This is a genomic window from Candidatus Rickettsia mendelii (assembly GCF_057543435.1).
Genome location: NZ_BTGX01000011.1, coordinates 115,344 through 173,014 on the forward strand (window position 1 = coordinate 115,344; position 57,671 = coordinate 173,014).

The window sequence follows — 57,671 nt, forward strand, 5'->3', positions numbered from 1 at the left end:
CATATATACCAAAAATGGCTACAATGTTATACCTTAGCTATGAGCACAGTATCTTGAAAAAGACAACTTATATTATTTTATATTTCAATAGACCACGCTACAGGTATTACATTATAATATGTTTTCGATCCACTACATCAAATGTTGCTTGTAATAATGTTAAAGAAGAATATTACTACTTTACATACTGATTTACAATCATAGTCAAAAATATATTGAGTTCGGTACCTCACTATTTACAAAATGTATGTAACTGATATTATTTTAAAGCGAATTAATCGCTATTTTAATTAATTCTTCTTCAATAAAATCATTACTATCACTTAACACTAATTTCAATAAGCTAACATCTTGTATTTTTATATTATATAGAAATGTCTCAGATGACTACCATTATCTCATATTGTGACATGGAATGTGCTGCACCTAAAGCAGAAATAATTGTTGCTACCATTAAGTTAATATCTAATAAATGAGTTTTTTCCTGAGCATCGTTAGCAAATAGCACTATTACAAGTATAATATCATATAAAATGTCTAGATTAACCAGAATAGAGGCTCGCTTAATAAACAATATTCGTAATATCATGATTTATAATCTTTCGGTGAGGTAGTTTTGATTTTTTACTTGTAGTAAGTTAGCATCTTGACCTAAAATATCAACTGCATAACAATTCACACTACTCAGCTTTGCTACTATAAGCTTGTTAACATAACTAGATAAAATCTCCATAATAATAGAGCTATTTATAGAACTAAATTTATTTTACCAATTTTTTGACTAAAATTTTTACCTATTTATAATATTAAAGACACTACATAAATCGATATGATCATGTACCATATCTATTTTAGCACTACACATCATTTTATTATATTCTAAAATTAGAGTAATGTTACTAGGAGATACTATCTACCTCTTTAAGATTTGATGCATTTCACTAAACTAGCTTTAAGCTCTTTTGCGCCTTCTTTACTCCTACTGCTTACATATGTAACATTACATGAGTATTGTAAAGTTGCAAGAAAATTCTGTGCTTCAGCAATAAGATTTTTACGATCTATAACTTTATCAGACTTTGTAAAAATAATTTGAAAAACTCGTTTGTTTTTAAGTAATAGCTCAGCCACTTTTTTATCATTTTCTTTTATACCTCTTCTTAAATCAATCAATAAGTTAACTAATTTAAGACTATTACTGTTATGCAGATAATAACTAATTAATACTTCCCACTGTTCTTTGACTGATGTAGGAACATTAGCAAAACCATATCCTGGAAGGTCAACAATAATAAGTTTATCTGCAAGATTAAAAAAATTGATTTGTCTAGTACTCCCTGGAGTATTAGAAACTTTAGCAAGATTTTTATTATTACATATCATGTTTATTAGACTTGATTTACCAACATTTGATTTACCAACAAACGCAATCTCCGGTAGTGGAAAATTAGGGATTTGATTTATATTCATAGCACTAGCTACAAATTTAGCTTGATGACGAAAAAGTTTATTACTATCAATTAATTTTATACCTACTACTTTATTATTTACTAGGCCCTCGTTAGTCATAATTTATTTTCATGTTTTATACGATTAGATTTGGGTTTTCCTTGTTAAGCTTAGATTTCTATACCATCATATTACTCCTGCAAACGCAAGAATAATATAAGAACTATAAAAACTGTTCTCATCTTAAACATCACAAGTACTTGCCAAAGCATACAGATAAGAAATAAATTTATTGAAAATATAAAAATATGGTAGCGGGGGCTGGATTTGAACCAACGACCTTCAGGTTATGAGCCTGACGAGCTACCGAGCTGCTCCACCCCGCAATAATTAAAGATTAATAATCTTTGTCATACTTACACAGCTAATTTTGTTATATCATCAGCAAGCAGGTATTGCTGCATGACTCTGATGTTGTTCCTAATATGGCATTATTTTGTTGATGTTCAAATCACCACTGCAAATGACTAAAAGGAGTGTGATAACCTAGAAAAATAAAAAAAAAACTCTATAAATTAGCACTTTTTTACTAGATTGCTTCGTTAATTACTCTGTAATCTTCTTCACTTCTCTTTGCAATGATGGTTAAAATATTTAACATTAGATCTAAACTAATTAACTTCCTTCTTGCTACCGAAAGAAAGGCCTAAAAACCTTTTATTAAAATCACTAACACTCTTATTGGATTGATTTACTATATTCCCGAAATCTTTATTCCATGCAGGATGCTTTCTAAAATCAACATCCATTAAAATCTCACCAATAGGATGAGTCGACATTGTCTCAAAAACATCACCACCTACTTTAATCAAAAGCTTTTTATATTCTGGATGTATACCACTTTTCATAACGATTTTATCACTTTAGTCTGAATTATTTTTTTCTTTATAGCTCTAGCCGCATTAGATAAAACATTATAATCTGCTTTTAACATATATGCATCAAAACCACCAGCCTTTTCAACTGAACTAATACACCTAGCATTAACTGATAACCTATACTCTTGAGTAGTTATATCACTCATAAACTTAACTGACCTTAAATTAGGTTCAAAGCGTCTCCTAGTTTTACGCTGAGAATGTGAAACATTATTGCCGTATAAAACACCCACACCTGTGAGTTCGCACTTACGAGACATAAGCTAAATACCTTAAAACCTATCTAAATAATATTATAGACAAAAGATATAAAGTAATAACAGCATAGTGTCAAGAGTTAATTATTTTATATTAAGGACCTTGTAGAGAAGAAATAAAGATAGACACAATATATTTATACGTTAAATAAGCAAGGCCCAAACCTAGAATAGTTCCAATAACTACTATACGGAATTTTGCAGGACTAAAAATTAAAATAATTATTCCCAAAATAATTACTACTTTTTCTATATCGGCTACTGTATAAGAATTAGTGCTTATAGCATAAACTTTAAGATTTATACCTAGAAATATTATTACAAATAATAAATTCTTTAACATTTTATACCTCAATAGGACCGATAGTTAAACCGTTTATAAACTGCTGTAAATAAGGATTATTACTATTACGCATTTCATCTTTACTACCATACCATATAATTTTTCCTTGATAAATCATCGCTACTTCTTTAGCTATTTTTTCAGCACTAATCATATCATGAGTTATAGTAATTGTAGTAGCTCCTAGCTCTTCTTGTATTTTTATAATTAGCTCATTAATAACGTTTGCCATTATAGGATCCAACCCTGTTGTTGGTTCATCAAGTAACAAAATCGAAGGTGTACTACAAATCGCTCGCGCGAGTGCTACTCTTTTTTGCATCCCTCCTGATAGTTCAGAAGGGTAAAGATCAAGTATTCTAGGTGGTAAACCTACTGAGTTAAGCTTTGAGCTAGCAAGTTCGTTTTTTTCTTTCTTAGATAATTCTCTGGTATCAAAAGTAATATTATCTCGTACGCTTAAGGAATCAAAAAGAGCTCCTCCCTGAAATAAAAAACCTATATTTCTCATAATTTCAAATCTTTTTTTATTTGAAATATTTTGAATTTCTACATCATCAATAAAAATACTACCATTATCAGGCTTAATAAGCCCTACTATATTTTTAATTAAAACAGATTTACCACTTCCGGAACTACCTAAAATAACTAATGAACTACCATTTTTTATATCTAAATCTATTCCATCTAATACTTTATGATTAGCAAAAGATTTATGCAATGACCGAATTTTAATTTTTAATTCTTCCTTTGTATGCATATCTATAACTTTAAAAAAATAGTTCGGTTATTAAATAATTACTAATTAAGATGAGAATAGAAGAATTTACTACTGCAGAAGTAGTTGCTCTTCCGACCCCTTTAGCTCCTTTATCTGAATAATAACCACTATAGCAACTTATTATAGAAATAATAAACCCAAAAACTGCTGCCTTTACAAGACCAGAGATTACATCAATTGGCTCTAGATATTGAAAAGTACTAGTTAAATAAGCAGTACTATTAAAGTCGAGTTTATATACCCCCACTAGATAGCCGCCCATAACACCAATTATATCACCTATTAAGACAAGGCAAGGCATAGTAATAATAGCTGCTATTACTCTTGGGAAAACCAAATATTTAATAGGATCAGTAGATAAAGTATACAATGCATCTACTTGTTCTGTAACTCTCATTGTTGCTATTTCAGCAGCAATTGATGCTCCTACTCTTCCTGCTACCATTAATCCAGCAAGTACAGGTCCAAGTTCTCTGGTAAGGGAAAGAATCACTACAGTTGCAATTGAGCTTTCAGCAGAAAAACGAGAGAAACCAGTATAGCTTTGTAATGCTAATACTGCGCCTGAGAAAAAAGTTGTCATCGCAACGACAGGCAAAGAATAAAATCCGCTAAATAATAATTGCCGAATGACTAAACTAAAATATAAAGGTGGTCTTATAATATTGCTAATGGCCGCTAAGCTGAATAGATACAATCTGCCCACATTCTGTGCTATTTTTATAGTAAGTTTACCAATTGAATTAGCTATATTTAACAACATTTGTGTGTATTCTATTTATAATTTATAGTTAACTAATATAAACTCTTTTATATCTATTACCTAGATTAGTTAATATTTCATACCCGATAGTACCTATAATACTCGCTATTTTATCGGGCGTACAATAATTTCCGATAATCTCTACTTCTTGTCCTAGGAAAATATCCGAAGATGGTAGATCAGTAACATCAATATTTACTAAATCCATTGATACTCGTCCTACTACTGGTACTTTACAACCGTTAATAAACACTTCACCTTGATTACTAAAATGACAGCTATATCCATCAGCATAGCCAAGTGGTAGTGTTGCAATTACACTATTGCGCTTAGTTGTAAAGGTCATATTATAGCCGATATGACTATCTGGTGTCAAATGCTGCAGGTGAACTATTGGTGCTTTCAAGGTTACAGGATTCTGCATTGGGCTTGCTTTCTTCCTCCCTAAAGGATTAAGCCCATATAAAGCTGCTCCTGGTCTTGCTAAATCAAAATGGTAATCTTGCCCTAAGAATACTCCACCTGAATTAGCAAGACTCGCTTTGACATCTGGAAAATATTGTAAATAACTTTTAAATTTTTTTAATTGTTCTAAGTTATAAGAGTTATAATTTTCTTCAGATGCTGCTAAATGACTTATAATATATTCTATTTTTAGCCCATTTAACAAATCACGATTATTAATTAAACGTTCTATCTCACTATGAGTTAAGGCAAAACGATTAATACCAGTATTGAAATGCAAGTAACAAGGTAATAATCGGTTTTCTAGACTACTAAATTTTTGCCAAATTGCAATTTGCCTTAAATTATTTAAAACTGGTATTAAACTATATTTAATAAATTCTAAAGCATCATGCTCAAAGACTCCATTAAGAACTAAAATATTAGTATCACTACCTAGCACTTTACGTAAATTAACACCTTCTTCACTTGATGCCACAAAAAAATATCGACAATTTTCTTCTATTAACGCTTTAGAAATTTTTTCTGCTCCAAGACCGTAACCATCAGCTTTAACAGCAGCACCTACTAGTGCTTTCTTACAAATATCTTTTAATAAACGATAATTAGCCTTTATAGATGATAAATCTATTTCAAGAGTACATAAACTCATATTTTTTAACTCTTTTACAGTAATCAGTATGACAGGTATTATATAAAATTTAGAAGATAAGTCACCTGCTTCTATAGTAGAGCTGTGACAAAAATATTATTTACTAATGAATTTTCAATATTATATTTAAAATCAGAAGAAAGCACTACTGCATGAACTATGAACTATAAAATAGTCAATCAATAAAGCTGAATATTCTTTCAAAAATTTAGCAACTTTATAAATTGTTTCACCACTATATATAATATTATTAATTAATATGTGACTTTTTCTTTTTAACATGAATGCTTATTTCAAGCATCTCACATTATATTATGTAACTCTCTTTTCTTTGTTAGACAAGTTAAATCCTATATTTAGTAAATTACTAATTTTTGTATACACTCCATACTTAAAATTATTATAAGTTTTTAAAAAGATAGATATAAATTTGTAGGATCGAGATTAAAAAATAGAATATTAAAAATATTCTATTTTCTTAGAGAAAACATCAATTGCAATTAGATTATTTACTTCTAGCTTTTAAAGATCAGCTATTAATTGTGCTGGATAGTTTTGAGAATCACTCTAATCTTGCGCGCATAACTGAAATAAGGTATTGCTAAACTTATTCTAGCTGCTCCTGTTTTTTTGCAGTATCTGTCAACAGAAATAATTCAATTAAACAATCATTAATAGACCTTTTTAAGAATGGCTCTTTAAGTTTTGTATTAATTGATTAAAACCTTGATTTTTTAAAGTATTAGAAAATTCATCTTGTTGAGCTCCAATAAGACTTACACCTTCCGTAATTATATCAGACACTTTAAAAAAAATTTTTCCGTCTTTTTTCATTTCACGTACTAAATATTCTACCTTAATAGGATCTTGTCCCTTATTACTAATGATATTCATAGCAACCATAAAATCAGTCGGATTTAATGCGCGCACTCCTACTATTTTAGGTTTTTCGCCTTTATAATCTTTTATTAAATCAGTATAAGCCTTAGTAACATATTTAGAGTAAATTTTTGTAAATTCTTGAATTTGTTCACTAGATAAGGTTTTTACTCCATTACGTCCTAACGTATATCTAGCCATCCAGTTAAAGTCTAGATTATTGTACATTAACTCACGAGCCTTAAAAATTTTTGTTTCTTGAGATAATTCGCTATTATTTAGTGTAATCGAAGCTTCATTTACTAAATCAGTAATATAATCTTTTAAACCAGCAGGAATTCTATCCCCAGAATAGGCAGAAAACGTTACAACTAATAAAAATAAACCAGTAATAATTTTTATCATATAAGCCTTTTTTAATTAATTTTTAGGTTTAGGACATTTAAAATTCTCAGGATATTGCACAGATGCTTCTCGAGCCCGATGTAGTGCTGATCTAATAGCTACATAAGGATCAGTAGAATTTTTTATTACATAATCACTAAACGGCAATGCAATATGTCGATTATTTATTTTGCTCACTGCTAATACTATTAAGTCAAAATCATTATGAGTATAGTACATTAAAGGATTAAGCACATAATTAGTAAATACTGAATCCATCATATCTCTTACATTAGTACTACCGATTATGGGCAATACTAAATAAGGACCTGGAGCAACTCCATAATGTGCTAAAGTATTACCAAAGGTTTGACGATCAGACAGCAAACCTACCTTACTTGCTACATCAAATAAACCACCTACACCTAGCGTCGTGTTAATAATAAACCGCCAGATACTTTTTATAGTTTTATCGTAATTTAGCTGAAGTCCATAATTTACTGCTGTAAGAGGAGTATCAATATTATTGACAAAGCTATTAACACGGTCTTTTATGTAGTCGTTCTTAATATTTTTATAACCAATAGCTAAAGGACGTAATATCATATAATCTAACGTAGAATTAAAAGCAAAGACTTTGCGGTTAAATCTTTCGTATGGATCATAAACTTCTAAACAACCATTTTCATTTCTTCCACCATTATAATTATATATGTCATCATCAACATATTCAAGATCAGCCATTGTAAATGATGAACATAAAATAATAGATAATATAATTAAAATTCTCATGATTTATCATTGGTTCTTTTACAAACGACAATACCATACTTATTATTTTCCGCTAGTGTTAGTTCTTCGGAAGTTAATATAGTAAAACTACTTTTTTGTAAAAAATTATTTATTTCATTTAAGTTAAAAATAAACTCTTTGCGTTTTACCGAAAATTGTGTATTTACAGCGGTTGCTAAACAAAGAGCAAAATACCCTTGTTTACTAAGAGAAGCATGTATTAAATTAAAATATTCTGCAAGATTATTAGTAAATGATAATCCGCAAAAACTAAAAATAACATCAAATTTATTAGAGTTTTGTTTTAAAAATTCTCTAATAGAACTGTTATATATTTGGTCATAAATTTTAGTATTCGGATAATACGCTGCTTGCATATCACTCATTAAAGTAGAAATTTCTACACCTGTCAAAGTGAAGTGTTCCGGAAAACGTTTTTGCACTTCATAACCAGCAAGCCCTATATTACTTCCCAACTCTATAATAGAGTAATTGCCAGGTAAATCAGATATTTGTTGAATAACTTCGTTTACAAATCTGTAAGGAAGATAAATATTTTTATCATTATTAAAAATATTATGATAATATTTTGCAGTTAAATCTTGATATTGTCTCCATATTTGCTCTGGAATTTCAGCCAGATTTTTATAATTTTTTAAAAAATCTATAAATATAGTTTTATCTTTTTCATTAGATTGTTCTAAATATTCTATAGCTTGCTTATAATTATTTTTTAAATAATAAACCCACCCGAGTTGATAATATACTTCAGAATCATTAGGTTTTAAAAATTTATCAACTAATTTAAACCTGAGTAAGGCATCATTTAAATTACCTCTATATAAATGATCAAGTCCAAGCTGATAATTAGTTTCAGCTAAATGAGTAAATTTATATTTACAATCATTGATATAATTTTTGAATTCTAGAATTTTATTTTTAATAAGGTTCGGTATATTTATTATTACTAAATAATAATACTTAATATTGTCTTTTATGTTACCGAGCATAGTTTAATTACTAATTAATTTTACTTTCATATAATAAAGCATATCTTTATAAAATTTTAAATAAAATAATTTTATTATTATTAGAGTTTAATATATTATTACTTTACNNAAACATGGACCAAAATTATGTCAATTATTTCTACACGTTTAAATTCTATAAAACCTTCACCAACACTTGCCATAGTGAAAAGAACTCTTGAACTTAAAAGAGTCGGTGTTGATATTATTGCACTCGCTGCAGGAGAACCAGACTTTGATACGCCTGATAACATTAAGGAAGCAGCAATCAAAGCCATTAAAGACGGATTTACTAAATATACTAACGTTGAAGGCATGCCACTTTTAAAGCAAGCAATACGAGATAAATTTAAGCGTGACAATAATATAAGTTATGAACTTGATGAAATAATAGTTAGTAATGGTGGTAAACAAGTTATATATAATCTATTTATGGCATCTTTGGATAAAGATGATGAGGTTATTATTCCTGCTCCTTATTGGGTCTCATATCCTGATATGGTCTTACTTGCCGGTGGCACACCAGTTTTTGTAAATTGCAGCATTGAAAATAATTTCAAATTAAATTCAAAAACTTTAGAATACTTCATTACAGATAAAACTAAGTGGCTTGTTATTAATTCGCCTAGCAATCCTACAGGTGCAAGCTATAGTCTTAAAGAATTAGAAAATATTGCTGAATTATTAAGAAAATATCCGCATATAAACGTGATGTCAGATGATATTTATGAGCATATTACTTTCGATGATTTTAAATTTTATACTCTAGCGCAAATAGCACCTGATTTAAAAGAACGCATATTTACTGTAAATGGAGTATCTAAAGCTTATTCTATGACAGGCTGGCGTATAGGATATGGCATTGGCTCTAAAGCTTTAATTAAAGCAATGACTGTTATTCAATCACAAAGTACTTCAAATCCATGTTCGATAAGCCAAGTAGCTGCTATTGAAGCGCTAAACGGTTCTCAAGATTATATCAAGAAAAATGCTTTAAATTTTCAAAAAAAGAGAGATCTTGCTCTATCAATTTTAAAAAGAGTAAAATATTTTGACTGCTATAAACCTGAAGGAGCATTTTATTTATTTATTAAATGCGATAAAATATTTGGACATAAGACTCAAACAGGAAAAATTATTATAAATAGTAATGATTTTGCTGAATATTTGCTTGAGGAAGCTGGCACCGCTGTAGTACCTGGTATTGCTTTTGGGCTTGAAGGGTATTTTAGAATTTCGTATGCCATTTCTATGAAAGAACTAGAGACAGCTTGTCTTAGAATCGCAAAAGCTTGTAATTCCATGGATTAATAAAAAACGATGCGTAAAGCTTTTAAAAATTTCTTAAAGCGTAATAATTGCGTGATTAGTATAGTTACAATTATACTATATTATTATTTACGATTTGTTTATTTTACATCAAGACAAAAATTCATATTCTATGATAAAAGTAATAAGGAAAAATTTCTAAATGAACAAGGTGTAATATTTGCATTTTGGCATAATATGCTTGCCTTAAGTCCAGCTATGTTTATAGGACACAAAAATGTCTATGCTTTAATATCGCCACATTTAGATGGAAAAATTCTAAATGATCTAGTAGGCAAATTTGGTTGTAAAGTTATAGTAGGTTCTACTAATAAAAATCCAATCGGAGCTTTACGTAATATTATTGTGAAATTATCTCAAGGTGCAAATATAATTGTTACACCTGATGGCCCTAAAGGACCCATATATAAAGTAAATAGTAAGATCACTGAAATTGCTTATAGATACAACAGAAAGCTAATCCCGATAGTAAGTACTACATCTAAATATTTTAGACTAAAAAGTTGGGATAAGCTAATAATACCGATGCCATTCGGTAACATAAAAACTATAGTAGGCTCTCCTTTAGAACTTGTGGATAACAAAGAACAAAATCATATGAATCTTGAAAAGCAATTAATTAAATTAACCGAGAACCTAATGAAATGATGCTGTTATATCATGCTTTAAGCTTTATATTATTACCTGTTTATTTTAGTATAGTTCTTATTCGTTTATTAATAGGTAAAGAAGATATAAAGCGTGTACAAGAGCGTTTTGCTATTGGGAAACACAGGCAAGATAACTCATTGTATTTTTTGCATAACATAACTAATAAAGAGAAATTTGTAGGAAATACAGGGCACAGAACTGCAGCATACATACAAAATAATGATTCAAGTACCAAATCGACGTACAAATTATCTTTAGAAGCAAATTATACAAAAAATCTATTCTTGATATGGATTCATGCAGCTAGTATTGGTGAATCTATGGTTGCTTTAACTTTAATACATAATATAAGTAGGCACTACCCTGAAGCCCGTTTTTTAGTAACTTCTTGGACAAATAGCTCTGCTAAAATATTAAATACTAAATTACCTAAAATAGCTGTTCATCAGTTTTTACCAATAGATAATATTATTTTTACTCGAAAATTTTTAAGAAATTGGAGACCAGATTTAGGCATTTTCTTAGAATCAGAATTATGGCCGTGTACCCTTAATGAAGGAGTAAAATATTGTAAATTATTACTTGTGAACGCTCGTATTTCTGATAAATCATTTAAAGCTTGGCAAAAAATGAAAGTTTTTTTCCAGCTTATCGCTAGAAATTTTAGCAAAATTATTGTACAAAGCGAGCATGACTTACAAAAATTCAATGAACTTGGGGTGTTAAATACAATTAATTTAGGTAACATTAAGTTTGCTAATGAAAAACTTTACGTCGATCAAGAAGAACTTTTAAAATTAAGCTTGTACTTAAAAGATAGACGCGTTATCGTATTTGCTAGTACTCATCCACAAGATGAAGAAATAATTTTTCCTGTGATTAAAGATTTAAGAAAGCATTTTCTAGATTGTTATATCATATTAATTCCAAGACATCCTAAGCGAGTTAGAGCAATTATTGACAATTGTAAATCACATAATTTATCTGCTACTGCTAAGTCACAAAATAATTTACCAGTTTTAAATGATGATCTTTATATAGTTGATAAATTCGGCGAAATGGGATTGTTTTTTTCTATAGCAGTAATTTCTTTCATTGGCGGCTCTTTTAAACAAGGTGGACATAATATTTTAGAAGCAGCATATTTCTCTAATTGCATTATATTTGGTCCTGATATGAGTAAAAATACTGATGTCGCCAAAGAAATACTACGAAAAAACGCAGCTATCCAAATTCATGATGGTAAAGATTTGTTATCTACACTTAAATATCTACTTAACCCTAGCAATTCTAAAGAATTAAGAAATTATCAAAAAAAATCTTTAAAATTTATTGAAGAAAATCAAAAAATACTAGATGAATATTTAAAGATAATTACAACATTTCTTCCTGTAAAATAAAGTTTGTAGCGCTTTGTTATATTACTCTCATGTCACATCCCTACGTACGGAAAACTCAGTAAAATGGAAGGTACTGTAGATTTTTGTATTTTTAACTCTAAGATTTATACTTAATTCTCTATAGATCCCTATATATGAGAAAAAGTATCGTCGCATGGATTGGTAAGCATACTAAAACTGTGTCATACTACAGTATCAAAAAACAACTAATATTATTTAAGTTATTTTATATTCTAATCGCAGATGACAGGAATACATTACCTCTCCACACAACAACGCTTAGTGAAAATTACACAGAATATTTTTTAAGAATTATGCAGCAACAGGCTATGGCATGACAGCTTGTCCCTACCAATATTTAACCTTGCATTACAGCTGCTACTTCATCAGCAAAGTGTTTTTCTTCATGTTCTATACCTTCACCGAGTTCATACCTAATAAATTTAGTAATTTTAATTTCTGACCCGAATTCTTTTTCAGCATTTTTAATAACTTCTGCAACAGTAAGTTTAGGCTCAAATAAGAAATTTTGTTGAAGCAATACAACTTCTGAAAAAAATTTACGTATCCTTCCTTCTACTATTTTACTTACTATATTATCAGGTTTTCCTTCTAATTTAGATTGTTCAAAAAATATTTTTCGTTCATGCTCGACAAGAGCTTGATCTAAACTTGAATGATCTACACTTTGTGGATTATTTCCTGCTATATGAACAGCAATTTGTTTTGCCAATAATTCTAGCTTTGCTTTATCTTTTACATTAGACTCTAGACCTACCAATACAGAAATTTTTCCTAGATTTGATACAACTGCATTATGTACATATGAGCCAATTACTCCTTCAGATACCTCTAATACATCAATACGACGTAATGTTAAATTCTCACCAATCACAGCAATATTTTCGACAATATCGTCTTCTACTGATTTACCATTTGGCATTTTAGATGTTTTTAGTTTTTCTATATCTTTAGCAACTAATGCAAGATTAGCAATATTCTTAACTAAGTCTTGAAACTGCTCATTTCTAGCAACGAAATCGGTTTCAGAATTTACTTCAATTACTACTCCAACTAATCCGTCAACTTTTACAGCTGTTAAACCTTCAGAAGCAATACGCCCAGCTTTTTTTGCTGCCGCAGCTAAACCTTTTTGACGTAGCAAATCAATAGCTGATTCAAAATCTCCTTTGGTTTCAGTCAAAGCTTTTTTGCAATCCATCATCCCTGCACCAGTCTTTTCTCTTAATTCTTTGACTAACGCTGCACTTATATTTACTGCACTCATATTTTATTTTCTCCTTAAATTATAAGTTATCAGAATTTTTATCTTCATCAGTATTATCATTGAATGCTTGCTCAAATTCTGTATTTATTTCTTCATCAATATTTTTTGCTTTAGAAAATTTCTTAGCTTGTTTTAATTTAGAAACATTTTTTGAAGTTAAATTCTTATCGGTGTGCTCTTGCATAGCACCTATATCAACTCCTGAAGCTTTCACTGATTCCTCTAAACCTTGTAATGCAGCATCTGCAAATAAACTACAATAGAATCTTATTGATCTTATTGCATCATCATTTCCAGGAATTGGATAATCTATATTATCAGGATTAGAATTAGTATCAACTACTGCAACTATAGGAATACTAAGCTTTACTGCTTCATTAATTGCGATATGCTCTTTATTAGTGTCAACAACTACTAGAAGATCAGGTTTAGAATTAAGATTTCTAATACCAGCAAGAGATAAAAGTAACTTGTCTTTCTTACGGTTCATATCAAGTATTTCTTTCTTAGTATAACCCATAAGTGCTTCTTCATTTTCTAATGTTGTTTCTAACTTATTTAATTTTTCTATTGAATTAGCAATAGTTTTCCAGTTAGTTAACATACCGCCAAGCCATCTATGATTTACATAATATTGTCCACATTTTTCAGCATATTCTGCTATAATATCACTTGCTTGTATTTTAGTACTTACAAATAATACTTTGCCGTCTTTTTTTACGGTTTCATATATTGCATTTAAAGCAACACTCATTAAAACGGCGCTTTGTCGTAAATCAATTATATGCACATCATCCCGTTCACCATATATATAAGGTGCCATTTTAGGGTTCCAGCGTGATGTTTTATGACCGAAATGTACCCCGGCATCTAGTAATTCCTTAACGTTAACAGATAGTATTTTTGACATTTTTAAATCTCCTATTGTTAGTTTATACCTCCGTAAGATGTTCATGCTTAATGAACTAACACATACCTTACGTGTGAATTAATTGGTTTTATTTGCATGATCAAGTCAGCTTTGTTGCATAGTCTGGAAAGCAGCTAAAATGTTATACCTAGCATATATCTAGAAAAGAAACCTACGATGTCTTACTTTTTTAGATACTGTGGTTAAATCACAATATGATAAAATTTAGTACATTTCATCAGACTATATGACAAAAGCACTCCTTGCCTAAAATATAAACCTACCATACTTATATAGTTATATTCCATAATTTACAAGTTTTTTACTTTTCCTTTCGCCAAATGGTAGTCCCATCATGCTTATCTTCTAGAATTATTTGTTCTTTTAATAATTGATTACGAATTTGATCAGCACGTTCCCAGTTTTTTTGTTTTTTTGCTTCTAAACGCTTATTTACAAGATCATTTATATAAGATTTATCCACACCACTATTAAACCATTCATGTGAAGTTTTATTCATTAACCCAATAAAATTAGCACAAGCAACAAGAGCAGAAGCATTAAGCTGTTTTTCTTTTTCAGTTGTAGAAATAAAAACCTCTTTAGCGTAATCGTTAATTATTTTAATAGCAAGTGGTGTATTCATATCGTCAAGCAATGCTTTCATAAAATTATTCGATATGATATCTGTCTTTTGAATATTAATATTTTCTATAGCTCTATACCAATAATCTAATGTCTTCTTAATATCTTCTATAGCTTTATCGTTGTAGTCAAGAGGCCTTCTATAATGACTACTTAATAAAAATAATCTTACTACTTCTCCTAGAATTTTTTTATCTATAAGATCCCTTACTGTAATAAAATTACCTAGAGACTTACTCATTTTTTCACCATTAACTGTTAGAAAGCCATTATGCACCCAATATTTGGCATAGGTAGAATCAGAAAAAGCACATCTACTTTGTGCAATCTCATTAGTATGATGTGGGAAAATTAAATCCGCACCACCACCATGGATATCAAAATCCTTACCTAAATATTTATAGCTCATAGCAGAACATTCAATATGCCAGCCAGGACGGCCCAATCCCCAAGGACTTTCAAAATTTACATCTACTGGCTCATCAGGTTTTGCTGGTTTCCATAATACAAAATCTTTCGGATGCTTCTTAGTTTTGCTATTTTCTACACGCACTCCTTCAAATATTTCTTCTAAATTTTGGTTAGACAATACTGTATAATTTTGTACTGATAAAACATCAAAATAAACATGATCTTCTACAAGATATGCATGTTTTGTTTCTATTAATCGTTCTATTATCTCGATCATGACATTAATATGCTCTGTAGCTCTTGGCTCTATATTTGGGGCATTGCATCCTAGATATTCCATATTTGTGTGGAACTCTTTTATGATTCTCTCAGTCAACTCATCAATAGTAATACCAAGGATTCCAGCTCTATCAATGATTTTATCATCAATATCGGTAATATTACGCACATATTTTACTGCAGAATTACCAAATATCTCTATAAGTATACGGTAAAGTAAATCATATACTACTACTGACCTACCATTGCCTATATGAGGATTATCATAAACAGTAGGACCGCATACATACATTTTTACATTAGCCCGATCTTTAGGCTTAAAAAGCTCTTTGCTACGAGTGAGAGTGTTATATAAATGAAATTGAATTTCCATATTCTTATTTACCAAAAACTGAAGTGCCACAGCATTCTTATATATTAACTATACTTTAATAAAAATTAGTATTTAGTAGTTTGCATATAACTAACAAATATTATATAATGCATCTCGTTTATAATTTTAAGATAATTAATAATTAACTGAGATTCAAATGAATTTACAAGGTTTCAATTCAAAAAAATATGCTTTAGTCATTTTGCTTTACGCAGTTTTATTAATGAGCACAATAGTGGTAGTGGTGCCTGTGAAGGTTATAGCATCCTCAGTAGGAGCCAGTTTTAGCGATTTAATTGTAAAAACACCAAAATGGAAAAATCAACAAGTCTCTTGGGAACTTTACCCTTTAGAAAAAAAGCAAGAAGAATGGAGAAATGCAGGTTTAGTTCCTAGTGTTTACCAAGCAAGTAAAGATCTGAATATAAAAGACTACAATGATAAAAATTTAGAAAATTCAAATAAATCACAAGTACATAGAACTAGGAAAGATAAAGCTAGGATAGAGTTATATATTCAAGAAATAGCAAAGCCAGACTTTGCCAATAAGAAAAATGCACGCATTAAAGAGAATAAATTCATTACATTTGAAGAAGCAATACAAGACATTGGTATAGATTATAGCGATAAAAGACTAAATGATGGTAACAAAAAGATACGTCATATAGAAAAAGAAAGAAAAGTTAAAATAGAGGAATATATTACACAAATAAAAACTCAAATAATTAATAATAAGATAGAGGAATATATAGCTAAAAATTATATTCCGAAGCCTCAAGAAATAATGGATGGTCTTGCAATAAGTAAAGGAGAGGCAAATCTTTATATTAAACAAATTAAAAGTAAAGTGTTGCAAGATCATCAAATAGATACAAAGAGCACAGGAATTGCTGGTCTTTTTTCATCAATAAAAGCTTTTGGTAAAAAGAGAAATATACCTCAAAGTACATCAACAAACACTGACGAAATACCTTCTAGCACAATTAAGTTTACCGCACATGATTTAAATCAGTCTTCAATAACAGAAAATCAAGATACAAATGCTACAGGAACATCTTCTAAAAATCCTATTAACACTGGTAGAAGAAAGAAAAAACAATATTTATTTAACCCTATAAGTACTTTTAAAGCCATGTTCAAAGGTAATAAGGAGTTAACAGAGTCTCAATTAAATATAAACAGAATAATAGATCAAGAAGAAAATATTGAAGATTTTAAAAAACTTATTATAGAGAATCCTATATCAGCACTAAGTTTTGCAGAAAAATTAGAAGATATCTATAAAACAGAAGCAGTGAATGTTGTCTTAAGTAACTTTAATGATAATACTATTGAAAAAATATTATTTAATGATCATACGGGGCAATTAAATTTCAATGAGCATATTGACGTTAAAAATAGACCTCTTCTAAAGACATTATTAAACAACAGCTCTGAGGAACAAAAAAATAAAATAATTGAAGATATTAGCAAATATGCAAAAGAACATATCATTCCTTTAGTATTTAAAGGGAAAGTTCAAAAAGGTACATTATCAGATTTGCTAAAATTATCAATAATTACAGATAAGTCAGTAGCAAAAGAGCTTTTAACTTTACAATTAAAGTTAAAAAATTATATACAATCAAATAATATTCAAGGAAATAACATACCTCCGGCAATAATAAAAGAAATTAATGAACTACTAAAAGAGCATAAAGCTATAGAGCAAGATTTAAGTAGTTCAGAAATAGTTAAATTAGCTAACTCTTTTAATAATAAAGGATTCGAGGATAGTATTAACATAATTGTGTCTGATCAAAATGAATTAGAAAGACAACTAAATAATTTATTTGGATTAAGCAATCAAATACAAGCTAATTTGCCTTTAACTCCTTTAAATCCTTTAGCTCCGCCGCCGCCACCGCCGCCACTGCCTCCTCCACCTACATCTTTTGATATGTCTAATATTTATTTAGACAAACTTAAAAATACTTCTGAATTATATACATTATATGATCAATTTATTCAGAGTAATAAATTAAAAAATAAAACAATACCTAAACCTAAAATTATAGTTAATACTTCAGAAAGAACTGAACCAAAGACAGATTATGCTAAACTATATAAGCAATATAGAGAGGAGACCTGTAGTACAAAAGCTCATGATTTACAAGATCAAAAAATAAAAAAACAAGCTGATATTATAAATGTTATACGCCAAATATTAACAGCATCAGCCGTTGAACAAGGAATTGCTTCTAAAGATCTTGTGACTTTATTTAGCAATCCAGCTCCAGAAATTATACAACAAGCTAAAGAAATTTTTAACGAATTGATTCAAGACCCATATATACAACATATAGTTAAAAACGATGGCAAGAAGAAAATAACAGGAGATTCTAATGAAATTATTCAATCAGATGATAAAATAGAAATAATAAGAAACCAGATATTAGGTAATATTTCCAATGAAGATGCTGATGATGCAGCAAAACGTATAGCATTATCATCATGTAAAATAGCTGAAGAATTAAAGAATCCTATTATACAACAATTTAATAAATTAAAATTGATGAAAGAGCTTGAAGGTATAAAAGATCCATTTAAACAATTAGAATTTACTTATAGTAAGAAAGGAATTCTTGAACAAGATCATTTTAGCACTAGACTTGAAGCATTAACTAAAAATCCTAGTATATTAACTACTAGACAACAGATTGTTTTTTTAATAAAAGAAGATAGAGAATTAAGAAAAGTACTTAATTCTGATCAAGTACAAGCTAAACTTAATGATCTAAGAAAAGTTATTTTAGACACAATTGAGATTAAACAATTAATTGAAGAAAATGTATCGCAAAATGATTTTCTGACTATAGTGAAAGAAAAAAATCCTGAATTGTTAAAAGAGTTTTTAAAAGCTGCTATTATCAAACAAGAGAATAATGATGATTTAAATATATTAAGATCAGCTTTACCTTCATTTGCAAACATGAGTGATCAGCAAGTAAAAGTTCTTGCTAACAAATTAAGTATACCAGCAGTAATAACAATTCTTAAACAATATTCAGAAGAACAAACTAAAAATCATATACCTAACGGGAATAGCAATGTTCTATCTCCGCTATCTCCGCTATCTCCATCTCCGCTATCTTCTATGTCCCCACCACCACCTCCACCACCTCCACCACCTCCTCCTCTGCCCGCTTTAAAAAATTCAGGACTAAATTATCTAATAAACTTAGGTATTACTGAGGATTTAATAAATAAAATTACTAAACTAAATGGAAATACTAAAACAGCTATTTTTAAAACAGCTCCAAAGACTTATAAATTTAAATCTATGATAGCTGTAAAATATAATAAATTTATTTCAGATATAGTGATGGCAACTTTAAGATCAAAATTCTCTGATGTCGAACTTTTTAAAAAAGCTATAGTAGACTCAGTACTATTTGAGCATTCAAAAACTGCTAAAGTTAATAAAGATTATATAATAGAAATAAAAAAAGCAGTTGATACTATGCGTTCTGATTTTATAGGACCTAGAACTCAAATAGGACAAGAAGTGTATAATATATATGTATCTAAACTTTTAGAATTAGCAAAAGATAAAGAGTTTATTAGATATTTAGAGGAAAACATTTATCCTAACAAAAAACATAAAGAAGAATTAAATGAAGCATTTAATTCTTCTAACTCTGATTTCATAGGACCTAGAACTCAAATAGGACAGGCAGTACATAACCTCTATACACAGAAAGTGACAGAACTTATAAATAATAATAGTGATCCAGAAGTATTAGAAGCAGTAGCAGAAGCATTTAGTACTGCTAACCCTGATTTTATAGGACCTAGAACTGAAATAGGACAAGAAGCGCATAACCTTTATAAAGAGAAATTTTCAGAATTGGTAAAAGATAAAGAATTATTACTCTTTGTTAAACAATTACTAGTAGAATGCTCTGAATTAGAACAAAGATATGGTAGTGATAATCTATCAGAAAATAGTGATAATGAGGAGTCAATTGTAGATAAAATGAAAAAACGACTTCAACAAGAACGTAATGTTAAAAATGATGAGCCATCAACAGAGGAAGATAAAACACAAGATAATAATAAAGTATTAGATATGCATCATTTAAAAACCATTTTATCAAAAATGTTACTGAATTTTAATGATAGCAAAGATGATGAATTAGATGATAAAAAATCACTTCTATTAGACTCTAGTTATAAAACTGATGAGAGTTATAAACAAGATGAGAGTTATAAAACTGATGAGAGTTATAAAACTGATGAGAGTTATAAACAAGATGAGAGTTATAAACAAGATGAGAGTTATAAAACTGATGAAGAAGAATCAAAAAAAGATATTATTGCAATGGATGAAGAATTTATCTCAAAAATCGAAGATAAATCTATTGATACATCACCAAAAATTGAACAACACGATAATATTCTACTAAAAGAGCAAATATCTAAAAAAGCTACTAATACAGTAGCTTTTTTAGATGCAACTTCAACTCTTCATAAATATGTCCATCATAGTATTCTAACTAACAGGCTTAGTATTGTGCCGGTAGCTGCTGCAGGTGATGAAGAAGTTACTATAAAAAGAGGAGTATGGATTAGTAGTTTATATAGTATCAGTAAACAGAAAGCTTGGAAAAGTATCCCAAAATATCAAGATCGTACAGCTGCTGTAACTATTGGTAGCGATGCTGAATTCATCAATAGTCATGATATTATAGGAATAGCTTATAGCCGTTTAGAGTCACACATTAAATATAATAAAAAATTAGGGAAAACAGCGACTAATGGTCATCTTTTAAGTATTTATGGTAAACAAGAGTTAACAAAAAGACTTTCCTTGCAAGGTATAACATCCTATGGCCATAATTATGTTAAAAATAAATCTACAAATATTAACAATATTATTGGTAAATATCAAAATAATAATGTAAATTTTGAAGCATCATTAAACTATAAATATCATACTAAACGTAATACACACTTAATTCCAAGTATCGGTTTTAAATACGATTATTCAAGAGCTAGTAGTTATAAAGAATATGATGTAGATATAGAAAATTTATTAGTTTCAAAAAAATCAAATCAATTATGGTCAGGTACTTTTGGTGGCAAAATAATTTTTTCTCCTCAAAAAATTCTAAACAAAGTAATTATAGTACCAAGCGTGTATTGTAATATTGAAAATCGTGTCAAAAATAAAAATAGCAAAGTTAATGCTAAAATGATTTTTAAAGGACAAATGTTAGAAGAAACAATTACTTTATCAAAACAACCTAAGGTTAAGTATAATATTGGAAGTAATATACTTATTAATAAGAATAATGTAGATATATTAGTTGAGTATAATTACTATACACATAAAAAATATCAAAGACATAAAGGTCTTATTAAGCTAAAAGTTAATTTATAACACAAGAATAGAGTGTACTTGTCCTTCTGATTTATCAAAATCTTTAATAGTAAGCTGTATTAATCAGAGCCCTATAAGTAAGAAGCACTCTATAATAACAATATTTATAAAATAATATAAACTCTTTACTTTTATACAGGTTCTACAAGCATCTCTAAAATTATTTTTTTACAAAATGATAATGATATCCAGCCTCTTATAACATAGCTAATAAAAAAAGACAGTTCACATTGCAGAACCACAATGTATAAATTACCTTTATAAGCAAGTTATGCAAGAGGCTTATTGTTGTAAGTTTAGTTACATACTATCAATTTTACTTTGAAATGAAAATTATAAGTTTTGAGGTAATTAGATACGAGTAATTATAACTGAAATACAAACTTTATATTAATCCAATTAATAAGATGAAAGTTATAAATTTAAAAACAGGCATGAGCAACGTATAAAAGTACATGATTACAGACAAGCTCTAAAAAATTTGCTTGCATCAAGCTTTTTAAAATATATTGTACTTTTAATTATAATTATTTAGCTATAGGTAGACTATTTTCTGCTTGATTTTCTTCAATTTCATTAATCTTAGAAACAAGATTAGGTTTCTTTCTTGAAGAAAGATTAGCAAGTACAATCGCATTTATTAAAAATAATACAGTAAGTACTATAGTACTTTTAGTAAGAAAATTACCGACTGTTTTAGCACTGACTACTCCCATATTATTGCCGCTGCTTATACTACTAATTCCATCTGATCCACTACGCTGCATCAGAATAACTATAATTAGCAATATTGCAATAGTAATATGTACAAAAAGAAGTATGTCTATCATAGAATGATTACCGTATTTTAAGTATTAATTATATATTAATTTTATATTATTTACAACCTAACATAAAATAAACATACAATAACACCTTTAAAGAAACTAGATTAATAGCACTTTAAAACACAACACTAGCATATAATTTCTAAAAAAATAAGAAATTTTATAAAGCTTTAAGCATATTGTGGTGCTACTAGGGGGGATTGAACCCCCGACCTCATCATTACCAATGATGTGCTCTACCCCTGAGCTATAGTAGCTAGAGTTTTATAGCAAACTCTTTTTGCCATATATTTACTATTAAATCAAGAAGAATTTTTGTATTTATCATATTATTTCATCTGAATAGCTATGCTCATCATCTACCAAATCTATATATAAATGATTTCATCAGGAGTATAGTATTTTAGAATACAAGAAGGCAGCATTCTTCATCTTTCTCTATATATTTTACCTAGGAAGGAATATAGCTTTCAAAAAGTTCTTAAAATAATAAGATGCAAAACATAATATTAATTTTAGTAAAGATTTTTGTAATAGTTATTTAACTATCATTAGGATTCTATTTTATCTATGGTACGATTTTTATAAAAAAATAGAGCTATTAATGCTAAAATACAGCTTAGCACGACATAATAAACTGCAGATGTAATATGTCCAGTTTTTTGTACTAAATATTCTAGCACAAGTGGTGTTGTACCTCCAAAAATAGTAGTAGCAGTATTATATGAAAGCGATAGAGCAGTATTACGAATATTAGTTGGATAGAATTCTGCTTGCAAAGCTGGTTCAGGGCCAATGTAGCTAGCTGCGAGTATCGCTAATATACATTGTGAGATAATTACGGCATTAAAATTACCTAACTCAAAATTATTAAGTAAAAATGGTGTTGTTATAATAATAATTATAAGATTAATTACAAAAATTTTTCTGCGCCCTACAATATCAGATAGATAACCACTTATTAATGTTACAGCTACCATAATTATATAACAGAAGCTAGTGAGGCTATTTACTTCATTTTCAGTGAAATCACGACTAATCTTTAAAAAAGATACTAAATAAATCGCATGTAGATAAAATATTATTGAGCCTGGTGCATTAATAAAAATTGAAATTAATATATCAAACCAATATTTAGAAATAGCTTTTTTTAGTGGTGAATGTAAAATCTTTTTTTGCTCTTTTAAATTTTTAAAGTTTGGTGTTTCTTGAGTATGATTTTTAATATAAAATGCTGCAAAAAGAATAAAAAAGCCCAATAAGAAAGGTATTCTCCAACCAAAGCTATCAAATTGTGAAACAGTTAAGATATTTTTAACTATGTAAGAAATAAATGAGCCAAGTAATAAACCGTAACATATGCTAGACATTGAAATACTGCCGGTAAAACCTCGATATTTAGGGTGAGTATGCTCTATAATAAACGAGATAGAGCCTGTAAGAGCACCGCCCATTGATAATCCTTGCAGAATTCTAACTATAATCATTAATATAGTTGCAGTTATACCGATAGTATGATAAGTAGGCAATATTCCGATTAACACAGTTGGTGCAGACATACAAAATAGTGCACTAGTTAAAGCTGCTTTTCTGCCAAATTTATCACCAATAATACCAAAAAATATACCTCCTAGAGGTCTTGCTAAATAACCTATAGCAAACACTAAGAAAGCTTGTAATAAAGAAGTATTATTATCATCATTTGGGGAAAATTTTGCTCCAATTATTGGAGCAAAATAACCAAATAGGACATAATCATACCACTCAAATGTATTAGCTATACTGCTTAAAAATACTAATTTACTTCGATTCATTTTTTCTGCTCATAGCTCTTTTCTCAGAATATATTATAAATAAAGTTGTAGGAATTATGATAATTGCTCCCTGAAGCGTGTTTTTATTAGGAAATTCATTAAATATTAAATACGCAGCTAATGCTGAAATTACCAACTCTAAATATCTATAGGGGGCAGTGGCAGTTGCATCTACCATAGAAAAAGCCTTAAGTAAAAAGAATAATATCAGAGTTCCGCTACTACCAAGTACAAACAATAAAGCTAGCTCAAAACTACTTGGAGTCAACCAATACTTAGACGCTACTGGCACAGATACTATAGCAGTCACTATTGCTGAATAAAATAACATACTAATCATTGATTCTTTTATTACAAACTTTTTATTAATAATATCAAGCATAGCAAACGAAAGAGCTGCTAAAACAAAATATAAAATTTCAGGATTAAAATCCTCAGTATGAGGCTTAAGCGTGATAATAAGCCCTATAAATCCTACTATAGTTACTACCCACCTTTGCCAAATAATATTCTCGTTAAGAAAAAATACTGCGAGTACTAAAGTAAATAAAGGTATAGAAAAACTTATTACAGTTGCTGTTGTAATGGGCGCAATAGTAAGACCGTAAGTCCATGAAGTCATACCCAAAAATAATAATAATCCTCTTAATATATGAGCAAAGGAATGGCTTGTCTTTAAAGTACTTTTGCCGTAATAAGCAATAAAAGGTAACAAAATTAAAGCACTAAAAAGAAAACGGAAAAAAGCTACTTCAAAGCTATGTAACCTAGTTCCAAGATATTTAGACATTACATCATTAGCAGTGCTACTTACTAAACTAAGTAAGAACCATCCTATACCCGTTAAATACGTTTTTAATGCATCATTCATTAATAAACATGCTCCAATAATTTCTATAAATTTTATTTAAATATCTTGACTTTTAGTATGAAAGACTTTTATCTTTTGTTTTGAAGATACATAAATGGAAGTTTTATAGTATATTAATCAATTTTAAGCAAGTATAAGGTTATAATTTTATGATAAAAATAGCTAAAAAATTAGTATGGCAGCATATTCTCGGTCGCTTCAGACAAGATGAATTTAAAAGCAAGACTGCACAACGTGTGAAAGTATGTAAGCACAGGCGAGTCATAAAGAATTTACTTGCAGCAAACCTTATGGATTTAACTATAGTTTTGTTTGTATCATGTATAAGTATTAATAGTTTTGCTGAAACTACATATGATGATGTAGATTCTGCTCCATACTATGATAGTACTCCATATTATGAAAATGAGGGAAGCTTAATTTTTAAGGTACGTCTAGGTGGTGTTCTTTCTATTACTAAACAAAAAGGATTACCTACTCCTACAGTTCCTCAGCCAGTTTCTGTAGGTGAATTTATAAAAAATGGTTATGGTGGTGATGCATCTACTACTATATTCTTTAATAATTATTTAGCTACTGAATTAGCTCTTGGTTTTAATATTTTACGTACTAAATATGCATCAATTTCTAATGTCTCTTATAATTACGGCATTGCTGCAAATCTTGGTAAACATAAACCTGTTTATATGATCCCTGCTACAGTGACCGGGCAATTTCATATAGCCCCATACGGTGGTATAAGACCTTATATAGGTGTAGGTTATCACGGTTCATATATGATTACTCAGGCTAGTGGTATTAAAATTAGAAATGGACATGGTATTGTAGGACAAATAGGTATAGATTTTTATGCTAAAGATGATACTTTAATTAATTTTGACATAAGGCAATTTTATTTAAATCCTAAAGTTGAATATAAGCCAAGTTTAGTAGGCATTAAAACTGTTATATCGAAAGCTAAAATTAATCCTTTAATAATTTCTGTAGGTATAGGATTTACTTTCTAAATGTGTTAGTATACTAGCCATAACTTGGGGCATCTTATTATTACATGGCAAAATATTCAAAATGTTATGCTGTAGTTTACATTATTTATAGAATTAACATGTGATAGTCTCTTTGAAGATTTTATGATTATTTTATGATTAATTTGCAGGATAGTGTAGCTGCAACCTTTTTAAGCCATCAATGCCGATTGTCCCGTTCTATGATATTGCATATCAGCATGTTATAAAGAGATATCAATATATTGAGTAACTAGATATTAACGTAATTTGTTGTATATCATGTAGCTATTAAGATACCTGAACATATTGACTGTTGTGAATATAAATAACTAAAGAGTTTATTACTAATATTAATAGATGACATAATAAATCCTGGAGCTAATAATGATCCAAATACTTAATTACAGTATACTGATGTTAAATGTTAGAAAAGCATACCACTTTTTTATTTATTAAACGTTATATTGTTTTATTTTGTGATGCTAAGAAAGTAATTCAAGAAGTCATTAAGTTTTTAAATGCAGATTGACTTAAATAGTTCCATTTGTTATAATTTCTTAAGTTAAGCCAAAAACCAATAATCATGAATTCACAAAAAATATTACCACTCTTGCCAAAAGCTACAGCTGTGTGGTTAATTGAAAATACTTCTTTAACTTTTAAGCAAATTGCTGATTTTTGTGGTATACATGAGTTTGAAATAAAAGGTATGGCAGATGGAGAAGTAGCCCAATCTATAAAAGGTCTTAATCCGATTGCAAACGATCAATTAACTTTAGAGGAAATTGAACGTTGTAGTAAAGACCCTAATGCTAGTTTGCAAATTTCATATAGCCCAGCTGATGAATTAATGAAAAATCAAAAAAAGCAGCGTGCTAAATATATTCCTATAGCAAGACGTCAAGATAAACCTGATGCTATATATTGGTTGTTATCTAATTATCCAAATATCCAAGATCATCAAATAATTAAACTAATTGGTACTACTAAAACTACTATTAATGCTATCAGAGCACGTACTCATTGGAATATGAATTCTATCCGTCCTCGTGATCCTGTATTACTGGGGATCTGTAGTCAAGTAGATCTAAATAAAACAGTAGGAAGCCTTAGAACTATACAAAATCCTACAAAAGAATCATAACATAAAATATTTCATTGTTTAGAGTATCAATAGTAAGAAGTAACATCTACCTTCGATAGAAGGTAATTTATATATTTTTATATTATAACTTTAATAAATAAAAAATCAGAAGAAAATAAGAATATATAAAGATTAACTTTAAAACAAACAAGAGCCCTATTGTCTAATGAGTCTTTTATTACTAGGTAAATTATAATTTTTATCAGTAGAACGGTATGGACAAATATCAATTCCACCACGCCTAGTGTATACTATATAAATAGAAAGAAAATCAGGATTTATAGCATTTTTAATATCTGTAAAAATACGTTCAGCACACTGCTCTGCAAACTCACTACAATTCCTAAAAGATATTAGATATTTTAGAAGAGAATCATGTTTTAATTTTCTTCCTTTATATTTTATAAAGATTGTACCCCAATCAGGTTGACCAGTTACTAAACAATTGGTTTTTAGTAAATTAGAATTAATATCCTCTTCTACAATAAGATCTTCATATTCAATTAACCTATTATCAGGTAAACTGTAATTATTACATTCTATATCCAAATCATCAATATTTCTACCATTTACTTCACCAAACTCTATTTTCGTATTTATCGGTGATAATTTGCCTGATATTTCAGCCTGCGTAGCATTACTTAAGTCTCGTAAAATAATTCGCTCCAATTCATCTATAGAATGAACTATGGAATTATTGAAAGAATTTAAATATAGCTTAAACGATTTTGATTCTACGATATTCAAAGAAGTCGCTGGTATATAAAAAGTACCGATTCCAACACATGGTTTGCCGTTTTTATTAAGCCAAGACAGTTCATATGCATTCCAAATATCTACACCGTAAAATGAAAGATTATTACTATTTATCCCAAATTTATTTCGATAATTTATACGTGGAATCTTAAATAATAATGTTGAATCATAATTATTCTTATAAATACTTGTTTTACCAAGTAGAGAACCAGATAAAGGCATTATTATGCCCCTTCTTTTTGTTGTAATTCATCATATTCTTTTAGCATATAGCCACGCCCCCATACTGTATCAATATAATCTTTACCACCGGCAGCATCACTTAACTTTTTACGCAGTTTACAAATAAATACATCTATAATCTTCATTTCTGGTTCATCAACACTACTATACAAATGATTTAAGAACATTTCTTTAGTTAAGATTGTGCCTCTTCTTAATATTAATAGTTCTAAAATAGCATATTCTTTGTTTGTTAAATGTACTTTCTTATCATCGACTTCTACACTTCTAATATCTAAGTTTACGCTAACTTTATCAAATCTAAACACTGATGCTGCATGCCCTTTAGAACGCCTAACTATAGCTTTAATCCTAGCAATTAATTCTTCCCTTACAAATGGCTTAGTTAAATAATCATCAGCCCCTGAAGAAAACCCAGTAATTTTTTGATCTGTATCCTTCAAGCTAGATAAAATTAAAATGGGAGTTTTTATTTTTGCAGCACGCAGTCTTAGTAATATTTCAAAACCATTAATATCAGGTAACATAAGATCTAAGATTATTAAATCATACTTGCCTAACTTACCTAGTCTTAACCCATCTAAACCAACTGAAACTTTATCACAAACTATGCCCTCCGATGCTAGAGTTAGCTCAATTAAATTAGCCATTTCCGGTTCATCTTCAATTAACAAAACTCTCATTGTACTTTCTCCATAAAATTCAATTTTTATATTGTGCTATAATTACAATTTTTATCTAGTGCTTTATACATTTATTAAGCACATAAGTAAAGAATATTCAATCATATTGATAAAATTTTTACTATTAAGCTCTATCTATATTAAGGCCTATTCTATGACTTACAAAATCATGATACTTAACATGAAATTAACTAAATAATAAAATGATTTTCTTAGTTTTGATGCTCCAACATTTTTTTATGATATAAAGCACCAAAATCTATAGGATCTATCATTAAAGGCTGGAATCCGGCATCTTGAGTACAGCTAGCTATAATTTTTCTAGCAAATGGAAATATCATTGCTGGACAATGAGCAGATAATAAAATTGGATGTTGTTCAGAAGAAATATTAATTAAATTAAATACCCCTGCATATTTTAGTTCTATCTGAAATAATTTATATTTTTCATTTCTTGCAATTGCTTCAATATTTAATTCCACTTCATAGAAATTTTCTTCTAATAAATTAGTAATATTTATATCAAGAGATAAATCAATTTGAGGACGCTGATCCAAAGCTGCAAGAGAAGATGGTGCAGAAGGGTTCTCAAGAGATAAATCTTTTATATATTGTGCATTAACAGAAATATGAGGTATCACATCATTTGTATCATTATTTATTGTAGTCATAAAAATCCTTATTAAAAATAAATATATACCTTTATACTTTAAACATTTATAATTACTTACTTAAAATTACACTTTAGATGTTACTTTTATAGTAAGGATAAATAAATTTTTTACATAAAAATCAAGAATTATGTTAATGGTAAAGTTATGCCTAACTGTTTCATATATTTTCCTTGTCGATCAGCATATGAAGTATCACAAATTTGATCACTTTTTAAAAACAGAAACTGACAAGCTCCCTCATGTGCATATATCTTAGCTGGTAATGGAGTAGTATTAGAGAACTCTAAAGTTACATGCCCTTCCCATTCCGGCTCTAATGGTGTCACGTTTACTATTATACCACATCTTGCATAAGTAGATTTGCCGACACAAATAACTAATATATCACGCGGTATTTTAAAATATTCTATAGTTCTTCCAAGTGCAAAACTATTAGGTGGAATAATACACACATCTACTTCTCTATCAACTAAATTATACTTATTAAAATTTTTTGGATCAACCGTAGTAGAATTAATATTGGTAAATATTTTAAATTCACTAGACACTCTAGCATCATAACCATAAGAAGATAAACCATAAGAAATAATTTTTTCTTTATTATGAACTCTTACTTGTTTTTCTATAAAAGGCTTAATCATACCTTGATTTATAACAACTTCTTTTATCCATTTATCTGACATTATAGCCATAGTCAAAACTTGATTTTAATTAATAAACTAATAATTATAACATATAATTATTTACAGTACAAAATTTTTCTTTTAAACTAAGAGTCTAAAATTATTAGAATAATAGCAATGATAATAATGCAACATTAATTTATTTAAGATTCAATATAATTACAAATTAAACGAATTATTTATTGTTAGTTTTTAAGGGTATTATTATACTCAACCATTGTTAGTTATGTTTAACTAAAAAAATTTATCTTTCAAGTTTTGTATATATATAATGTTTAGGCTTTATGAGGTTTTAAAATGAAAAAATTATTATTAACAAGTATTATTTGTTTTGCATCAGTTAGTTTTGCAGACAAAAATTCAGATCCTGTCATTTCTAGTTCTGATACCAAAATAAAATTAGAAGGATTTTATGAATTTGAAAGTGGTTATTCAAATCAAAGTCATTTAACTCTATTTGAAAATAATGTAACAGATAATAAAAAAAAGTTAGGATTTTATACAGAAGCAGCTTTTGCAGCAACTATTACTAAAACTATAAATGATATAACAGCAGGAGCCAAAATAGTACTTCAACCTACTACTAGAGCGAAAACATCTACAAGTTATAACGGTTCACATATTTTCATTGAAACTAGTTGCGGTAAAGTGGAATTAGGTTCTCCTTATGATGCCGGTGCTAAGATGCGTATTACTGGTAACAATGTAGCAGCTGGAACCGGAGGGTGGTATAGGTATGCTTTACTTGACGGACAGTACATGAGATATAACAATATAAATCCTGATTTTGATACTAACTCTAATTTTATTATTGAATCATTTTCTGATAATTGTGGCCAAATTAATATTAAAGCTGAAGCAGCTAGAAAAGTTAATTTTTTTACACCTAAAATGCAAGGTTTTCAAGTAGGTATATCTTATACTCCAGATTCAGCTAATACTGGTGGTAATAAAGATATAAATAATCTAACATTTTTAAATCATAGCAGAACAGGAGTTAGTAAATCTAGAACTGGGATAATGCTAATAACATTACCAGATGGTGAAACTATGACTATAAACCAGAATATAAGAGATTCATTGTCTACTGGTTTAACTTATGAGCATGAGATTAGTGACGATGTAGATTTTAAATTATCTGTTACTGGAGAGTATGGTAAACCTGCCCGTCGTCTTGTTCACTCTAAAAAGGATAATGATAAAATTCAAGTGCTTAATACTTATAAGCTTTCTAATTTAAAAGCTTATAATCTTGGAGCTGTTTTTACCTACGGTAACTTTTCTTGTAGTGCTTCTTACGGTAATTTAGGAAAAAGCTTAACTGCAAGAGAATACCATAAAGTTGGTCGTGATACTTACTATTATAATGGATCTGTTGCTTATGGTCAGGGTCCTATTAAAACAAGCCTTGGATATTTCAAATCTTCAAAGTATAAAAATACTATTGATACTGTTAGTTTAGCTACTGAGTATAAAATTATGCCAGGTTTATTACCATATGCTGAAGTTTCTTATTTCCAAGCTAAAGGGAGACCTGTATATTATCCTGAGGCACCTAATAAGAAAACTAAAGGTACAGTTGGCCTTATAGGGACAAAGCTTAAGTTTTAATGTTAGTATCTAAAAATTGTTATTGCTTTTTTGATATCATTGTTGCGTATGTAGATTGATATACATTCCATATGTTGATGGCCTTGTTACCTAAAAATGTTCCTACAGAAAGCAGGGGGCCAAGAAAATAGGCTTTTATAGCCTTTTACTAGGTTCTTGTTTTCCCTGTAGAATAAATATTTAAGTAATTTATCCTGGTGAGGGCAATAAACTTTTCTGAGTTCAGATAACACCAGCAATTCACCAATTTGTATATTATTATGAAAATATATTATTTTTTGGAAAACCTATAGGTGCTAGTTTACCGTTTGTACCTCTTTTTGCTAAAAATCCAATAATGTCTTTCTCAGTTCGCACCTTCCCACTGCTAGTCCAGCTTAAGCCATCTTTCTTATTAAATATTTTAATATCTAGAAGTCGTGCATTTTTAAATTTTTGTAATGTCACGCCTTGTCCTTTTTTCATTTCAGGTATTTCATCTATATTAAATACAAGCAACTTTCGGTTCTCACCAATACAAGCTACGACATCACCATTTACAGGTAAGCAAGCTATACATATATGACCACTTGGTACATTCATAATTTGCTTACCTGTTTTAGTTTGTGCTATTACTTCATTTGAATTAACTAAAAACCCCTTACCATTGCTGCTTGCAAGTAATAATAGCTGATTTGCTTTATAAACTAAAATATTGATGATATCATTATTACCTATATCCACAAGGAGTTTTATAGATTCGCCGCTTCCTTTACTTTTAGAAATATTATCAGCAAGTAAAGTGAAAAATCTTCCTTCTGAACTGATTATTAATATTCTGTCAGTAGTATATGCTTCTAGAATAAACTTTTCTGTATCACCTTCTTTGTACTTAACATTTAATAAATCATTATTATGACCTTTTAATGAACGCACCCATCCCATCTTCGAGCAGATAATTGTAATGGCTTCTTTAGTAACAAAAGCTGTTATGTCAACTACTTGATTTGTAATATTTATTTCTTCAAAGCTAGTGCGACGAACTCCGATTACTGTATTTAAGCTAAATTTTGTTTGTACTGCTTTTATTTCTTTCTTAACTACTTTCCATAATTCTTTAGGATTATTTAAGATTTCTTCTAATATTGCTTGTTGTTTCTGTAAATTACTATACTCATTAGTAATTTCTTGCTCTTCAAGTTTACGCAGTGAACGAAGCCTTGTATTTAATATCGCTTCTACTTGAATTGCTATTAATTTAAACTGCTTTATCATTATCGCTTTAGGTTCATCTTCTTCACGAATAATCTTAATGATTTCATCAAGATTTAAATAAGCTATTCTAAGCCCTTCTAAAATTTCTAAGCGATGTTTGATTTTATTTAAAAGATATGTTGACCTACGATTAACAATATTTTGTCTATGTGTTAGAAATTCTTGTAATATTTCTAAAATATTCATCACTTTTGGTACATTATTACTACCAATTACATTCATGTTTAACTGGACCCGGCTTTCTAAATTTGTTAATTTAAATAATGACTCCATCACTATGTGTGGATCACAGTTACGATCTCTCGGTTCAATAATCAATCTAATAATATCAGTAGATTCATCTCTGATATTACTAACAAGCGGTATTTTCTTATCCTTCAGCAATATTGCTATTTGCTCTATAAGTTTTGATTTTTGAATCTGATAAGGTATTTCGGTTACAACTATCTGATATGCACCATAACTTAATTCTTCCTTTTTCCACCTAGCTCTAACTCTAAAACTACCACGCCCTGTGCTATATGCACTATTAATAACTTCAGCTTTATCAATAATAATACCGCCTGTTGGAAAATCAGGACCTTTGATAAAATTCATGATATCGGTAACTTCAGCTTTTGGATAATCAATTAAATACATCAAAGCATCACATAATTCATGTAAATTATGTGGCGGAATGTTAGTTGCCATACCAACCGCTATACCTTCAGAACCATTTGCCAGCAAATTTGGAAAACTTGCTGGCATTATTATTGGTTCTAAATCTGAATCATCATATGTAGAACGAAAATCTACTGTATCTTTGTCGATATCCTCCATTAATAACATACATATTTCAGTCATACGCGATTCGGTATAACGCATTGCTGCTGCATTATCACCATCAATAGAGCCGAAATTACCTTGCCCATCAATTAATGGATAACGTAGTGAAAAATGTTGTGCCAGACGTACTAAAGTATCATATACGGCACCATCACCATGGGGATGGTATTTACCGATTACATCACCAACTACTCTTGCACATTTTTTATAGCTAGAGTTTGGCTCAAGTCTTAGCTGTAACATTGCATATAATAATCTACGATGTACAGGTTTCAGTCCATCACGCACATCAGGAAGTGAACGTGACATGATAGTTGATAAGGCATAAGCAAGATAACGTTCTGATAATGCACTACCAAAATCAATATTTTCTATTTTTGTTTCTTTCATAGAGTATTTTCTTATTATAGAGTTGTCTGTATGGCTCTATTTTATTCCTATATGATGCTTTTTATCCACTGAGACCCCCAGATCGCTGGATAACATCATTCTCAAGCCACACAATCACATGATCACTTCAACATGCAACTTTGTTTATTATACGCTAATTTCTTACAAACTACTTTAGCTTGGCTGATATGATCATAATCACCAGCGAGTATTAAATAGAAAAATTTTCCATCATCATATTTAACTTTTTTAGTTGTGATAACAACATTCTTAAGGATTTTTGGGAATTTCTTTTTTATTCTCTCTCCTTCTTTTATTGCTTCCATTTCAGATTTTACTGAGCCAAGCTGTACTTTATAACTTCTAGGGTTCTTATAGTGTTTGATATTATTACTATAATCATTACTTACTTTATTAAGTCTTATTATATTTAAACCGGTTTCATTTTTTTCAGCTCCTATTTGCTCATATGAAACTTTATTTTCTAGATTATTATTTGGTTCTATTAAGGAAACTAAATTGTATATTTCCTTAAAAAGATCTATATTTGAACGTTCATCACTTTGATTGCGTGAGGCTATATTAATAGGTTTTTCGGGCTCAGGAAGCAGTCTAACAGTTTTAACATTTATATCTTGAGAAATAAGGTTCTCGTATATTGTACTGTACAATGACAATGAAGAAATATTATCTATTTCAAAAGGCTTTATTTTTGTCAGTGTTTCATCTGGATAAATAGTAATTATAGGTTTACTATCATGATAATATTGATAAGCACAATAAATACTAGAAATGCCTATTAAAATTACTAGAAATATTTTAATAAAAACATTGTTAATCATAATTGATATATGTATTGATTACATTTTTCTCATTGGATTTACACCTATCACTTCAAGCCCACTAGTTATAATCTTTTGTATAGCTTTAGCAAGAGCAAGACGTGCAGTAGTTAATGCTTTATTGCTTTCAATTATAAATCTATAGTCATTATTTTCTTTACCGAAATTCCATAAAGCATGAAATTTTGAAGCTAAATTTATTAAATAAAATGCTATACGATGTGGTTCAAAATATTTTGCAGAAGCTTCCAAGGTTTTTGTCCAAGCAGCTAAAAGCTTGATTATCTCTATTTCTTCTTCTGATGATAATAGCGATAAATCATACTCATTAGCTTCAAAACTATTATAAGATTCTGGCATTAATTTCATAGCTTTTGATAAAATTGATATAGTTCTAACATGTGCATATTGTACATAGAATATAGGATTCTCCTTTGATTGCTCTTTTACTTTTACTAAATCAAAATCAAATGGTTTATCATTTTGTCTTGTTAACATCATAAATCTTATGATATCTTTCCCAACCTCATGATTTACATCTCGCACACTAGCAAAACTTCCAAGACGTTTCGACATTTTCACCGGTATGCCGTTTTCAACAAAATTCACTAATTGACAGATTTTAACATCTACCTTAACTTGATCTTTACCTAGAGCCTTAACAACCGCCTCAATTCTTTTAACATATCCACTATGATCAGCACCAAGTATATAAATCAAGTGATTAGCTCCTCGCTCTATTTTATCTTTAGCATATGCGAGATCAGAAGCAAAATATGACCAACTTCCATCAGCTTTCTCTAGAGGGCGATCTTGACTATCACCATATTTAGTAGATTTAAATAATTTTTGAGTTTTATTTTCCCATTCTTCATGAACTTTACCTTTAGGTGCAGGTAATACACCTTTATAAATTAATCCCATATCAGTAAGCAATTTAACAGTTTTTTCTATTTCACCATTATCATGTAATAACTGCTCAGAGAAAAATATATCATGTTTGATACCTAGCTCTTTTAAATCTTCTTTATTTAAATCAAGCATCTTTTCTACAGCAAAACTTTTTACTATTTTAAATCTTTCTACTTCATCCATATTTAATAATTTATTACCATATTCTTGAGCTAGAATTTGCCCAAGTGGTATTAAATACTCTCCAGGATATAAACCAGAAGATATAGTAATTTTTTTACCTAAAGCCTCTTTATAACGTAATATTACAGTATTGACTAAATCATTTATTTGTGAACCTGCGTCATTAACATAATATTCTTTTGTGATCGTGTAGCCTACTTTTTTGAGGATTTCTGCAAGCACATCACCATATACTGCTCCCCTTGCATGACCTATATGCATTGGACCTGTAGGATTTGCTGAAACATACTCAATATTAATATTTTTGCTTTTATCTATATCAATTTCAAAAAACTTTTCTTCATACTGTAGAATATTTTTAATTGTATCATGCCAACTTTCAGCTTTTATAGTAAAATTAATAAAACCTGATCCTGCTATTTCTATACTTGCAATATAAGGTAATGTTATGAGAATTTCTTTAAACTTTAAAGCAACTTCACGAGGAGGAATATTTTCTTTAGCAGCAATGATCATCGCAATATTACTTGACAAATCACCGTTAAAATTATCTTTTGGAGTTTCAATAGTAGCAGTATTTGCTATTTCTTGATTATTATATAATTGCATGCTAGCAGCAATTATGTCTCGTTTCAATTGATTAAATATATTCATAATTTAAGTTTAGTGTTATTTAGATATTATTAAAATTCAGAGAACAAAGCTGATTATATTCCTGAATAGCAAAGCGATCAGTCATACCTGCTATATAATCAGCAATCACTCTAGCTTTACTATGTGTTTCATTAGATTCTATTTGCATTTTCCAATTAACCGGCAATAAATTAATATCATCTGTATAAACCTTAAATAAGCCTTGTACAATTTTACTACATTTAAGGCTTATTGCCATAATTTTATTACTTTTATAAACTCGCTCGTGCAGAAACTTTTTAATCTCTCCAATACGTTTATTAGTTTTTTCTGTAAAATCAACTATTGGGTAATTTAAGTTACGTATTTCATCTATATTAGTGATTTTTTCTTTGTTTAAATTAGCTTTTGTTTGCCATAATAAATCGGTAATCAGCTCATGCATTAGCTTACGTGCTACCTCATAAATTAGACAGGAAGAGTTAATATTCTTAAATTGTGATTTGAGCTCAAAAACATGTTGATCAATATATGTAAGTTCAGTGAGACTATTAAAATCGATAATTTTAGCACCAATACTATCTTCCAAGTCATGTGAAATATAACTAATATCATCAGCAAGTGCTGCTATTTGTGCTTCTGCTGATGCATATGTATTAAGCTCTAAATCATTTTGTTGATTATACTGTGCTATATAGTCATTTATTTCCCCAATTATGGGTCCATTATGTTTTACGATTCCTTCCAAAACTTCCCATGTTAGATTCACTCCTTGATAAGCAGCATATCTTTTTTCAAGGAGTGTTAATATCTTCAAAGATTGAGCATTATGCGAAAAGCCATTATACTCTTTCATACATTCATTTAAAGCTCTCTCTCCTGCATGACCAAAAGGTGTATGACCAAGATCATGAGCAAGCGCTATTGTTTCAGCTAAATCACTTGATAAATTTAAAGTATTAGCAATCGAACGCGCAACAGTTGAAACCTCCAGAGAATGAGTTAATCTATTTCTATAATGATCTCCTTCATGATTAATAAAAACCTGAGTTTTATATTGCAAACGCCTAAATGCATTAGTATGGATAATGCGATCGCGGTCACGTTCAAATTCATTCCTATAAGATGTTGGGATTTCTCTATATAATCTACCTCTGCTTTTACGCGGATCAGAAGCATATGAAGCAAGCATTACTACTCTCTACTTGAAAAGATACCAAACATACTATATAATTAAGAAGGTTTTTACAAGGTTATTTTAGTGACGATAACAATTACTGATAAAGCTTTTAAAAGAGTTAATGAATTAATAGAGCTAGAACAAGATAAAAATTTAGTACTGAGAGTTTCTGTTGATAGTGGTGGCTGCTCAGGTCTTATGTATAATTATGAACTAGTCTCAAGAGATACTATAGAACAAGATGATTATATCGTTACTAAGCATACTGCTACTGTTATTATTGATTCTATCTCTAAAAAATTTATGCTAAATTGCACTCTAGATTTTATAGAGGAGCTTGGTAGCTCATATTTCAACGTTAGTAACCCACAAGCTAAAGCAAAATGTGGCTGCGGTAACTCCTTTGCAATATGAACAAGCATTACTAGTGTAACAGGTAATGCTTCACTACTATCCCTTAAACTTGTAGGCTTTGAATTTTTAATAATAATAATTGTTTTTTCTACACGATCATTGGTTATGCTTACAGTTCTAACATCAATTCCGAACATTTATCTATAAAAGCATAATTAAATGTTATACAAGGTATTTTAAAAGGTCATAAAGATTATTTTTCTTTTGTAATGTCATCATATTTTTTAATCTTAATCAAAATAGATTCTAAATTATCTAGCTTAATCATACATGGACCATCGCTTGGAGCATTATTGGGGTCTTGATGTACCTCCATATAAAGAGCAGCAATACCTACAGTTATTGCTGCTCTTGCGAGTAACTCTACATATTTTCTCTCTCCTCCACTACTACCTCCTAATCCTCCGGGTTGCTGAACAGAATGAGTAGCATCAAAAACTACAGGTACATTTAACTCTGCCATTATTGCAAGACTACGCATATCAGATATCAAATTATTATAGCCAAAACATGTACCACGCTCAGTGAATAATATATCTTGCGTTCCAAAAGCTTTTAGTTTTGCATATACATTTTTCATATCCCAAGGTGCTAGAAACTGTCCTTTTTTTACTTTTACTACTTTACCAGTTTTTGCTGCTGATCGCAGCAAGTCAGTCTGTCTACACAAAAATGCTGGGATTTGTAAAATATCTACTACTTTAGCTGTTTCAGCACATTGACTCTCTGTATGAACATCAGTAACAATAGGACAATTAAACTCAGTTTTTACTTTTGATAAGATTTCTAAACCTTTGTCAATACCAAGACCTCTAACTCCGCTTATAGAGGTTCTGTTAGCTTTATCAAAAGAAGATTTATAAATAAAAGGAATATTAAGCTTGCTAGTCAATTTAACAAGTTTTTCTGCCATAAATAGAGCATGATCTTGTCCTTCAATCTGACACGGCCCTGCAATTAGAACAAATGGTAAATCATTACCTATTTTGATATTTTTTAATCTTACTATTTTTTGCATAATTATGAGATTTAATTACTGGTTATTTAGACTTAATTTATTAAAATTTTATTCCATAAAATTCTTAAATATCAGTTACCGATTCATTGTTAATTAATTTATAATATTTTTTTTTTATTGTTATTAAATCATAATCCCCATGATAATAACCTTCTATATTAATAATTTTTTTTAAATAAAAATTCATCTGCTCTGTTTCTAATGGTGTATCTACTAAATCACTACTTTTTATAATAGAAGATTTAATATTGACTAAATAAGTTTTTATTTTTTTAACTTCTTTAAGAATTATAAAAACATCACTTGATTTTGTTACTACTATTCCTATAAACAAAATTAATAATATTTGCATCAAAGACATATTTATATTAGTTTTTTATGTTTATATTTTGGATTTAAAATATTTTCTCCGTTGATGCTCAACATATATTCATGATAATCTTGATAATTTCCTTCAAACCATGTAGCATTACCTTCTTTATCATATGCTATAATATGAGTAGCTATTCTATCTAAAAACCATCTATCATGGCTAATAACTAATATACAACCTGCAAAATCTAAAATAGCATTTTCAAGGGCTCTTAACGTATCAATATCTAAATCATTAGACGGTTCATCTAATAATATAACATTTGCTCCTTCTTTTAATAATTTTGCTAAATGGACCCTGTTACGTTCTCCACCTGAAAGCTGCCCAACTTTTTTTTGTTGGTCACCACCTCTAAAACTAAAAGCTGCACAATAAGCTCTACTTTTAACTATTCTATTACCAAGTTGTAATTCATCTAGCCCTTCTGAAATTTCTTCCCATATAGTTTTGTTATTATCTAAATGATCACGTGATTGATCAACATATCCTAACTTTACTGTTTGACCAATTTTAATAGAACCACTATCCGGTTTTATTTTACCTGTAATAATATTAAATAAAGTAGATTTACCTGCTCCATTAGACCCAATAATCCCTACAATAGCTCCACGTGGAACTTTAAAACTAAAATCTGATAATAATATTTTATTATTAAATTTTTTAGCTATATGCTCTGCTTCAATAACAAGATCACCTAAACGTGGCCCATTAGGTATGATTATTTGGGTAAGATCATTTTTTTGTTCTTGTTTTTTATTTAATAATTCTTGATATGCTGTAATACGAGCTTTATTTTTTGATTGTCTAGCTTTTGGCGTTTGACGGATCCATTCAAGTTCACGGCTCAATTGTTTTTTTCTATCATCATCTTCTTTATTTTCTAAGGCCAATTTTTTCTGTTTCTGTTCAAGCCAAGAACTATAATTTGATTCCCACGGTATACAATTGCCACGATCTATTTCTAATATCCACTCCGTAATATTATCTAAAAAATAACGATCATGTGTAATAACTATTACTGTACCTTCATAATGTTTTAAATAATTCTCAAGCCATGAAACTGATTCTGCATCTAAATGATTTGTAGGTTCATCAAGTAATAACATATCAGGTTTCTCTAAAAGTAACTTACACAAAGCTACTCTTCTTTTTTCGCCACCAGAAATTTTTGTAACATTTGCTTCTTTTGGTGGACAACGTAGTGCAAGCATTGCAATTTCTATTTCACGTTCTAAATTCCATCCATCACAACTATCTATTTTCTCTTGCAATTCTGCTTGTTTACTAAAAAGTTTTTGCATTTCCTCATCAGTAATCCCACTACTAAACTGATTACTTATATTATTAAATTCATCAATAAGTCTTTTCTTCTCATGGAGACCTTCTATAATATTATTAAAAACATTTTTATTATGGTCAAGATATGGTTCTTGAGGTAAATAACCTACTTTTATACCAACTTTTGCTGCTGCTTTACCTTCAAATTCTTTATCAATACCTGCCATTATTTTTAATAAAGTAGACTTACCAGCTCCATTTGGACCTATTATACCAATTTTGGCTCTTGGTAGAAACGATAAATTTGTTTCCTTTAAAATTTGTTTACCATTTATAATTTTGCTTAAACCAACTATTTCATACACATATTGATATGACATAAACTATTATTCCATATTTAAGTATTATAATTTTTTAATATCTAAAACTTTATTACTAATTTTAATTTAATTTAATTAAAATTGTGTCTAATTCTTCTAAATCTTTATAATGAAATATTAACTTTCCACCTAATAAATAATTTTCTATTGTTATTTTTATATTAAATTTTTCTGATAATGCTTTTACTAATAACTGTAAATCATTATCTATATTTTCTTTTTTTAAAAAATGTTGTCTGATTTTATTATTATCAGGAGATTTTATATATTTATTCTTAGACCATTGCCTTACTAACTCTTCCGTTTGACGAACATTCAAACTATGCTCTATTATATGATCTGCCATTATTTCTGCATGTTCATGATTTATTAAACATCTAGCATGGCCCATACTAAGTACTCCTTCACTTAGTTTATCTTGAATTGATTGCGGTAAATTATTTAATCTTAATAAATTAGCTATATGACTACGACTTTTACTAAGTTTTTCTGCTAGCTGTTCTACTGTATAATTAAAATTATCCACTAAATATTTAAATCCACGAGCTTCTTCTATAACTGTTAAATCTGCTCTTTGTATGTTTTCAATTAATGCTATTTCCATACTTTCTCTCGTATTTAAATTTTTTATAATTACTGGTATATCAGTAACTTTTGCTAATTTACATGCGCGCCAACGTCGTTCCCCAGCAATAATTTGAAAATTATGATCAACAATTATAGGCTGTAATAAACCATTATTCAATATAGAATCAGCTAATTCTTTTATTTTATCATATTCAAAATTTTTTCTAGGCTGATTCTCATTTGGTTTTATTTTATCAATATTTATAATTTGTATTATTTCTGATTCTATAGGAATAATTTCTTCTCCAAGCAATGAAGATAATCCTCGTCCTAATCTTTTATTTTTCACCATATCTTTCTAAAATTTCTTTTGTAAGTTCTATATATGCGACTGCTCCTGAACATCTATAATCATATATAATAGCTGGCTTTCCATATGAAGGAGCTTCAGATAACTTAATATTCCTTGGAATAACGGTTTTAAATACTAATTCTCCTAAACATTTTCTAACATCATCTTCTACTTGCTCAGTTAAACGATTACGTTTATCATACATTGTGAATAATATACCTGCAATCTTTATCTTAGGGTTTAATTTTTTTTTTACAATTTCAATTGTTTTTAGTAAGCGACTTAATCCTTCTAAAGAATAAAAATCACATTGCATTGGGATTAATACCTCATCACTTGCAACTAAAGCATTTATCGTTAATAAATTTAAAGAAGGAGGACAATCGATAATAATATAATTATATAGTTTCCTGACATCTATTAACAACTGCAATAATATATATTCTCTTTCTTTTAAATCTATTAACTCTAGTTCTGCACCAGATAAATTAGTATTTGCAGTAACTATTTCTAAATTTGGAATATTTGTAGAAATTATAGCATCTTGTAATTTTATAAAATTCATTAATGCTTGGTATATAGTATTTTTACGTTGTTGTTGGTTAACTCCAAAACCAGTACTACTATTACCCTGAGGATCAAGATCTATTACTAAAACTTTTTTATTCACAGCAGCAAAAGCAGTAGCTAAATTTACAGTAGTTGTAGTTTTAGCTACCCCTCCTTTTTGATTAACAATAGAAATTACTTTTATGGTCATATAATTTTTGTTAAATTACTAACTTCTAGAATCTTACCTTCTCTAAAAGTCATGCTTTGATGTATTAAATAATCAAATAACCAATGTTCTTTAGCTTCTAATATTTCAGTTAAATAATTTTTTCCTTTTAATAACAAAAATTTTTCTTGTACTGAAATATTTTTTATACAATTAAATATTGTATTTAAATTAGAAAAAGCTCTACAAGTTAATATATTACAATTCATTTCTACTGTTTCTATTCTTTGATTTATTATTTGTATATTATTATTTGATATTTTTGCTACTTTTTCTAAAAAAATACACTTACGTGAATCAGATTCTATTAAACTTACTTTTGCTAATCCAGCTATAGATAATACTATACCAGGAAAGCCAGATCCACTTCCTATATCAATTAAATGTATCTCTTTATCATCAATATATTGCATTAATTGTAATGAGTCTAATATATGACGTTGCCAAAAATTTTGTATACTATTATCTGATACAAGATTAATTGCTTTATTCCATTTTTTCACTAATCTTTGGAAAGTTTTTAGCTTTTCGATTATTTCATGTGGAACTTTTATCACTATACTTAGTTTTTAAATAAATTATAATAGAAGTAATTGCTGCAGGTGTAATCCCTGGGATGCGACGTGCTGCACCAATAGCAATAGGTTTATGGTAAGAAAGTTTCTCCTGTATCTCTAATGAGATACTTGGTATTTTAAAATAGTCAATATTTCTCGGTATTAACTGCATTTCCTCATTGCGGAATAAATTAATATCAGCTTGCTGTTTAGCTAGATATGATACATATTTAGCTTCAATATATAGCAATTGTAAAATATTATTATCTACTTCTTGAAGTTCAGGAAAAATTTTAATAACTTGTTCAATAGTAAAACTAGGTATTTTAAATAAATCTAAAATTGTTTTATATTTACCATCTTGTGCAACTTGTACTCCTATCTTAACAAGCTTACTAGTAGTCAAAGACAATGTTTTTAATAATTTCCTTGTTTTTTCTATATTATAAGATTTCTCTTCAAAGATTTCTTTACGTTTTTGTGATACAACTCCAATATTTATACCTAATTTCGTTAAACGTAAATCAGCATTATCTGCCCTTATAGATAACCTATACTCTGAGCGTGATGTAAACATACGATAAGGTTCTGTAATACCAAATATTGTTAAATCATCTATCATTACTCCAATATAACTATCGGCTCTTGTTAATATCAATGGTAATTGATTCTTTATTGACAAAGCAGCATTAATACCTGCAACTATACCTTGCCCTGCTGCTTCCTCATAACCTGTAGTACCATTAACTTGGCCTGCTAAATATAACCCTGATATTTTTTTTGTTTCTAATGTTAAACTTATTTCACGTGGATCAACATAATCATATTCTATAGCATAACCAGGACGCAAAATTATTGCCTTTTCCAATCCAGGAATTGTTGCTATTAATTTATGCTGTATATCTTCAGGTAGAGAGGTAGAAATACCATTTGGATAAATTGTATAATCATCTAATCCCTCAGGCTCTAAAAAAATTCGATGTTCTAACTTTGTACTAAATTTAACTATTTTATCCTCTATAGAAGGACAATATCGTGGGCCTATTCCTTTTATTTGCCCTGAATATATTGCAGATCTATCAAGATTTTCTCGAATAATCTCATGAGTTTTTGAAGTAGTTTTTGTTATGTAACAATTTATTTGAGGAACATCAACAATATTTGTTAATTCTGAAAAAGGACGAGGAATTTTATCCCCAGGCTGTAAATCTGTTTTACTATAATCAATTGTACGTCCATCAATTCTCGGTGGTGTACCTGTTTTCAAGCGAGCAATCTTAAATCCTAATCTTTTTAATGTATTGGACAATCCATAAGAAGGTTCTTCATCTAATCTACCGGCAGGAATTTTTTTTTGTCCAATATGAATAAGACCTGATAAAAATGTCCCTGTAGTTAATATAATTTTTTGACAAGGAATTTTACTTCCATCACTTAAAACAACTGCTTGAACTTTAGAAGATCTAATTTCAATATCCTCTACTTTCCCATATAATATATCTAAACCTGGATAATTTGTTAGCACTTGATACATTGCTTTCTGGTAAAGCTTACGATCAGCTTGCGCACGAGGTCCCCAAACTGCCGGGCCTCTAGTCTCATTCAGTATTTTATAATGTATACCAGCTTTATCAATTATATACCCCATTAATCCATCAAGTGCATCAATTTCTTTCACTAGTGTACCTTTTGCAATCCCACCAATTGCTGGATTACATGACATTTCCCCTAAATTTTCTGGTTTTAATGTAATTAAAAGAGTAGTAACACCAAGACGCGCAGAAGCAGCCGCAGCTTCTGCACCTGCATGCCCTCCTCCTACAACTATTACATCATATTTTAACATTAATTATTCTATAATTTCATGTTTGTTAAAGAAAAAATTTATTTCCCTTTTCACACTATCTTGATTATCAGAACCATGGATACTATTAGCTTCAATTGATTCACCTAAATCCCTTCTAATAGTGCCTACTTCAGCTTCAGCCGGATTAGTTGCTCCCATAACTTTACGATTTAATGCTATAGCGTCTACTCCTTTAAGAACCTGAAGTACTACTGGACCGGAAGTAATATATTTAATTAAACTATTGAAAAATGGTCTTGTTCTATGTTCATCATAGAAATTTTCTGCTTCATATCTAGTTAAAATTTTCATCTTCTGTGCTACTATCTTTAAACCAGCATTTTCTAAATAAGTATTAACTTGTCCTATTTTATTTCTTTTGATAGCATCAGGCTTAATCATTGAAAATGTATATTGTACAATCATTATTTAACCTATTATTAATTATTAAAATTTTATTTCTTTGCTGAACAATTCCATGTCAAAATAAATAAGCTACTTCCTAAGATAGCAGACACACTAAAAAATATAAATACTCCATCCCAACCATAATTATCACTTATCCATCCTACACCTACACCAGCAATAGCTGCTCCCAAATAACCAAATAACCCTGATAATCCATTAGCTGTACCTACAGCTTGGCGTGAACTAAAATCAGCAGCAGCAATACCTACAAGTAATTGTGGCCCTGAAACAAAAAAGCCTATTAAAGAAAGCATTATAATACTTAATAATTCACTTTGAATAGGAATTTTCCAAAATAAAATTAATAACAAACTAAGCAATATCATACATATTGCCCCAATAGGACCACGACGTCCTTGAAACATTTTATCTGATAAGAAGCCTGCTATTAATGCACCTGGAATCCCTATCATCTCATATAAACCAATCTGTAAACCGGCGTTCGAAAGACTTATATTACGCAAATCTTTTAAAAATGTTGGAGCCCAATACACTACTCCGGAACGGATTATATAAACAAACATATTTGCCAAACAAACATACCATATTAACTTATTGTAAAATACTTTTTTAAATAACTGTATGGTTAATAACTTTTCATAATCCTCTATTAATGGAGTAGAATATTCTTTATATTCTTCAACAGTAGATAAACCTAATTCTTTTGGAGAATTACGAAGTCTATCATATAAAAAAAATGACATAAAACAAGCAGCTATCCCAGGTATAAAAAATGCAACTCTCCAATCAAATTTATCAATCAAATAACCGCAAGTGATCATAGCAAAAGCACCACCTATTTGATTAGAAGTTGCCCCCATTGCCCATTTAGTGCCAAGCTCACTTGAAGCAAACCAATGAGTGAGCATTTTTGTTGCCGGAGGCCAGCCCATTGATTGAAACCAGTTACTAGCTATCCATAAAACCCCTATAAACAATAAAGAATCAGAGAAGCCTATTATAATAGTAATGATACCAACAAATAAAAGCCCTAATACCATAAATATCCGAGCATTAACCTTATCACTAATGAAACCATTACAAAATTTACTAATTCCATACACTATAGATGAGGCGGTTAATATCCACCCAATTTGGGTTTTAGTAACACTAAAATATTCCCTTATAGCTGGTATTGCTATATTAAAATTTTGACGACAAAAATAAAAAGTTGCATAACCTATAATAATGGAATACAAAATCCTTACTCGCCAACTGTTATATTTTTTTACATATGGCGATCTTGGAATTTTAATTGTAGATTTTGTATTTATCATATTATAAACTCTCCAACTATAAAGGAAGTTTCTAAGAAGCTTACTTTCTTTATATATTAAAACTTTAATAAGCCACTCTATTTCTCATCTTTATTTACTAAAACTTGATATTTTTTATTTAACCCTTTAGCAGCACATATCCACAATATTACTATTATAAAGAATATAAAAGCAAAATATGGAGTTGCTTCTACAAAACCAAATGCAGGAAATAAAATAAAAAATGTAGACTGAATAATTGCTCCTCCTGACTTACCAAATCTTCCACCAATCACTTCAACAGCAGCTTGACCTTTTACTCGCAACTCTTTATCAAGCGGGATATAAGCCATATTTTTAGTAGCATCAAATAAGGAATATTTAACTCCTTTACTTAAGACATTTTGAATCATACCAATCATAACAGCAAGTGCTATAGGACCTGAAGCAAGGACTCCTGTTAAATGCATAGCAATTACACTATCAAAAAATATAAAAGTGAAAAATGCTGTGCCGGTAATTAACATCATTAAAGGAGTTATCATTGCTGCAGTTATCCATGATACTTTTCTTAAAATATTACTCCCTATAATCATAAAGGTAATAGCAACCCAACCTTGATAAGCTTGAAACTGTCCCATATACATGGTATATGCTTCTTTTGTTGGATATAACTGCTTTACTTTTGATTTCCAAACTCCTTCAACTAAATTTACAGAAATACCATAAGCAATAAGCAGTAACGCTATATACCCTATGTATTTAGAAGTAACAATCATCTTAAAACTTTCTACTAATGACATTTTAGCTTTAGCTTTTTTCTCTTTTACTAGGGCTGGATTATAAAGTTTCGGATCAGTTAGAACATTTTTATTCATCCATCTATATATCAATATTATTAAAAAGCTACTTGTTATCATAATAATAAATAACGGAATAAATTTTAAATGCTCAGCAACTATTTGGGTTTTCTCATTTAAGAAATATCCAATAATTACAGATGTTACAGGCAAAGCTAAATTAGCAAGTAAACCAAACATTGAATAAAAACGCTTAGCTTCATCAGTTTTTGTAATTTGATTAGCAAACTGCCAAAATAATAAACTTAGCATTAATGTTCCCCAAAGTTCTGCCATAGTATAAAAAGATGCTAAACTCCATTTTCCAACTATCCTTATAAACCATTTAAAATTAGGATATGCTAAACTTAATGATTCTATGCTTCCAGGATCAGGATGCACTAAATCAGGATAAGGGTATAGGATAAATGTAAATACTGTAAAATAAACTAAGAAAAACGAAGTAATGACGTAAAATACATTTTCTTGTTTTAAAACATCACAAAGCTTAACGTAAATTACCATAGCGATTACCGCAGAAGGTAATACTATATATGTTTTTAAAAAACTTATAGCTTCAGCTCCTATATCCGTTACTACAAACCCATCTTTAATTGAACGTAGTGTTGAATAATTTAATAAGATACAGAACATCATAAATGCCATAGGCAAAAATTTTTTATTTTCATATCTTTCGATAGGCCAAATTACCTTTCTTAGCTCTGAGATATAATTATCGCTTTTTGTAATACTCATAAATTAAACTTTTCTTTATTATTTTTTTATTTTAAAGATGGGATTATACTAATCTGTGCTAAAAAAGTCAAATCTAATGATCAATTGCTGTAAATTTCAGTACTATGTAATTAAGAATTTTTATCAAAATTTTTCAACTTTCACTCCTACTTTCTAATAAAAGCTTTTAAATACTTCCCATTATGATAATCAAGGAAATCAGATAATTATTAAATAACCATTTTTATTTATAAGCTCTATAACTAAAATAGCAAAGCTAGAATATTACTAATAATTAATTTCAGCACTTTTTTAGCAATTTCTATTGCTGTATCAACTATCGCACACACTTCTACTTTATTAAACAGTTTTTCAGCTATAAAAGCAAGATTATCATTCATTACTAGTTCCTATAGACTTCAATATTTATAAGACATTCTACTGTACAACCTATGTAGTCTTATGACTACCTACACCAAAAGCGCTAGAAGATTCAATTAAAGTGTTCTATCCTTAGGATATTGATCCAGATATAATTTTGCAAATATAAAGATCTCTTTATTTCAATTGTTTATAATTGATTTTGGTAAAGTCGCTACCCAGTACTTATTTTCAATTGCTTCTTGACTAATATCACCAATAATTTTGAGATTATTAAACTTCTTTTTTAGAGAGACTAAATTAGATTTAACATCATAATAATAAACTTCAAAACATCAAATATTGTAGAGAGCACATTACTTATAGTCTTAGCTTCAATTCCATATGTAGAGCACTAGCTTTTTCAGAAAAAAAATTTTTCATATACATTATATCATGGTATATCAGATTTAAGCAAAATTTAAAAAAAATCTTTTGATTGACTATTAGATTTAAACATGCTCTACTTTATAAGAGCAAATTGTTAATTGAGATTAAGGTTTATATGACAAGAAAAATAATTATAAATATCGTATTCGTAATAACTTTTTTATCTAGCACAAGTATCTTTGCAGATAAGGCTAACTCTGATAATTTAAAAAAAGTTGTAGAAAAAACTACCGATAGTACGGCACAAAAAATTATAGATGACTTTTCTGCTTATGCAGGCACTATTAAGCCAGAAGTACGTGAAGAAATACAAAAATATAGAGTAGAAATAGTAGATATTAACAAAAAGAAACGTGAGTTATACAATAGCCTTTCTAAAGAAGCTCAAAACTTTTTAGCAGCACAACAAAAATACAAACAAAAATTATCACTTTCTAAATTAACATCTGAAAATAATCAAGAAGACAATGTTCCTAGTGATAGTAAAAATACAGATAAAAAATAAATTATTACCTTTCCTTAATTTTAGCGTATAGTTTTCTAAATTGTCATTGCAATTGATTTTTATTATGTAAATTGAAAGCGTACTAAACTATGTCATACCGTAAACCAATAATGCACAAATATTGCTCGGGAAAAGGTATTCTATATATCCCTGTGAAATCTGGAATCTAGGACAATATAACTTAATATAGTATAAAATTGTAATTTAGTAGAATAAAAGTACAAAAACTTAGATTCCTGTTTTCTGAAGTTATACAACAATAGCTACACTCGAATACAGAGGAATTCTACTCTTCATAAATTTGTTCTACTACACCATCAAGACCCATTAAGAAAGTATAAACTTTTAATTGCGGGAATTTTGCTTTTATTATTTTACGTGCTTCATTTAAAGTTTTTGTATGTGCAGCTGTTTCTTTTTCTCGTATCTCTAAATATCCTTGACCCATAAGCCTCTTATAAGCTCCACACCCACGATGATCAAGGAATATAATTTGTTTAATATTATGTAATTCTTGTAAAATCTCTATGGTGTCTTCTATTGTTTTACCCCAATAAGTGTATTTTTTGTTAACAAGTGCAAGCGATGCACCAGGCAGCGATACTTTATCAAAAGCATCTTCTAAGCCTAATTTTCTCATCAGCTTATCGGTTTCATCTATCAATCTAAAATCTACACAAGCGATTAAAAGTGTTGAAGCTTCATTTAGTGTTTTTAAATGTTCTTTACTTACTTCTACTTTTATAATTCTTTTATCGGAAAGCGCATCTTTATTTGCAGCATAAAGGTTTAAACTAGATACCATAATGAATACTAAAATTATACACTTTACATATATCATAAATCCTCGCATTTAAAAATATTTCTTACACGCTTTAAAATAAGAATAACCAGTTATGATTGTTAAAAAAGCAGCAAGCCATAAAATTATCTCTCCGATTAAATCTAAACAAGCAATACCTGATCCTTTTGAACCTAATATCAATATTGACAAAGCAAACATTTGTAAAAATGTTTTAGTTTTTGCTAGTGTTGATACAGGAACACTAACTTTTACTAATGCTAAGAATTCTCGAAGTCCACTAACTAAAAATTCTCTTGCTAATATTAATAAACATGGTATCTCGCCTATATTATCCTTTTTCAGTAACATTATAATAACGCAACCTACAAGGATCTTATCAGCTATAGGATCAAACATTTTACCAAAACTTGTAACTAAATTATACTTCCTTGCAATATAACCGTCAAAAAAATCTGTAATACTAGCTAGAATAAACAATAATGCTCCGAGTTTACGTACAAATGAATTATTTATGTAAAATGTCATTATAATAACTGGAATTACAGCTATTCGAGCAATAGTCAGATAATTAGGTAAATTTTTATCAACTCTCATTAATTATATTACAATATTTTATAATTTGTATAATTACTTATCTAGTTTATTAATATAATATTGTTGGATTATAGATAGAATATTATTCCAAGACCAATATATCAAAAGCCCTACTGGAAAGGTACTAAACATTATTAAGAAAATTAAAGGCATAAATTTCATTACTTGAGCTTGCACTGGGTCAGCAGGTTCAGGACTCATTCTTTGTTGTAAGAACATAGTAATGGCCATTAAAATAGGCCATGCTCCAATCATTAAAAATGATGGTGGCAAGAACGGTAATAAACCAAACAAATTAAAAATAGTAGTAGGGTCGGGTGCAGATAAATCTTTAATCCAACCGTAAAATGGTGCTTGCCGCATCTCAATAGTTACATACAATACTTTATATATAGAGAAAAATACTGGTATTTGAATAAATATAGGGAAACAACCTGCTACCGGATTTACTTTTTCTTTTTTATATAAAGCTATAATTTCTTGATTTAAACGTACTTTATCATCAGCGTATAAATCTTTTATCCTATCGATTTCTGGTTGTAAATTTTTCATTCTTTTCATTGAACGATAAGATTTATTAGCTAAAGTAAACATTAATAATTTAATGATAACTGTAACGATTAATATACTTACACCGAAATTACCAACATATCTATAGAAAAAATTCATAGCATAGAAAACTGGTTTAGTAATTATATAAAACCAGCCAAAATCAATAGCCCTATCAAATAATTTAATATTATATTGCTTTTCATACTTATCAAGTAAATCTACTTTTTTTGCGCCAGCAAAAAGCCTTTCTTTTATTGAAAAACTTTCTCCAGGTTTTATTATTTGTACTGGTGAAATAAAATCTACTTGATACCTTTCAATTCCTTGTTTAACAGCATAATTAAAATTTGAGCTATAATTCCTTGATTTATCGGGAATTAAAGAAGATAACCAATATTTATCCGTAATTCCAATCCAATCAATCTTACTTGCCGCAAATTTTTCACTTTTTTTATCTTTAATATCATCATATGAATATTCTTTAAGATTTTCATTTATACAACCAATAGGTCCTTGATGTAGTATATTTACAGCCTTTTCTACAGCAGAATATTTACGATTTATTAAACCATAAGATTGTACTGGAAGTTCTTTATCACTATAATTAATGATAGTCTGCTCTATAGTAAATAAATAGTTCCCATCAACAGTAATAGTAACTAAAAACTTTACTCCATCTTCATTAAACCAAAATAAATTAACAGCTTTTTCAGGACTTAATATTTCACTATCACTATCCCATAATGTTTCATTATTAGGTAATTTTACATTAGCGAAATTACTTACCCACCCAATTTCAACAAAATAAGCGTTTTCTGTATTAGCAGGCGAAAATAATACCACCTCAGGACTATTTTTAGATAAATCTTGCTTATATTTTTTTAAAATTAGATCATCAAATCTAAGTCCTTGCAATGAAATAGAACCAGTAAGCAATTCAGATTCTATTTTAATACGCTTCGCCTGTTTCCCTTCTTGGGTATTAGGCGTAGTTTCTACTATATGTTTTAATTGTCGTTTCTTTAAACTTTCTGCTTTTTGTATAGCTATTTGCTTTTGTTGTTTTTTTTGTTCAGGTTTTACAATAAAATACTGCCAACCGAAAATTATACTTAAGGATAGTACAATAGCAGTTATTAGATTAACTATGTTATGATTCATTAGTAAAACTTAAATTTTCATATTTTAAAGCTTAAAGTTTTAGAGTATTTAAATAAAATAATCAAGAGCTATATCAAATTATACAATTCCAACATTTTGAAATATTTCTAATTTAAATTCAGGAATTATGGAAATTAAATGCTCAAAAATATCAGCCTGAACATTCTCATATCCTACTAAATTCACTTCCTTAACGAAAATATATATTTCTATAGGTAAACCGTTAACTGTAGGTTCCAGCTGCCTCACTAAGAAGGTAAATCCTTCAGTATAAACAGCTGGATTATTTTTTAGATATTCTTGAATATATAATTTAAATACTTTAATATTAGTTAAATCTTTTTTTTCCTTATCAAGAGTTATTTTATTAATTACATCTTTTGATAAATAAGGAGACTTCTTTAGATCTTTTAAAATAGTAATATCACAGAAACTAATACTTCCCATATTAATATTAAGTACTCTTTTCACTCTTCGAGCACCAGATTCACTAATTCCTCGGTAATTAATTACGTTAGAATTTAAGATGCTATAAGTAGGAATTGTTGAAATAGATTGATCAAAATTTCTAATTGTTACTACAGAAATAGTAATTTTTTCTACTATTCCTTCAATTTCACTGATACGCACCCAATCACCAATATTAATAATACCTTGGCTCGTTAGTTGCAAGCTTGCAACTAATCCTAAAACAGTATCTTTGAAAACAAATGTTAAAAGAGCTGCCGCTGCACCTAAACTTGTTAAAAATGTACTTAGCGAAATATTTAATACATAAGAAATAGTTACCATAGCTGAAATAACCACAACAATAATTTTTAGTATCTGAAAATATAAGCTCAGTGGAACATTTTTTGTAAAAGCCTTGACTTTATGATGATAAAGTTCAGCAATAGCATCTACCAGTGTTAATATTAACATGGTTAAAGATATACTAATATATAAGATTACTATAGTATCTTTAATACTAAGTAATACATGTGACCTGAAAGAGGTATGATGAAAAATATTCCCCCAGAATATAAAATAAATAGCTAATAACGTATGTAATAAATAATTAAATACTGGATATTTTTTTAGAATTCTTTCATAATCTTCATGGTGATGTCTAATTAAATAATTCTTTATAGGGGGAAAAATTAACTTTTTAATTAAAAATATTACTGGTATAATAGATGCTAACATAACAAGCAACATTACTATCTCACTACTTGAAGCGTTATATAAATCTATTACATATTGCATATTTTGCCTATCATTATTATTATAATCTCAATATAACCTTTCTATTTTTACCGAAAATTTTATTTTTATCAATAAATTTTAATTAAGGAGAATCAAATAACTTATATATACTATGACATTTCCTAATATTAATCCAATTATTTTTTCTATAGGTCCGCTTGCCTTGTCTTGGTATTCTCTTTCCTATGTAGTAGGAATTTTACTTGGCTGGTTTTATGCAAAAAAAATTATAGAAAAATTTAAAACACAAATTACTAAGAAAAACTTAGAAGATTTTATTACTTACGCTATTATTGGTATAGTAGTAGGAGGTAGGGTTGGTTATGTTTTACTATATAACCCTTATAGATATTTTTCAAGCCCTATAGAAATTTTAAAAACTTATGAGGGTGGTATGTCTTTCCATGGCGGTGCCTTAGGAGTGATGATTGCTGCTTATCTATTCTGTAGAAAACATAAAATTGGTTTTTTAAATCTTACTGACATCATAGCACCAGTAGTACCGATTGGTTTGTTTTTAGGCAGAATTGCTAATTTTATTAACGGTGAATTATATGGACGTATTACAAATACTTCTTTCGGTATAATTTTCCCAAATAGTGATTTAAACCTTCGCCATCCTAGTCAATTATATGAAGCTTTTTTTGAAGGTGTAGTGCTATTTTGTATTCTAGCATGTGCAGTATTTAAACGTAAAACCCTTAAAAATCAAGGTCTAAATTCTGGGCTATTTTTAATGTTCTATTCTCTTTTCCGAATAATTATTGAGACCCTTAGAGAACCAGATATACAAGTCGGCTTTATTTTAGATAATTTAACTATGGGGCAAATTTTATCTATACCATTCCTTTTGTTAGGAATTTATTTAATAATAAAATTACAATGCCAATCAACTTCAAAATAAGACAATTAATTGATCAAAACAGTTATATTACCTGTGATCGTCTTATGCAAGAAGTATTATCTTTAAATCCTACTTCTTATTATAGACAAACAAAGTCTTTAGCTGATGAAGGTGACTTCATTACAGCTCCTGAAGTTTCACAGCTATTTGGTGAAATTATAGGTTTATGGTGTATAAAAGAATGGCAAAGACTTGGCTCTCCCAAAAGTCTTAGTTTAGTTGAGCTTGGTCCAGGTCGAGGTTTATTAATGCGAGACTTACTACGCACTGTAAAATTAGTACCAGAATTTTACAAAGCTTTATCAATTGAGCTAATTGAAATTAATAAAAATTTCATTGCTCATCAAAAATCTAATCTACAAAATATTAATTTACCAATTAATTATCAATCATTTATAGAAGATATACCAAAGAAACCTACCATAATAATAGCTAATGAATTCTTTGATGCTATGCCTATAAAACAATACATTAAAGTCAAGGAATCATGGTATGAGAAGGTCTTTGTAATACAACCGGTAGATGGCAGAATTAAACATGATATGATAAACGTTAGTAAACAATTAAATGAATATTTTTTACAAACTCATCTTGAAGCAAAAGATGGAGCAATATTTGAAGAATCCTATAAATCAATAGAAATTATAAAATTTATAGCTAAGCACATAAAAAAACTAAGCGGTAGTTGTCTTATAATAGATTATGGTTATGATATATCTCCTAATAATAGAACTAGACATCAGTATAATTCAACTTTACAAGCAGTAAAAAATCATAAATATTGCTCGATTCTTGAAAATTTAGGAACAGCAGATTTATCAGCACATGTAGATTTTTATACATTAAAAACAGTAGCTAAAAATAGTAAAGTAAATATAATGGACACAGTATCGCAACGTGATTTTTTAATAGAAAACGGTATTTTATTACGTAGTAAAATGTTGCAGAATAAACTTAATGATACACAAACACAAATAATAGAAAAACAGGTAGAACGATTAATATCAACAAAACAAATGGGAACATTATTTAAAGTGCTACAAATAATGAATTAATTCGTTATTTCCCAAATGCAATATATTTATATATGCATTCAAAAGCACTTCCTTAGCATAAGGAATTATTTTTATCTTATTATTTAAGAAACCACTTACATTTAAAATGTAATTTTAGAATATGTTGTAATGCACAAGGTTTTATACATTATTCTGCTGTAACAAAAATATTTTTATAGAACTCTATAAATTGCTTACTACCCTTCCTAAATTAATATAACTTTGTTTGATCATCATCATATTCAAAGTCAATCATTTCAATACTATATCTATCAACCAAATTTAGTACCCAATACATCTAAATGTAAACTCCCTAAAAAGTTCTATGAACCTTTCTAGCATAGGTATCTTCAATAATTTCAGAGATAACTAGCCTGATATCAATTCCATTAAAGCCTCATCATAAAACTCCTATTGATAAATAACAACTAAGTTTTTCATTTTATATTATGAACATTCCTAAAATAATTTAAATTTCAGATATAAAAACTAGCACACGCCATGACGTTCTGCTATTAAGCTTTTTATTTGGCCTATAGCTTTAGCTGGACTTAAGCCTTTAGGACATGTTTTAGTGCAGTTCATAATTGTATGACAACGGTAAAGCTTAAATGGATCCTCTAAAGTTTCAAGACGTTCACCGGTATAATCATCTCTTGAATCTGCAATCCATCTATATGCTTGAAGTAAAATTGCAGGACCTAAATATTTATTTCCATTCCACCAATAGCTAGGACAAGAAGTAGAACAACAAGCACATAATATACACTCATATAAACCATCAAGCTCTGCTCGATCTTTAATTGATTGCAATCTCTCAGAACTTGAAGGAATCGGACTATCAGTTTTAAGCCACGGTTCTATAGATGCATACTGTGCATAAAAATGTGACATATCAGGTACTAAATCTTTCACTACTTTCATATGAGGAAGTGGGTAGATCTTAATATCGCTTGCTATATCTTCTATCGGTTTGATACAAGCCAAAGTATTTGTACCGTCAATGTTCATTGCACAGCTACCACAAATTCCCTCTCGACAAGAACGTCTAAACGTTAGAGTAGAATCAATTTCATTTTTAATTTTAATTAAAGCATCTAAAACCATTGGTCCAGTTTTACTTAAATCTATCTCAAAGCTATCAATAGTAGGATTCTTATCAAGGTCAGGATTATATCTATAAATCATTATTTTTCGAGGTTTTA

General features: G+C 29.0%; 52 protein-coding genes and 2 tRNA genes (1 of these 54 only partly in view). 11 read left to right on the forward strand and 43 right to left on the reverse strand.

Annotation, left to right across the window (positions count from 1 at the left end):
- Window positions 1–379 precede the first annotated feature (379 nt).
- The 12 genes from AC27F4_RS02025 to AC27F4_RS02080 all read right to left on the reverse strand — a co-directional run bounded on the left by AC27F4_RS02025 (window position 380) and on the right by AC27F4_RS02080 (window position 8,713).
- A complete protein-coding gene (locus AC27F4_RS02025) occupies window positions 380–508 on the reverse strand; it encodes a hypothetical protein (protein ID WP_487061583.1) in 129 nt (42 codons plus the stop codon).
- 413 nt (window positions 509–921) lie between these two features.
- Window positions 922–1,569 (reverse strand): ribosome biogenesis GTP-binding protein YihA/YsxC, encoded by a 648-nt coding sequence (gene yihA / locus AC27F4_RS02030; protein ID WP_487061585.1) that lies wholly within the window; start codon window positions 1,567–1,569, stop codon window positions 922–924.
- A gap of 189 nt (window positions 1,570–1,758) precedes the next feature.
- Window positions 1,759–1,835 (reverse strand) — tRNA-Met (locus AC27F4_RS02035).
- Between the two features lie 285 nt (window positions 1,836–2,120).
- A complete protein-coding gene (locus tag AC27F4_RS02040) occupies window positions 2,121–2,357 on the reverse strand; it encodes a 50S ribosomal protein L31 (RefSeq protein ID WP_487061587.1) in 237 nt (78 codons plus the stop codon).
- The gene (gene rpmB / locus AC27F4_RS02045) at window positions 2,354–2,647 is read right to left on the reverse strand and encodes a 50S ribosomal protein L28 (protein ID WP_487061589.1); all 294 of its coding nucleotides are present in this window, start codon (window positions 2,645–2,647) and stop codon (window positions 2,354–2,356) included. Before rpmB ends, AC27F4_RS02040 begins: the two co-directional genes overlap by 4 nt.
- Before the next feature lie 91 nt (window positions 2,648–2,738).
- On the reverse strand, window positions 2,739–2,987 hold the full coding sequence (locus AC27F4_RS02050; protein WP_487061591.1) for a DUF5510 family protein: 249 nt from the start codon (window positions 2,985–2,987) through the stop codon (window positions 2,739–2,741).
- 1 nt (window position 2,988) lies between these two features.
- Window positions 2,989–3,747 (reverse strand): ABC transporter ATP-binding protein, encoded by a 759-nt coding sequence (locus AC27F4_RS02055; protein ID WP_487061593.1) that lies wholly within the window; start codon window positions 3,745–3,747, stop codon window positions 2,989–2,991.
- 10 nt (window positions 3,748–3,757) lie between these two features.
- Window positions 3,758–4,531, reverse strand: a complete 774-nt coding sequence (locus AC27F4_RS02060) for an MlaE family ABC transporter permease (RefSeq protein WP_487061595.1) — start codon at window positions 4,529–4,531, stop codon at window positions 3,758–3,760.
- Between the two features lie 28 nt (window positions 4,532–4,559).
- Window positions 4,560–5,648 carry an alanine racemase gene (locus tag AC27F4_RS02065; RefSeq protein WP_487061597.1) on the reverse strand — a complete coding sequence of 363 codons (1,089 nt, stop codon included), beginning with the start codon at window positions 5,646–5,648 and terminating at the stop codon, window positions 4,560–4,562.
- Window positions 5,649–6,332: 684 nt separating this feature from the next.
- Window positions 6,333–6,932 (reverse strand): MlaC/ttg2D family ABC transporter substrate-binding protein, encoded by a 600-nt coding sequence (locus AC27F4_RS02070; RefSeq protein ID WP_487061599.1) that lies wholly within the window; start codon window positions 6,930–6,932, stop codon window positions 6,333–6,335.
- A 15-nt stretch (window positions 6,933–6,947) separates the two neighbouring features.
- Window positions 6,948–7,703: an MlaA family lipoprotein gene (locus tag AC27F4_RS02075; RefSeq protein WP_487061601.1), complete on the reverse strand. Its 756-nt coding sequence runs from the start codon at window positions 7,701–7,703 to the stop codon at window positions 6,948–6,950.
- A complete protein-coding gene (locus AC27F4_RS02080) occupies window positions 7,700–8,713 on the reverse strand; it encodes a tetratricopeptide repeat protein (RefSeq protein WP_487061602.1) in 1,014 nt (337 codons plus the stop codon). The genes AC27F4_RS02075 and AC27F4_RS02080 overlap by 4 nt, the downstream gene beginning before the upstream one ends.
- Before the next feature lie 126 nt (window positions 8,714–8,839).
- Here AC27F4_RS02080 and AC27F4_RS02085 point away from each other — a divergent pair, with 126 nt between their 5' ends.
- Genes AC27F4_RS02085 through waaA form a run of 3 tightly spaced genes read left to right on the forward strand, consistent with a single transcriptional unit; the run spans window position 8,840 to window position 12,111 of the window.
- Window positions 8,840–10,042 carry a pyridoxal phosphate-dependent aminotransferase gene (locus tag AC27F4_RS02085; protein WP_487061692.1) on the forward strand — a complete coding sequence of 401 codons (1,203 nt, stop codon included), beginning with the start codon at window positions 8,840–8,842 and terminating at the stop codon, window positions 10,040–10,042.
- A gap of 9 nt (window positions 10,043–10,051) precedes the next feature.
- A complete protein-coding gene (locus tag AC27F4_RS02090; RefSeq protein WP_487061604.1) occupies window positions 10,052–10,708 on the forward strand; it encodes a lysophospholipid acyltransferase family protein in 657 nt (218 codons plus the stop codon).
- Complete coding sequence (waaA, locus tag AC27F4_RS02095; RefSeq protein ID WP_487061606.1) at window positions 10,705–12,111, forward strand: lipid IV(A) 3-deoxy-D-manno-octulosonic acid transferase; 1,407 nt, start codon at window positions 10,705–10,707, stop codon at window positions 12,109–12,111. Before AC27F4_RS02090 ends, waaA begins: the two co-directional genes overlap by 4 nt.
- A 358-nt stretch (window positions 12,112–12,469) precedes the next feature.
- Here the strand turns inward: waaA and tsf are convergent, their stop codons facing one another.
- The 3 genes from tsf to cysS all read right to left on the reverse strand — a co-directional run bounded on the left by tsf (window position 12,470) and on the right by cysS (window position 16,017).
- The gene (tsf, locus tag AC27F4_RS02100) at window positions 12,470–13,399 is read right to left on the reverse strand and encodes a translation elongation factor Ts (RefSeq protein WP_487061608.1); all 930 of its coding nucleotides are present in this window, start codon (window positions 13,397–13,399) and stop codon (window positions 12,470–12,472) included.
- Window positions 13,400–13,418: 19 nt separating this feature from the next.
- Window positions 13,419–14,309, reverse strand: a complete 891-nt coding sequence (rpsB, locus tag AC27F4_RS02105) for a 30S ribosomal protein S2 (protein WP_487061610.1) — start codon at window positions 14,307–14,309, stop codon at window positions 13,419–13,421.
- A gap of 322 nt (window positions 14,310–14,631) precedes the next feature.
- Window positions 14,632–16,017, reverse strand: coding sequence for a cysteine--tRNA ligase (gene cysS / locus AC27F4_RS02110; protein ID WP_487061612.1), 1,386 nt, complete (start codon window positions 16,015–16,017; stop codon window positions 14,632–14,634).
- Between the two features lie 223 nt (window positions 16,018–16,240).
- On the opposite strand from cysS, the gene AC27F4_RS02115 reads away from it, so the two are divergent.
- Window positions 16,241–21,442: an autotransporter outer membrane beta-barrel domain-containing protein gene (locus tag AC27F4_RS02115; RefSeq protein ID WP_487061614.1), complete on the forward strand. Its 5,202-nt coding sequence runs from the start codon at window positions 16,241–16,243 to the stop codon at window positions 21,440–21,442.
- 527 nt (window positions 21,443–21,969) lie between these two features.
- Here AC27F4_RS02115 and secG read toward each other — a convergent pair.
- From secG to AC27F4_RS02135, 4 genes are all read right to left on the reverse strand, one after another.
- Entirely contained in the window at window positions 21,970–22,272 is a 303-nt protein-coding gene (gene secG / locus AC27F4_RS02120) for a preprotein translocase subunit SecG (protein ID WP_487061616.1), read from the reverse strand.
- A gap of 179 nt (window positions 22,273–22,451) precedes the next feature.
- Window positions 22,452–22,526, reverse strand: a tRNA-Thr gene (locus tag AC27F4_RS02125).
- 294 nt (window positions 22,527–22,820) lie between these two features.
- Window positions 22,821–24,083, reverse strand: a complete 1,263-nt coding sequence (locus AC27F4_RS02130) for an MFS transporter (protein WP_487061618.1) — start codon at window positions 24,081–24,083, stop codon at window positions 22,821–22,823.
- Window positions 24,070–24,954, reverse strand: coding sequence for a DMT family transporter (locus tag AC27F4_RS02135; RefSeq protein WP_487061620.1), 885 nt, complete (start codon window positions 24,952–24,954; stop codon window positions 24,070–24,072). The genes AC27F4_RS02130 and AC27F4_RS02135 overlap by 14 nt, the downstream gene beginning before the upstream one ends.
- A gap of 290 nt (window positions 24,955–25,244) precedes the next feature.
- On the opposite strand from AC27F4_RS02135, the gene AC27F4_RS02140 reads away from it, so the two are divergent.
- Window positions 25,245–25,961: an OmpW family outer membrane protein gene (locus tag AC27F4_RS02140; protein ID WP_487061694.1), complete on the forward strand. Its 717-nt coding sequence runs from the start codon at window positions 25,245–25,247 to the stop codon at window positions 25,959–25,961.
- A 583-nt stretch (window positions 25,962–26,544) separates the two neighbouring features.
- Window positions 26,545–27,105, forward strand: coding sequence for a cell cycle transcriptional regulator TrcR (locus AC27F4_RS02145; RefSeq protein ID WP_487061622.1), 561 nt, complete (start codon window positions 26,545–26,547; stop codon window positions 27,103–27,105).
- A gap of 156 nt (window positions 27,106–27,261) precedes the next feature.
- On the opposite strand, the gene queF is transcribed toward AC27F4_RS02145, so the two are convergent.
- The 4 genes from queF to dcd form a co-directional block, all read right to left on the reverse strand.
- Entirely contained in the window at window positions 27,262–28,083 is an 822-nt protein-coding gene (queF, locus tag AC27F4_RS02150) for an NADPH-dependent 7-cyano-7-deazaguanine reductase QueF (protein WP_487061624.1), read from the reverse strand.
- Window positions 28,084–28,085: 2 nt separating this feature from the next.
- Complete coding sequence (gene ctrA / locus AC27F4_RS02155) at window positions 28,086–28,787, reverse strand: response regulator transcription factor CtrA (protein WP_487061626.1); 702 nt, start codon at window positions 28,785–28,787, stop codon at window positions 28,086–28,088.
- 212 nt (window positions 28,788–28,999) lie between these two features.
- On the reverse strand, window positions 29,000–29,458 hold the full coding sequence (gene secB, locus AC27F4_RS02160) for a protein-export chaperone SecB (RefSeq protein WP_487061628.1): 459 nt from the start codon (window positions 29,456–29,458) through the stop codon (window positions 29,000–29,002).
- A gap of 128 nt (window positions 29,459–29,586) precedes the next feature.
- Entirely contained in the window at window positions 29,587–30,153 is a 567-nt protein-coding gene (gene dcd, locus AC27F4_RS02165; RefSeq protein WP_487061630.1) for a dCTP deaminase, read from the reverse strand.
- 288 nt (window positions 30,154–30,441) lie between these two features.
- On the opposite strand from dcd, the gene AC27F4_RS02170 reads away from it, so the two are divergent.
- Entirely contained in the window at window positions 30,442–31,755 is a 1,314-nt protein-coding gene (locus AC27F4_RS02170; RefSeq protein ID WP_487061632.1) for a porin, read from the forward strand.
- A 258-nt stretch (window positions 31,756–32,013) separates the two neighbouring features.
- Here AC27F4_RS02170 and parC read toward each other — a convergent pair whose 3' ends face one another.
- The 4 genes from parC to AC27F4_RS02190 form a co-directional block, all read right to left on the reverse strand.
- A complete protein-coding gene (gene parC, locus AC27F4_RS02175; RefSeq protein ID WP_487061634.1) occupies window positions 32,014–34,224 on the reverse strand; it encodes a DNA topoisomerase IV subunit A in 2,211 nt (736 codons plus the stop codon).
- Window positions 34,225–34,346: 122 nt separating this feature from the next.
- A complete protein-coding gene (locus AC27F4_RS02180; protein WP_487061636.1) occupies window positions 34,347–35,066 on the reverse strand; it encodes an SPOR domain-containing protein in 720 nt (239 codons plus the stop codon).
- 18 nt (window positions 35,067–35,084) lie between these two features.
- Window positions 35,085–36,815 (reverse strand): arginine--tRNA ligase, encoded by a 1,731-nt coding sequence (gene argS, locus AC27F4_RS02185; protein WP_487061638.1) that lies wholly within the window; start codon window positions 36,813–36,815, stop codon window positions 35,085–35,087.
- Between the two features lie 19 nt (window positions 36,816–36,834).
- Window positions 36,835–37,986, reverse strand: coding sequence for a deoxyguanosinetriphosphate triphosphohydrolase (locus tag AC27F4_RS02190; RefSeq protein ID WP_487061640.1), 1,152 nt, complete (start codon window positions 37,984–37,986; stop codon window positions 36,835–36,837).
- 69 nt (window positions 37,987–38,055) lie between these two features.
- On the opposite strand from AC27F4_RS02190, the gene AC27F4_RS02195 reads away from it, so the two are divergent.
- Window positions 38,056–38,388 (forward strand): iron-sulfur cluster assembly accessory protein, encoded by a 333-nt coding sequence (locus AC27F4_RS02195; RefSeq protein WP_487061642.1) that lies wholly within the window; start codon window positions 38,056–38,058, stop codon window positions 38,386–38,388.
- Window positions 38,389–38,581: 193 nt separating this feature from the next.
- Here AC27F4_RS02195 and kdsA read toward each other — a convergent pair whose 3' ends face one another.
- The 11 genes from kdsA to AC27F4_RS02250 form a co-directional block, all read right to left on the reverse strand.
- A complete protein-coding gene (kdsA, locus tag AC27F4_RS02200) occupies window positions 38,582–39,406 on the reverse strand; it encodes a 3-deoxy-8-phosphooctulonate synthase (RefSeq protein WP_487061644.1) in 825 nt (274 codons plus the stop codon).
- Between the two features lie 64 nt (window positions 39,407–39,470).
- Entirely contained in the window at window positions 39,471–39,767 is a 297-nt protein-coding gene (locus tag AC27F4_RS02205) for a DUF2672 domain-containing protein (RefSeq protein ID WP_487061646.1), read from the reverse strand.
- Between the two features lie 2 nt (window positions 39,768–39,769).
- On the reverse strand, window positions 39,770–41,437 hold the full coding sequence (ettA, locus tag AC27F4_RS02210; protein ID WP_487061648.1) for an energy-dependent translational throttle protein EttA: 1,668 nt from the start codon (window positions 41,435–41,437) through the stop codon (window positions 39,770–39,772).
- A 61-nt stretch (window positions 41,438–41,498) separates the two neighbouring features.
- Window positions 41,499–42,356 carry a ParB/RepB/Spo0J family partition protein gene (locus tag AC27F4_RS02215; protein ID WP_487061650.1) on the reverse strand — a complete coding sequence of 286 codons (858 nt, stop codon included), beginning with the start codon at window positions 42,354–42,356 and terminating at the stop codon, window positions 41,499–41,501.
- Complete coding sequence (locus AC27F4_RS02220; RefSeq protein ID WP_487061696.1) at window positions 42,343–43,110, reverse strand: ParA family protein; 768 nt, start codon at window positions 43,108–43,110, stop codon at window positions 42,343–42,345. The genes AC27F4_RS02215 and AC27F4_RS02220 overlap by 14 nt, the downstream gene beginning before the upstream one ends.
- 2 nt (window positions 43,111–43,112) lie before the next feature.
- Complete coding sequence (gene rsmG / locus AC27F4_RS02225; protein ID WP_487061652.1) at window positions 43,113–43,691, reverse strand: 16S rRNA (guanine(527)-N(7))-methyltransferase RsmG; 579 nt, start codon at window positions 43,689–43,691, stop codon at window positions 43,113–43,115.
- Window positions 43,672–45,537 carry a tRNA uridine-5-carboxymethylaminomethyl(34) synthesis enzyme MnmG gene (gene mnmG / locus AC27F4_RS02230; protein ID WP_487061654.1) on the reverse strand — a complete coding sequence of 622 codons (1,866 nt, stop codon included), beginning with the start codon at window positions 45,535–45,537 and terminating at the stop codon, window positions 43,672–43,674. Before mnmG ends, rsmG begins: the two co-directional genes overlap by 20 nt.
- Window positions 45,538–45,540: 3 nt before the next feature.
- Entirely contained in the window at window positions 45,541–45,963 is a 423-nt protein-coding gene (gene ndk, locus AC27F4_RS02235) for a nucleoside-diphosphate kinase (RefSeq protein ID WP_487061656.1), read from the reverse strand.
- A 29-nt stretch (window positions 45,964–45,992) separates the two neighbouring features.
- The gene (locus AC27F4_RS02240; RefSeq protein WP_487061658.1) at window positions 45,993–47,282 is read right to left on the reverse strand and encodes an MFS transporter; all 1,290 of its coding nucleotides are present in this window, start codon (window positions 47,280–47,282) and stop codon (window positions 45,993–45,995) included.
- 77 nt (window positions 47,283–47,359) lie between these two features.
- The gene (gene tlc1 / locus AC27F4_RS02245; RefSeq protein ID WP_487061660.1) at window positions 47,360–48,856 is read right to left on the reverse strand and encodes an ATP/ADP exchange transporter Tlc1; all 1,497 of its coding nucleotides are present in this window, start codon (window positions 48,854–48,856) and stop codon (window positions 47,360–47,362) included.
- Between the two features lie 242 nt (window positions 48,857–49,098).
- Entirely contained in the window at window positions 49,099–49,236 is a 138-nt protein-coding gene (locus AC27F4_RS02250; RefSeq protein ID WP_487061662.1) for a hypothetical protein, read from the reverse strand.
- 536 nt (window positions 49,237–49,772) lie between these two features.
- On the opposite strand from AC27F4_RS02250, the gene AC27F4_RS02255 reads away from it, so the two are divergent.
- The gene (locus tag AC27F4_RS02255) at window positions 49,773–50,150 is read left to right on the forward strand and encodes a hypothetical protein (RefSeq protein ID WP_487061698.1); all 378 of its coding nucleotides are present in this window, start codon (window positions 49,773–49,775) and stop codon (window positions 50,148–50,150) included.
- Window positions 50,151–50,436: 286 nt separating this feature from the next.
- On the opposite strand, the gene AC27F4_RS02260 is transcribed toward AC27F4_RS02255, so the two are convergent.
- The 4 genes from AC27F4_RS02260 to AC27F4_RS02275 all read right to left on the reverse strand — a co-directional run bounded on the left by AC27F4_RS02260 (window position 50,437) and on the right by AC27F4_RS02275 (window position 54,507).
- A complete protein-coding gene (locus AC27F4_RS02260) occupies window positions 50,437–50,991 on the reverse strand; it encodes a carbonic anhydrase (RefSeq protein ID WP_487061664.1) in 555 nt (184 codons plus the stop codon).
- Window positions 50,992–51,003: 12 nt separating this feature from the next.
- Window positions 51,004–51,549: a CDP-diacylglycerol--glycerol-3-phosphate 3-phosphatidyltransferase gene (pgsA, locus tag AC27F4_RS02265; RefSeq protein WP_487061666.1), complete on the reverse strand. Its 546-nt coding sequence runs from the start codon at window positions 51,547–51,549 to the stop codon at window positions 51,004–51,006.
- A 33-nt stretch (window positions 51,550–51,582) separates the two neighbouring features.
- On the reverse strand, window positions 51,583–53,262 hold the full coding sequence (gene yidC / locus AC27F4_RS02270; RefSeq protein WP_487061668.1) for a membrane protein insertase YidC: 1,680 nt from the start codon (window positions 53,260–53,262) through the stop codon (window positions 51,583–51,585).
- A gap of 78 nt (window positions 53,263–53,340) precedes the next feature.
- The gene (locus AC27F4_RS02275) at window positions 53,341–54,507 is read right to left on the reverse strand and encodes a mechanosensitive ion channel family protein (RefSeq protein ID WP_487061670.1); all 1,167 of its coding nucleotides are present in this window, start codon (window positions 54,505–54,507) and stop codon (window positions 53,341–53,343) included.
- 112 nt (window positions 54,508–54,619) lie between these two features.
- Here AC27F4_RS02275 and lgt point away from each other — a divergent pair, with 112 nt between their 5' ends.
- Window positions 54,620–55,411 carry a prolipoprotein diacylglyceryl transferase gene (gene lgt / locus AC27F4_RS02280; protein WP_487061672.1) on the forward strand — a complete coding sequence of 264 codons (792 nt, stop codon included), beginning with the start codon at window positions 54,620–54,622 and terminating at the stop codon, window positions 55,409–55,411.
- The gene (locus AC27F4_RS02285) at window positions 55,390–56,466 is read left to right on the forward strand and encodes a class I SAM-dependent methyltransferase (RefSeq protein ID WP_487061674.1); all 1,077 of its coding nucleotides are present in this window, start codon (window positions 55,390–55,392) and stop codon (window positions 56,464–56,466) included. The genes lgt and AC27F4_RS02285 overlap by 22 nt, the downstream gene beginning before the upstream one ends.
- Window positions 56,467–56,955: 489 nt before the next feature.
- Here AC27F4_RS02285 and AC27F4_RS02290 read toward each other — a convergent pair whose 3' ends face one another.
- Window positions 56,956–57,671, reverse strand: partial view of a succinate dehydrogenase iron-sulfur subunit gene (locus AC27F4_RS02290; RefSeq protein WP_487061676.1) — the 3' portion only. 73 nt of this gene lie beyond the right edge of the window; 716 of the gene's 789 nt are visible here — the last part of the coding sequence; its start codon lies off the right edge, out of view — the gene reads right to left on this strand; its stop codon occupies window positions 56,956–56,958.

What these genes read in the sequence shown, in the direction of transcription:
- yihA (WP_487061585.1), bottom strand. Translation starts at nt 1,569, where the DNA reads ATGACTAACGAGGGCCTAGTAAATAATAAAGTAGTAGGTATAAAATTA.
- AC27F4_RS02040 (WP_487061587.1), bottom strand. Translation starts at nt 2,357, where the DNA reads ATGAAAAGTGGTATACATCCAGAATATAAAAAGCTTTTGATTAAAGTA.
- rpmB (WP_487061589.1), bottom strand. Translation starts at nt 2,647, where the DNA reads ATGTCTCGTAAGTGCGAACTCACAGGTGTGGGTGTTTTATACGGCAAT.
- AC27F4_RS02050 (WP_487061591.1), bottom strand. Translation starts at nt 2,987, where the DNA reads ATGTTAAAGAATTTATTATTTGTAATAATATTTCTAGGTATAAATCTT.
- AC27F4_RS02055 (WP_487061593.1), bottom strand. Translation starts at nt 3,747, where the DNA reads ATGCATACAAAGGAAGAATTAAAAATTAAAATTCGGTCATTGCATAAA.
- AC27F4_RS02060 (WP_487061595.1), bottom strand. Translation starts at nt 4,531, where the DNA reads ATGTTGTTAAATATAGCTAATTCAATTGGTAAACTTACTATAAAAATA.
- AC27F4_RS02065 (WP_487061597.1), bottom strand. Translation starts at nt 5,648, where the DNA reads ATGAGTTTATGTACTCTTGAAATAGATTTATCATCTATAAAGGCTAAT.
- AC27F4_RS02070 (WP_487061599.1), bottom strand. Translation starts at nt 6,932, where the DNA reads ATGATAAAAATTATTACTGGTTTATTTTTATTAGTTGTAACGTTTTCT.
- AC27F4_RS02075 (WP_487061601.1), bottom strand. Translation starts at nt 7,703, where the DNA reads ATGAGAATTTTAATTATATTATCTATTATTTTATGTTCATCATTTACA.
- AC27F4_RS02080 (WP_487061602.1), bottom strand. Translation starts at nt 8,713, where the DNA reads ATGCTCGGTAACATAAAAGACAATATTAAGTATTATTATTTAGTAATA.
- AC27F4_RS02085 (WP_487061692.1), top strand. Translation starts at nt 8,840, where the DNA reads ATGTCAATTATTTCTACACGTTTAAATTCTATAAAACCTTCACCAACA.
- AC27F4_RS02090 (WP_487061604.1), top strand. Translation starts at nt 10,052, where the DNA reads ATGCGTAAAGCTTTTAAAAATTTCTTAAAGCGTAATAATTGCGTGATT.
- waaA (WP_487061606.1), top strand. Translation starts at nt 10,705, where the DNA reads ATGATGCTGTTATATCATGCTTTAAGCTTTATATTATTACCTGTTTAT.
- tsf (WP_487061608.1), bottom strand. Translation starts at nt 13,399, where the DNA reads ATGAGTGCAGTAAATATAAGTGCAGCGTTAGTCAAAGAATTAAGAGAA.
- rpsB (WP_487061610.1), bottom strand. Translation starts at nt 14,309, where the DNA reads ATGTCAAAAATACTATCTGTTAACGTTAAGGAATTACTAGATGCCGGG.
- cysS (WP_487061612.1), bottom strand. Translation starts at nt 16,017, where the DNA reads ATGGAAATTCAATTTCATTTATATAACACTCTCACTCGTAGCAAAGAG.
- AC27F4_RS02115 (WP_487061614.1), top strand. Translation starts at nt 16,241, where the DNA reads ATGAGCACAATAGTGGTAGTGGTGCCTGTGAAGGTTATAGCATCCTCA.
- secG (WP_487061616.1), bottom strand. Translation starts at nt 22,272, where the DNA reads ATGATAGACATACTTCTTTTTGTACATATTACTATTGCAATATTGCTA.
- AC27F4_RS02130 (WP_487061618.1), bottom strand. Translation starts at nt 24,083, where the DNA reads ATGAATCGAAGTAAATTAGTATTTTTAAGCAGTATAGCTAATACATTT.
- AC27F4_RS02135 (WP_487061620.1), bottom strand. Translation starts at nt 24,954, where the DNA reads ATGAATGATGCATTAAAAACGTATTTAACGGGTATAGGATGGTTCTTA.
- AC27F4_RS02140 (WP_487061694.1), top strand. Translation starts at nt 25,245, where the DNA reads ATGGATTTAACTATAGTTTTGTTTGTATCATGTATAAGTATTAATAGT.
- AC27F4_RS02145 (WP_487061622.1), top strand. Translation starts at nt 26,545, where the DNA reads ATGAATTCACAAAAAATATTACCACTCTTGCCAAAAGCTACAGCTGTG.
- queF (WP_487061624.1), bottom strand. Translation starts at nt 28,083, where the DNA reads ATGCCTTTATCTGGTTCTCTACTTGGTAAAACAAGTATTTATAAGAAT.
- ctrA (WP_487061626.1), bottom strand. Translation starts at nt 28,787, where the DNA reads ATGAGAGTTTTGTTAATTGAAGATGAACCGGAAATGGCTAATTTAATT.
- secB (WP_487061628.1), bottom strand. Translation starts at nt 29,458, where the DNA reads ATGACTACAATAAATAATGATACAAATGATGTGATACCTCATATTTCT.
- dcd (WP_487061630.1), bottom strand. Translation starts at nt 30,153, where the DNA reads ATGGCTATAATGTCAGATAAATGGATAAAAGAAGTTGTTATAAATCAA.
- AC27F4_RS02170 (WP_487061632.1), top strand. Translation starts at nt 30,442, where the DNA reads ATGAAAAAATTATTATTAACAAGTATTATTTGTTTTGCATCAGTTAGT.
- parC (WP_487061634.1), bottom strand. Translation starts at nt 34,224, where the DNA reads ATGAAAGAAACAAAAATAGAAAATATTGATTTTGGTAGTGCATTATCA.
- AC27F4_RS02180 (WP_487061636.1), bottom strand. Translation starts at nt 35,066, where the DNA reads ATGATTAACAATGTTTTTATTAAAATATTTCTAGTAATTTTAATAGGC.
- argS (WP_487061638.1), bottom strand. Translation starts at nt 36,815, where the DNA reads ATGAATATATTTAATCAATTGAAACGAGACATAATTGCTGCTAGCATG.
- AC27F4_RS02190 (WP_487061640.1), bottom strand. Translation starts at nt 37,986, where the DNA reads ATGCTTGCTTCATATGCTTCTGATCCGCGTAAAAGCAGAGGTAGATTA.
- kdsA (WP_487061644.1), bottom strand. Translation starts at nt 39,406, where the DNA reads ATGCAAAAAATAGTAAGATTAAAAAATATCAAAATAGGTAATGATTTA.
- AC27F4_RS02205 (WP_487061646.1), bottom strand. Translation starts at nt 39,767, where the DNA reads ATGTCTTTGATGCAAATATTATTAATTTTGTTTATAGGAATAGTAGTA.
- ettA (WP_487061648.1), bottom strand. Translation starts at nt 41,437, where the DNA reads ATGTCATATCAATATGTGTATGAAATAGTTGGTTTAAGCAAAATTATA.
- AC27F4_RS02215 (WP_487061650.1), bottom strand. Translation starts at nt 42,356, where the DNA reads ATGGTGAAAAATAAAAGATTAGGACGAGGATTATCTTCATTGCTTGGA.
- mnmG (WP_487061654.1), bottom strand. Translation starts at nt 45,537, where the DNA reads ATGTTAAAATATGATGTAATAGTTGTAGGAGGAGGGCATGCAGGTGCA.
- ndk (WP_487061656.1), bottom strand. Translation starts at nt 45,963, where the DNA reads ATGATTGTACAATATACATTTTCAATGATTAAGCCTGATGCTATCAAA.
- AC27F4_RS02240 (WP_487061658.1), bottom strand. Translation starts at nt 47,282, where the DNA reads ATGATAAATACAAAATCTACAATTAAAATTCCAAGATCGCCATATGTA.
- tlc1 (WP_487061660.1), bottom strand. Translation starts at nt 48,856, where the DNA reads ATGAGTATTACAAAAAGCGATAATTATATCTCAGAGCTAAGAAAGGTA.
- AC27F4_RS02250 (WP_487061662.1), bottom strand. Translation starts at nt 49,236, where the DNA reads ATGAATGATAATCTTGCTTTTATAGCTGAAAAACTGTTTAATAAAGTA.
- AC27F4_RS02260 (WP_487061664.1), bottom strand. Translation starts at nt 50,991, where the DNA reads ATGATATATGTAAAGTGTATAATTTTAGTATTCATTATGGTATCTAGT.
- pgsA (WP_487061666.1), bottom strand. Translation starts at nt 51,549, where the DNA reads ATGAGAGTTGATAAAAATTTACCTAATTATCTGACTATTGCTCGAATA.
- yidC (WP_487061668.1), bottom strand. Translation starts at nt 53,262, where the DNA reads ATGAATCATAACATAGTTAATCTAATAACTGCTATTGTACTATCCTTA.
- AC27F4_RS02275 (WP_487061670.1), bottom strand. Translation starts at nt 54,507, where the DNA reads ATGCAATATGTAATAGATTTATATAACGCTTCAAGTAGTGAGATAGTA.
- lgt (WP_487061672.1), top strand. Translation starts at nt 54,620, where the DNA reads ATGACATTTCCTAATATTAATCCAATTATTTTTTCTATAGGTCCGCTT.
- AC27F4_RS02285 (WP_487061674.1), top strand. Translation starts at nt 55,390, where the DNA reads ATGCCAATCAACTTCAAAATAAGACAATTAATTGATCAAAACAGTTAT.